This is a genomic window from Enterobacter sp. SENG-6 (genome assembly GCF_001605945.1).
Classification (GTDB): Bacteria; Pseudomonadota; Gammaproteobacteria; order Enterobacterales; family Enterobacteriaceae; genus Enterobacter; species Enterobacter cloacae.
Genome location: NZ_LOMM01000066.1, coordinates 80,931 through 136,222, shown reverse-complemented (window position 1 = coordinate 136,222; position 55,292 = coordinate 80,931). Strand labels below are relative to the sequence as shown.

Genomic DNA, 55,292 nt, shown 5'->3' with positions numbered 1-55,292 from the left:
CTGGGCCAGGTCCGGCTCTTTCTGACGCTTAACGTTATTCGGCTCAGCGGCAGTTTTCACCCTGGCGCTTTCCTGATTAAGCTGGAATTGCGCGACCAGTTTTTCCAGGGCATCAGACTGGGCTTCCAGTTCGCTCGCCGCCAGCGCCGCCTCTTCCACCATCGCCGCATTCTGCTGGGTCACCAGATCCATTTCGTTAACAGCCTGCGAAATCTGATTAATACCCGCACTCTGCTCGTCCGATGCAGAGGTAATTTCCCCCATGATCTGCGTCACCTGCGAAACCGAGGTCACAATCTCCTGCATCACCGTGCTGGCCTGCCCCACCTGACGTGAACCGATATCGATATTGTTCACGCTGGTATTGATCAGCTGGTTGATCTCTTTGGCCGCATCGGCGCTGCGTTTTGCCAGGTTACGCACTTCTTCGGCAACAACCGCAAAGCCACGTCCCTGCTCTCCGGCACGCGCCGCTTCTACAGCCGCGTTCAGGGCCAGGATGTTGGTCTGATTGGCAATGCTGTCGATCACACCGTTGATATCGGCAATCTGGCGCGAGCTGGTGGTGATCTGAGCCATGATCTGTTCCAGGCTCTGCATCACTTCCCCGCCGTTATGGGCATTGGTGCTGGCGCTTTCCGCCAGTTCACGCGCCGCATGGGCGTTGTCAGCATTCTGACGTACGGTGGTTTTGATCTGCTCCATGCTGGCCGCCGTCTCCTGCAACGCGGCCGCCTGCTCTTCCGTACGGGAGGAGAGATCGTTATTGCCGTGGGCAATCTCCTGGGCGTTGGTGTGGATGCGTAACACGCTCTCACGAATCCCGGACACGGTTTCCGCCAGGGAAGTACGCATCTTCTCCATCTCGTTAAGCATGTTGCCGATTTCATTCTCACTGCCGGCCTCAATCGCTTTACTCAGGTCACCGCCGGAAATACGCTTCAGTACGCCCACCGTCATTGCCATGCGCTGAACCAGAGTCTGGCGCAGCCAGAAGCGGATCACGAACAGCAGTCCAATGGCCAGCAACACGACCACAAGACCCACGCCCACCATAATCTTGTAGCCGCGTTCGGAAGCAAGAATATACCCTTCGCTGACGCGGGCGCTGGCATCGGTATATTGCTCAACCTTATTACGCAGGGTGGTACGCAGCTCCATATCCTGTTCCAGAGAACCGGTATAGCCCGTCGGATTATGCAGATAACCCAGCTTCACTTCCGCGACGTTATAGACCGCGTTAAACGCCGCATTAACCTCGGCGGCCAGACGCTCCTCTTCCGGGGTATTAAACGGCGAGGACATAAAGTCATCCATATTGCGGCGGGCCATTTTCACCACGTTCAGGGTGTGCTTCGCCACGTTCTCCGATACCGGATTACCCAGCGCCGCCTGCAGCATCAGGCCGTTCGTATTCGCCATGACTGCGCTGATGTTATAGGCGGCATCGCGCATCTGATCGTTATTTTCAGCGGCGACGACAATACTTTTAAAATTGCTGTTGTTCGCCACGGCGTTATAAACGGAATAGGCCGTAACGCCGAACAGCATGACGGCAAACAGTCCGATAATAAGCGTGACTGTGCTGTAGATTTTAAGTTTCTTTAACATAGATTCTCACCTGCCGCGCACGGTTTACCCGTACGCGGCGGCGCCTGAAGGAAAGTAAATGGCGAAGTTATTCACTTCACATATTAAACAGACTCATCTTCTGCATATTTTTGTAGACGTACATTGAGGCATTAAAGGCAAGCTCAGACATCTGCGATTCAGCTACCATGGAGACCAGCATGCCGGTATCAGACCCAATCGCATCCTGGACTTTAATGATGGTGTCGTTAATCAGCACGGCACCGGTTGAGTCCAGGGCGGCAATTTGCTGCATGTTGGTCCCCAGCTCGGCCTGCACCTTGCCCAGACGGTCAATGCCTTCATCCACCGCCTGACTGGCAGCTTTAAGCGCGGCGTCCAGTGCGTTTTTATCGATAGGGTCCGCGATTAGTGCCGCCACTGCATCATTTAACACCATGAAAATATCACCGAAGACTTCATCACCGAGATGGCTGGTTTGCATTTCCGCGCCATCCGCAACGGTCTGCTTACGCACCTCATTCCCACCCCGGTAGTTGCCAACCTCATCAAAGGCTGGGGTATCTGTTTTATAGCCGGAGAAAATATAGCGGCCACTGCTGTCACGGCTGTTCGCTAAATCCAGCAGATTTTCACGGATACCTTTGATCTCTTCGCCAAGCGCCCGGCGGTCTTCGTCCGAGTAGGCATCACTATTTGCAGCAACAAGTTTCTCTTTCAGAGTGGTGGTTAACAGGTCGCCTGCACCACTCAAAATATGATCCTGATATTCCAGTGAATTACGTACGCGAGTACGCACACCGCTATAAAGCTCCAGTTGTGCCAGCGCATCCTGTTGTTTGACCGCTTCGGTCGCCGCAGCCGGATCGTCAGAGGCCTTTAATAAGGTTTTCCCGGCAGACATCCGCATGTAAGCATCATTACTCTGGCTCATGCGCTTTGCCATCGACTCAGCGCTTTGCTTGTACATATAAAGCGTACTTAATCGCATTTCTTTGTTCCTTATCTGATCGACAACAGCGCGTCAAACATGGCGTTCGCGGTTTGTAAGAGCTGCGCATTGGCATTGTAATACTGCTTAAACATATCGAGGTTGATGTACTCCTCGTCCATCGTCACGCCCGAGATCTCTTGCTTTATTTCATATTTGCTTCTTAAATCGGTTTCCGCGCTGGCCGCGTCAGATTTCGCCACTCGTGCGCGATCGCCGATGGTACCGACCAGGCTGGCATAAGCTTCACTCAGGGTGTTTTTGCCGATCAGCTTTTCGTTCTGAATCTCCAGCATCTTTTGAAGGTTGTCGTTATCGCCAGGCTCTGCCAATTTATCACCAGCAGCGGCAAATTCTTCCGCACTGGTAATCTTACGTGCCAGGCCTTCTGCGGCACCTGCCATGGGGTTCAAGGTGAATGTGTCCCCAGCAACGGCAGTAGAGGGATTCGGCAGCGTAATTTCAATGCCGTCAAAATTGAGTGTGGGACCAGGCCCAGTCACCACACTTCGCCCGTCTGCCCCGGTCACTTCCCAATCGGGAGCCTTAAAGGTGATGGTGTAATCTTCCGATTTCACCTTTTTATAGTCAGTTACCGTTATCTGCTCTAAGCGATCCTGGCCCTGGTTTTTCGCATTCGCAATGGCTTTGATATCCGGCAGTGAGAAGAGATCTTCACCCGGCGTTCCATCCGGCTTAAAGCCCGCGCGGTTCTGCTCATTCATACGATGCGCCATCATAAAGGCGATCTGATCCAGCTCCTGGCGCGCTACCGTCAGGTCTTCATTACGGAATTTGAACAGCCCGCCCAAACGCCCTTTCGTTATGCTGCTTTCATCAAGCGGCGTGGCGTTACCGCTGGCATCCACGTAGGAGACGATAATTTTATTGGGATCGGCATCCGATGGAGAGGTTTGCAGTTTAGAGGCGGTGGTACCCGAAACCAGCGGACGTCCATCCGACAGCGTCACATCAACGCGTCCGGAATTGGGGTCCTCGTTAACGGTGATCCCCATTTGCGCGCTCAGCTCTTCCAGCAGCATGTCGCGCTGATCGAGAAGGTCGGCAGGCGGCGCGCCGTTACCCTGGGCGCGTTCCAGCTGCCTGTTGATCTCGGCTAGCTGCTGAGTCGCGGTGTTGATATCTTTCGCACTGCGCTCAATCTGCGTGTTGGTGCTCTTTTCCAGCCCGGTCAGACGCTTGGCGCTGGCGTTATAACGGTTGCTCAGCGTGCCGAGCGAGTTATACACCGCCGCACGAGCGGGGCCGTCAGACGGGTCCCCACTTAGTGTCGCCATGGCTTTGAACATATCGTTCATGGATACCGACACGTTATCGGATTCATCGGCAAGCATGTTGTCGATATCCGACAGCTGCTCCATGCGCCCGTTTAACGCAGACCAGCTCGACAGCGAGCCGCGCAGCTGGTTATTGGCGAAGGCATCGTACGCACGTTCAACGCCGACAGCTTTTGCCCCATAGCCGAAAAAGCCCTGCCCCGTCGACATGCCGCCACTTTCACCAATGATCAAATTACGGCGGCTGTAGCCCGCGGACATGCCGTTGGTCAGGTTGTCACCTGTCACCCGTAATGCGGCCTGCGCGACGCTCAGGCCGTTTCTCGCTAAGTTATAAAGATTATTCATAAGATAGACATTCCTGATTGCAGGCCCGGTCTCTCTTTCCGGGCCAGAAAGTTCATGGCTCTGGTTATTTCATCGGTGATTTAAAAAATCTCTAAAACTTCTTTGTCAGAAAAGTGTGTCGATATCGTTTTTATAGGCGTTCACACCCTGCTGAATATAGCCTTTCACCTTCTGAATAATGGAGATGAGCTTTTTGGCGTAGGCCGGATCCGTCGCATAGCCGCCCGCCTGCAGCGCCTTCGCCCCCTGCTCTGGTGAACCGGACTGCACAACCCCACGATAGCGCGGATTTTTAGTCAGCAGCTTCGCGTAATCCGCCAGCGCGTGTTCGTACGAGTCGTAAACGCGGAACGCGGCTTTCACCTTCTGCTTCACACCGTTGAGGTATTCGGTGGTGGTGATCTCGGTAGTTTTGCCGCGCCAGTCGCCGGTGGCCTTGATGCCGAACAGGTTGTGGCTCGGGCGGCCATCCGCCGCCGGGATTTCGCGCTTGCCCCAGCCGGACTCCAGCGCTGCCTGAGCGAGGATCAGGTGCGGATGCAGCCCACTCTGCTGCGCGGCCGCCTGGGCCGGGCGCAGCAGACGGGCAATAAACGGATGCGCCCCTTCAGCCGGTTTAGCGAACGACACCGGCGCAGGCAGGCGAAGTGGCCCGGTGGCCGGCGCCGAAGCAAGATCCGGTCGTATAAAGTCGCGTCCCGGCGTGCTCACCGTTGCGGCAGGTGCCTCACGCTCGCCGCCCAGCTGGCGGACGATAAGATCGGCAAAGCCGAGCTGACCACTCCCGGCAATATTCTGTGCAACCTGCTGATCGTGCATCGCGGTGTACATCTCGGAAGACTGGCTGCTCAGCAGATCGTCCTTAAAGGTGGCATCGCGCATGCTCTTCATCATCATCTGCACGAAAATGCCCTCCATCTGCTTTGCCGCCGCTTTCAGTGCGCCGGGCGTTTGCCGCCCGGCCTCACGTTTTAAGGTATCCAGCGAACGGACATCAAAGGCGGGCTGATCGAGCTTGTCGAAGGCGTTCATCAGTTGACCTCCAGCTTCGCCCGCAGACAACCGGCGTTTTTCATCGCCTGCAGAACCGACATCAGCTCGTTTGGCGTAGCGCCCAGGCTGTTGAGGGCACGGATCACCGCGTTCAGATCGGTACTGCTGCGCACGTGCTGCAGCGAACCGCCGCTGTCGCGCACCGAGATATCGGTCTGCGGTACCACCACCGTCTCCCCGCCGCCAAACGGTGTATCCGGCTGGCTGATAATGTTGTTCTGCATGACCTCTACCGTCAGCGAGCCGTGTGCCACGGCGCAGGAATCGAGCGAGACATGGCGGTTCATCACCACCGAGCCGGTACGCGAGTTCACAATCACCTTCGCGTCCTGCACGTTTACCTTCACCGGGATATCCTGAATGTTGGCCAGGAAGCGTACGCGGGACGGACCGTCCGGCGGTGCGAACAGGCGCACGGTGCGGGCATCTTCCGGCAACGCCGCCCCGCCGCTGTAGCGCTGGTTAATGGCGTCGCTGATCTGCTGCGCCAGCGAGAAATCGGTCTCGTTCAATTGCAGGCGCACAATGCTCTGGGTGGCGAAATCGTTCGGCACTTCCCGCTCGACGGTAGCACCATTGCTGATGCGCCCACCGTTAAGCTGGTTTACCTGCACGCGGCTGCCGCCCGCCTGCGCCCCTGCGCCGGAGATCAAAATGTTGCCCTGGGCGATGGCGTAGATCTGGTTATCCGCCCCTTTCAGCGGGGTCATCAGCAGCGTGCCGCCGCGCAGGCTTTTAGCGTTGCCCACCGAAGAGACCACGATGTCCAGCTTGTCGCCCGGACGGGCAAACGGCGGCAACTCGGCGGTGACCATCACCGCCGCGATATTTTTCAGCTGCATATTGGTGCCCGGCGGGACGGTGATCCCCAGCTGCGAGAGCATGTTGTTCAGGCTCTGGCCGGTGAACGGGGCCTGCATGGTCTGGTCGCCGGTACCGTCAAGGCCGACAATCAGGCCGTAGCCCATCAGGGAGTTGGAACGCACACCCTGTACCGTCGCCAGATCGCGGATACGTTCCGCGTGGACCACTTTGGGTACCGCCAGCGTCATGCCATAGAGCAGGATGCTGAGAAAAAACAGGATAGATTCTTTTTTCATGGTCATATCAGAAAGGAGAAAGGTTCAGGAACAGGCGTTGCAGCCAGCCCATGTTCTGCGCTTCGTTGATGTAGCCGTTGCCGACGTACTCAATGCGCGCATCCGCCACCTGGGTGGACGGCACGGTGTTGCTGCCGCTGATGGTGCGCGGGTTCACCACCCCGGAGAAGCGGATGAATTCGGTGCCCTGGTTGATGGCGATCTGCTTCTCACCCACCACGCCGAGGTTGCCGTTGGGCAGCAGCTCTTTCACGGTCACAGTGATGGTGCCGGTAAAGGTGTTACGCGCCGCCGCGCCGCCCTTGCCTGCGAAATCGTTTTTACCTTCGGCTTCAAAATCCGCTTTGCCATCACCCAGCCAGCTGTTGAGTTTCGAGGGTACCGCGATCAGCCCCATACCGGCCGATCCATTACGGTTGGCACTGGCGGAGGAACTTTTGCTGGCGCTCACGTTCTCCTGCAGCAGGATCGTCAGCGTATCGCCCACGTTACGCGGGCGGCGGTCTTCGAACATCGGCTGATAGCCGTAGTTCATCCCCTGCCCTGCCTGAAACAGTGAACCGCCGGTCGCTGCCGGTGCCATCGGTAATGGTGTTGCCGTGGTAGGACCCTCGACGAGGGGCTTTTGCATAATGTGCGCGCAGCCACTGAGCAGCAGTGTGCTTGCCAGCAGCGCGGCCGCCGGAATGTGCATAGACAATATTTTCATTTCAGTGTCGATAAAATGTCTGGCCGCGTAAGCGGCCAGAGAGAGGATTACAGCTGGGAAAGACGCTGCAGCATCTGGTCAGATGCCGAAACCGCCTTGCTGTTGATTTCATAGGCGCGCTGAACCTGAATCATGGTCACCAGCTCTTCCGCCACGTTGACGTTGGAGCCTTCCACATACTTCTGTTTCAGCGTACCCGCACTTTCCATACCCGGATTCAGCTCATTCGGTGCACCAGAGGACTGTGTTTCTTTGTAGAGGTTGCCGCCGATGCTCTCCAGCCCGGAGTTGTTCACAAAGGTGGTGACCGTAAGCTGACCAATTTGCTGCTCTTCCGCCTGGCCTGGCACCTTGACGCTGACAATGCCATCGCTGCCAATGGTCAGGCTCGTGGCGTCAGCAGGGATAACAATCCCCGGCTGAATGGGGTAACCTTCCGCGGTGACCAGCTGTCCATCAGCATTTTTGCCTAACTTACCGTCACGGGTATACGCCGTGCTGCCGTCCGGCATCTGCACCTGGAAAAAGCCTTCCCCTTCTATGGCTACGTCGTATTCATCACCGGTCATGTTCGGCACACCCTGAGTATGAATGCGCTGGGTAGAGACCGGACGGACGCCGGTACCCAGCTGCAGGCCGCTCGGCAGGGTGTTCTGCTCGGTCGCCTGCGCGCCAGGCTGGCGCATGTTCTGATAGAGCAGATCCTGAAACACGGCGCGCTGACGCTTAAAGCCGTTGGTGTTGACGTTCGCCAGGTTATTGGAGATGACGTCCATATTGAGCTGCTGTGCTTCCAGCCCGGTTTTTGCGATCCATAAAGAACGAATCATAGTGACTCCTTGCGCGGCCTTAGCTCACGCTTAATAGCTGGTTGGCCTTCTGGGCATTTTCGTCGGCGGTGCGGATCACCTTCATATTCATGTCGAAGCCGCGGGAGTTGGCGATCATCTGCGTCATGGCCTGCACCGGGCTGACGTTGCTGCCCTCGATGGCCTCCGGCGTCAGACGCAGGGTTTCGTCCTGCGCCAGCCTCTCGCCGTCCACGGTGCGGAACAGTCCGTCATCGCCGTGAACCATGCTGTTCATCTCCGCGTTGACCAGCTTGAGGCGACCAACCGGCACCAGCATCGTCGGGTCATCGCCCATACCGAGCGCCGACACGGTGCCATCGCTGCCGATGGTGACGTGAGACTGCGGCGGTACTTCGAGCGGCCCGCCGTCGCCCATCAGCGGACGGCCGTTGACGCTGAGCGCCCCGTCCTGATCCACGTCAATTGCGCCGTTACGGGTGTAGCCTTCGCTGCCGTCGTCCATCGCTACCGCCAGCCAGCCGTTCTGCGGCAAAGCCACGTCCAGGCTGCGCCCGGTGTGGGTGATCGGCCCCATGGTGGTGTCGTGAAACGGCGTAGACTCCGCCACCAGCGCGCGGGTGCGCAGGGTTTCCCCTTCAATGGGTACCGAACGGAAGGCCGCCAGCTGGGCGCGAAAGCCCGCAGTGGAGCTGTTCGCCAGATTGTTTGAGGTGACCGCCTGGCGGTTGAGCGCCGCGTTCGCGGCACTCATGGCGGTATAGATAGCGCGATCCATCGTTCAGCCTTAACGCAGGTTAACCAGCGTCTGCAGAACTTCAGACTGGGTTTTGATGGTTTGTGAGTTGGACTGGTAGTTGCGCTGGTAGACGATCATGTTGACCATCTCGTCCCCGAGGTTGACGTTGGAGGATTCCAGCATACCGCCCTTCATGCTACCGAAGCTGCCAGAACCCGAGGTGCCGAAAAACGGCTGGCCGGACTGCACGGTCTCCGCCCACAGGTTGTTACCCTGCTGCGCCAGACCACCCACGTTGGCAAAGTCTGCCAGTACTACCTGCGCCACGGTCTGACGTTTGCCGTTGCTGTAGATGGCGATGACTTCACCGGTGTCGCTGACCTGGTAGCTGTTGAATTTGCCCGGTGCCTGGCCGTCAATTTCACCCAGCATCACCTGAGTATCGCCGGCGTTTTGGGTGAGGGCGCTAAGATCGATATCCACTTCAAGCGCGTTAGAACCGTTGTACTCCTTACCTTTAACGGTCAATGTTGTCGGCGTTTTCATCGAGCCATCGGGGTTGAACTCAATTGGCACAGGAGTCATTGCTCCGTCTGGCGCAGTGGAGTCTTCCGCATACACGTCCCACTTACCTTCACCGGTATGCACGTAGTACATCTTAATCGTGTGCTTATTACCCAGGCTGTCGGTAGCCGTCACTTCACTGATATGGTTATAGGTCTCTTTATCGGTAGGGTCAAAACCAGGCGTCCCAGGAATGATCTTGTCATCCGACTTCAGGTTGCCATTCACCGACCCTGTAGTCGAGGCCACTGGCGGCATATCGTCCTTCGGAATGCGGATCGGCCCCACCTGGGAACCCGGGTTAATGACCCCGTTAATGGCCTGATAGCCGGTTAAAAACATGCCGTTCACTTTATTAATAATGGCGCCGTTTTCGTTCTCGGTGAACTCGCCATTACGCCCGTAGAAAACGCTGCCCGCTTCATCCGTCATGCGGAAAAAGCCCCGGCCATTGATCATCATATCCAGAGCAGAACCGCCCATCCCAGGACCACCCTGAGTAAAGTTCTGGCTCACGCCCCCCACCTGCACCCCCATCCCCACCGAACCGGCAAAAATATCGGAGAAGGAGACGGAACCCGCTTTAAAACCGACTGTCTGCGAGTTGGCGATGTTGTTACCCACCACATCAAGTGCTTTTGCCGCGGCGCTGAGGCCGCTAAGACCTTGTGAAAAACCCATAATTAATTTCCAGAAGTAAGTAATGACTATTTTTGAACAACAAACACCTGACTCAGGTCAATCGGATCGTGATTGAGCAGATGCAGGATCGGCCCGGTTTCGCTCATGGTGACCCCTTGCACCTGCTCCTGAACCAGCCCGAAGATTTGCGGCTTCTCACCTTCCGGGTTGCTGGCGTCAAAAGAGAGGGTGTATTCGCGATCGCGCGGCGGGCCCGGCTCCGGCTTGAAGTTTTCCAGATCGTCGAGATTGAATTTGTTCATCCCCGACTTCACGTTCTTAATCTCTGCGGTGTACGCATTGCCCTCAGAATCTTCCAGCGTCACGGTGACGGTCGCGGCATCGCCTACCAGCGCGAACTGGAAGTCGTCCGAGGCCTCAGGCTCTACACCGACCTGATGGATACCGATTTCAGAATTACCGAAGGAGACTTTCGGATCTCCCTCAATCAGCACGCTGCGCCCTATCCAGGAGGAGGCGCTCATGCTGCTGAGATTGATCATCATCGCCTGCACGCCCGCTACCGATTTGTTGAGGTTCTCGACCCCTGCCGCCATGTTGAACTGCGCCAGCTGCGTGGTGAGCTGGTTGTTGTCCATCGGGTTGGTGGGATCCTGGTTTTTCATCTGCGCCACCAGCATCGTCATAAACTGATTCGACAAGTCCGCCGCGCTGTTGCCCGTACCGGTACCGCCCGTACCGCTGTTGTTGTTAATCGAAGAGACCGCCATATGCGTCCTTACTGCCCAAGGGTTAATGTTTTCAGCATCAGGCTTTTGGCGGAGTTCATCACTTCCACGTTGGCCTGGTAGCTGCGGGAGGCCGAAATGGTGTTCACCATCTCGTTCATCACGTTGACGTTGGGCATGCGCACGTAGCCCTGTTCATCCGCCATAGGATTACCAGGCTCATAGACCAGACGATCCGGCGCGCTGCTCTCCACCACCTCGCTGACCTGTACGCCGCCAATCTCCTGACCGACCTGGTTGTCGACCTGAAACACCACCTGACGGGCGCGGTACGGCTGACCGTCTGGCCCCGCCACGCTGTCGGCGTTGGCCATATTGCTGGCACTGACGTTAAGCCGGCGGGACTGGGCGGCCATCGCCGAGCCTGAAATATCAAATACGCTAAAGAGCGACATCGTTTATTACCCCTGACTGAGCACAGTCATCATTTTCTTAATATCCGCGCCCAGGAACGTCAGTCCAGACTGATATTTCACGGCGTTATCCGCAAAATTGACGCGCTCACGATCCATATCCACGGTATTGCCATCCGCACTCGGTTGATCCGGTATGCGATAAAGCAGCTGACTGTCGTCAAATGGCATCGCTTTACCTTCAATATGCTTATTTGACGTTAAGGCCAAGGATACGGGCGATTTGGCCATGGTGTTATTTTCCATGGCGGTTTTTAACTGCTGAGTAAAATCTATATCTCGCGCCTGGTAGCCAGGCGTGTCGGCATTCGCAATATTCGATGCCAGAATATCCTGACGGCGCGAAAGCAAACCTAGCGCTTGCTGTTGAAAGCGAAAGGCGTCATCGAGTTTATTCATGACAACAGGACTCCTGTCTCGCGTTATTTAAACTGCGATAGTGTAGTCAGCGCTGGTGAAATATCACACTGCAAAGACCCGACAGAAATAAGCCCATTTAGGGAAATAGAAATAATGAGGGGAGCGTTAAAACATCGAAGAATTTAAATGCAGACAAAAGTGTCATTATTTAAAGCAATAAAAGCCACGGCAGTGCGTATATAATTTAGCCACGTTTTATAGAGTAAATTCATTATTAAGGCAATAAGATGAAGCTCCGATTATTCAGCGCGGCGGTGGCCGCATTGCTCTGCTCTGCGTCTGCCACGGCCAGCGTGCCCTCTGACCAGACGGCGAAGCAGCGACTGATGCTCAAGCTGGATGCCCTGATCAAACAACCCGAGACCGGTAGCGAGATTGTGCGCACAGCAAAACTTCTTGCCACCCCGGCGCAACTGGCCGCCGTCTGCGAGAACCCGACGCTGAGCCTGGTCGGGCGCGACAGCCGTCTGACCGGCAAGCGCACGGTGCTGGCCCAGTGCGGCGCACGGCGTCATTATCTGCCGGTGCGCATCAGTGCCCAGGGGACCTGGTGGGTCGCCAGCCAGAGCCTGCCCGGTGGGGCCATTGTGCAGCGCAGCGATATCGAACCGGTTACCGGCGCGCTCGACCACCAGCCTTCAGGCTTGATCTTCAACGCCGACGCGATTATTGGCCAGCGCCTGACCCGTGCCATCGACGCCGGGAAACCGCTGTTAGAGAACCAGCTGCGCCAGCAGTGGCGGCTGCGTGCCGGGCAGACGGTCGATCTGGTCACCACCGGCTCCGGCTTTCGTATTCGCAGCCAGGGCAAGGCGCTGAACAACGCGGCGGTGGACGACGTGCTGAAGGTGAAAACTGCTGGCGGGCGCACCGTGAGCGGCAAAGTGGGGGCTGACGGACAGGTGATGATTATTTCCCAACAATAAATTTTAGGTTTTCTGTGAATCACCGATGAAAGAAGTATTGAGTACATAAATTGATTTGCGAGGACACCCATGAGCATCAATAGCAGCCAGAATACCGCGCCGATTGCGAAAATCGCCCCGACTCAGGATCTGCGCGCCCGCACGCAGCCTCAGGAGCAGGACGCGGCGTCAAAACGTTCAGATAAAAGCGATAAAACCAACGTCACCCTGAGCGAGCTGACGAAAAAGATCCAGACCGATGACAGCCGCGACGTGGACTACGCGCGGGTCAACGAACTACGCGCCGCGCTGTCGGCAGGAACCCTGCGCATCGAGCCTGAGAAAATTGCTCAGGCCATGGTGCAGGACATGTTTGCGTTTTAACCATTAGCAGGACCCCTATGGACAAGCTTTACCCGATACTGGCCCAGATGAAAACGTCGCTGGATGAGCTGGAGGCGATCATGATTGAAGAGGTCAACCAGCTTAATCGCGCGCAGATCAACCCTGTGTCGCTGCAGGTGCTGGCGGATAACAAAAACCAGCTGCTGACGACGCTACAGTATTACGACGATATGCGCCGCCAGCAGGAGCAGACCTACGGCACCGAAGCCCCCTACCCGGGGCTCGGTAAGCTGTTTGCCAGCTGGCAGCAGGTACATGAAAAAGTGCGCAGCACTAAAGAATTGAATCAAAAAGTGGAATCACTGCTGCAAAGCCATATCAAGAAAAATCAGCATATTCAGAAAGCGATTGACCACGTTAGCCACGCTAACACGCTTTACGGTCCGGCGGGGGAATCCAGCCAGGTACCCGCTGGCCGCAAATACAACATCAGCATCTGATCGTTCCTGTCTGCGTTGTCCTCTTTTGCCCGCCTCTGGTGGGCTTTTTTTTGGAATAAAGACACCCCTCACCCCGGCCCTCTCCCTCAAGGGAGAGGGAGTCCTCCGTGCAGGCATTATTTTATGGGGAACCCTCAGCCCTTGAGGGAGAGGGTTAGGGTGAGGGGGAAAGGAATTAAACCGCCGTGTAGGCTTTTTGCATCGTATTGGATTTGCGCATGGCGGAGAGTTCGGTGCGGATGGTGGCCATACGCCCCTGGATGACGCGTGTCAGGATAGCATCGTTCTCCAGCAGCGCAGCCAGCTGGGTTCTCACCTGCGGTTTGTTGTGCTGTGCCAACTGGGTCAAATCGATGTCGCACAACGTGCGCATTCCCATACTGTAGGCCACAGATTCATCAAGAAACACATCCCACTCGCCAGCATCGGCCTGCTTTTGCAGTTTGGTGTTGCTAAGCAGCAGTTCTTCAATCAGCGCAATCACGTTGTTATCCATGTTTCACCTGCCTGTTCTGTGGGGCAATTGCCTGCCAGGTTTCTGACATCTCGGTCATCAACGCGATCAGATGCGGCAGCTTTTCGCCGGATTTGTTGAGATTCGCCTCCAGCAGCGTGCGCGAAATGTACTCGTACAGGCTCTCCAGCTCTTCGGCGATTTTACCGCCCTTCTCGTGGTTAAGCCCGGCGCGCAATCCGTTGTCGATAATATTAATGGCGCGGGAGAGCATCTCTCCCCTGCGGGCAATATTCCCGGACTGAAAATAAATTTCCGCCCGCTTCATGGCGTTAATCGCCCCGTCATACAGCAACACAATCAGCTGATGCGGCGTTGCGCCGTTTATCTGGCTGTCGAGAGAGACAGCGGTGTAGGCACTGTTGCCTGTTTTGGTATACATCGTCAAATCCTGCCGGGCAGCCCTGCCGCCCGGGAAATTAGTGTCTAAGGGTTTACATACTCGCGGCAAGCTGACTCAGCGACGTCGTCAGCCGGTTCTCAATCTGTTTCATGTCGCTCAGGTACTTATCGATGCGCTGATACTCTTTTTCCCGGCGTAGCATGGTCTCTTCGATACGTTTTTCGACCGCCGTAATTTGTTTCTTAATCCGCTTTTCCTGCTCACGCAGAGATTCAAGGGAGGTTTCAATCACCCCTTCCGTTTTCTTTATGCTGTCTTTATCGCCGAGATAGGTATCGAAAATCCCCTCCATGCGATCTTTTATTCCCTCGGCCTCCCCTTTACCGAGAAACAGGGCTTCAACCTCTTTGAGATTATCCTTCAGTGCGGCATCGAGTTTTTTGTTATCGATAGTGAGCGTTCCCAGCGTGCCGGTGCGCTCATCCCCCGTTTTGCCATCAAACGTTACGGTGATACCGATTTTGCCCAACGTCTGAATGACGTCTCCTACCTCCGGGTAGCTGCCGGTGACGGTGGCCTTAAGCTGGGTGGTCAGACGGCGCAGTGAGCCATCAGAAAACAGCGCGCCGTTCGTGGGATCGGGCTGAGCCAGTTGATCAGAATTGCTGTCGCGATCCGGTGGGGTATATTTGGTTGCGCTGGCCACGGTGCTGAGGTAGCTGTTGTAGTTCTTAACGAACTCCTCAATCAACGTTTTTACCTTTGAGGTATCTTCGGTGATGGTGAGGGATTCTTCTTTATAGATGGGTTTCCCAGAGGGATCAGGTTCGCTCTCCGACACTTCCTTCAATTCAAGCGTCACATTGGGGATTAAATCCGTGATGGTATTCGAACTGCGCTTAACGTCGTCCTTCCCGTTCAGTGAAATGATGGCCTGTTGCGGCTCCGTTTCTGGATTAGCTGCAGCGGTAGTAAACCTCTTTTCCAGTTCGCTATTCTTCGACACGTTAACGGTCATTTCCCCGTCATCGCCTGTTTTTTTGGAGGTGAGCACCAGCTTATGCTTCCCGTCCTCAATGGTCATGACTTCCGCAACCACATCACCTTTCGCCTCGTTGATCTTTTTGGCAATCTGATCGAGCGAGGTTTCACCATTTGCTAACCGCAGCTCCAGCGGCTTTTCACCCTCTTTCAGCGTAATGGTTATTTCCGCACCACCACTGCCAATGGGTTTATCACGGGAGTCATTCTCAATGGCAAGCTGATGCGCTTTCGCCAGCTGTTTGACTGCAATGGAGTAGCTGTTAGGAAACGCCCCTTTCCCCGCCGTCGCCTTGAACGTTTTGTTGTCGCTCACGCTTACGCCATTAAATCCCTCGTCTTCCAGCTTACTGAGATTATCTTTCAGCGTGCTCAGCGAGCTCGAGATAGACCCCCAGGCGGAGATTTGTCCGTTGTAGCTGCTCTGCTTTTGCAGATAAGGGTTGAGCTGCATGGACAGCCCCTTACGCTCGTCCGCCAGCCACTGATCGAACGGCATCCCGGAGCCGATACCTAAGAAATTGGTTGAAGCCATAATATTGTTCCTCCTGAAATGAGATAGCTAACACTATTTTCATCGGGTAATAGAGAAGGAAGTTTAATTTTTCATAACCCTCACAACAACGCGAGTGAAAGACAAAACCAATTTTCAGCGCTTATTACGGCATTAACTTATGCGATTAATTTAATTGGCGACAACATTGCGCTCAATTCCCACCATCAATAAAAAACTCAAAAAAATAATTCAGTCTTTTTTATTCCCCCCGATGAAAGAAGTATGCGCAACAACGAACGCATATCTCATACTACCGTTATCATATAGAAGGATAAAATAATGGCACAGGTCATTAATACCAACGCACTGAGCCTGATGGCTCAGAATAACCTGAACAAATCCCAGACCGATCTCGGCACCGCCATTCAGCGTCTCTCTTCCGGTAAGCGTATTAACAGCGCAAAAGACGATGCAGCAGGTCTGGCGATCTCTAACCGCTTCACCTCTTCTATTCGCGGTATGACCCAAGCGGCGCGTAACGCCAACGACGGTATCTCCCTGGCGCAGACCACCGAAGGTGCGCTGGAAGAAGTGACCGAAAACATGCAGCGTATCCGCGAACTGACCGTACAGGCAAAAAACGGCACCAACTCCCAGAGCGATCTGGACTCCATCAAGAAAGAAATCGGCACCCGTCTGGAAGAGATCGGTCGTGTGGCAGAAGTGACTAATTTCAACGGCGTGAACGTGTTTGACGGCTCCCGTGAAGAGATCACCATCCAGATCGGTGATAAAGATTCAGACACCATCAACATCAAACTGAACAAGCTGGACCTGGAAACTTTGGGCCTGGATACCTTCATGGATGACTTTGCCTCTATCGGCGTTAAAGTGGGCAGCACCAGTCAGTATGATCAGGCTGCAGTTGTGAAAGGTGACGGCGATAGCACAGGCATTGAAGCGACTGTTGGTGCCGACACGCTGACGTGGGAAATTAACCAGGCAGGGGATTCAGCAGTCGTTAAGACGGCAATCGGCGCGGCCAATGCTGCCGATGTTGAATTCCGTCTGAATGAAAAAACGGGTGAAGTCTTTGCTTATGATACGGTTAAGGACAAACTCTTCAAGATTGACACCGATAAGGTAACCTTCAAAAAAGCCGGTACGGCGCCAGATGTCCACGCAGAAATCAGTAAGATCACGGCGGCTGCAGTTACTGAGGTTAACGAGGCCGATAAAGATATGCTGCTGAACGGTAAAACTGATGTGGCAAACATGAAGCGCCTCGACGTGGGCGATACCGTAACGGGTGCCACTACGGATATCCCTCTCACCAAAGAAATTATGGAAGACATCTCCACCTCGCTGTTCGGTGGAGACATGGCAACTTCGAAAATGAAAATTTTCGCCGCTGACAGTTCTGCGCCTGCCGGTACCTACTATGCGATGGATAAAGATGGTGCGGTTAAAACCTTCACGCTGGCTGCCGATGGTTCAGTAGCCACCCAAGCAGAGGCTCGTTTCGGCGACGCTGAAGCTATCCAGCAGGGAGCGGGACAGCTGGCTGCGGAGAAGCTGCTGGACAATACCGATAAAGCAATGACTGTCGTTTCTGACTTCCGTGCCGACCTGGGTGCCGTTCAGAACCGCTTCAGCTCCATCATTGCGAACCTGAACACCAACATCATCAACACCACCGAAGCGCGCTCCCGTATTCAGGACGCCGACTTCTCCGTTGAAGTGTCCGCCATGAGCCGCGCGAACATCCTGCAGCAGGCAGGTGTGTCCGTACTGGCCCAGGCCAACCAGGTTCCGCAGAACGTGCTGTCTCTGCTGCGTTAATCCGGACAAAACCACCTTACATTGTGATTACGCGCGTGCCTCACGCGCGGTTGCCCTCCTCCCCGGAGGGCTTTTTTATATCCAGCGATAAAGCAAACGTAGGCGGGTCAGGCAAAGCCGCCACCCGGCTTTGTTTTTAAGCGTGCAGGTAAGGTTCCTTCACGAACTCAGCCAGCAGGAACACCAGGTCGTGCAGTAATCCCGTCAACATGTTGTTCACCTCCTGCGGCAGGGTATTTCCCAGAATTGCCTGTGCCAGTGCCTGTGCATAGTGAACCGGCGTAAGCGTGTCCTGCCAGCCGTCCGGCATGCACGACGGCGTGGCGTCACGGACAATGAGTTGCTCAATCAGCTGCGGCGGCAAATCGTCATCGCACAGTCGCTCCAGCTCACCAAGGGCATGCAGCAAACGCCCGCAAAGTGCGTTACGCTCGCTCATTTCATCGGTTTCCACCAACGCGCTGGCAAACGCAGCGCAGAGATCCACCACGTCAAAAAGATCGGCAGAGGCCGGGAGGGGTAAGGCGATAAGCTGTTCGGTAAAGCTCGCGTGGGATGCGTCAGAGAGAGTGGACAGAATAGTCATATGAAAGTCTCCTTGTATATTCATACAACCACCACCAGAGTTCTCACGCTCATAGGTGGTGGCACTGACGGAGGTGAGAATCGACATACAAGGGAGCCGACCAACCAATGGTTGCTCCGCCAGCGCCGCCATGATTGTAACGACGTGTGGGCAGGTACGATACAAAAATGTATCGCCTTGTATTTTCAGGTTCTCACGCCCGGCTGCGGATATTGCCGCAACGTGGGCACTTTACGTTGGGATAGAAACGAATAACAGGATAAATCACGTATTACAGAGAGTTACTTATGGGATTGCGAGGCGGCTTCCAGATTTGTGCCGGGTGTCGGCTACGCCTTACCCGGCCTACAAAATCTCCGAAAGTAGGCTGGGTAAGCGCAGCGTCACCCGGCTAGCTGCCTGTGCGCTGAAGCAGGGTATTCGCCACCGTATAAACCTCTTCTATCAACACGCTGTTATTCTGCGTCACCGACGGTGCCCCGCTTTGCGCCTGCATCATCGCGTCGTCAACCAGCGCCCGGAGTTCTTTCGACGAACGCGCACAGCGGCTGGCCAGGTTGCGTGACTCGACGGCAAAAACACCCTCTTCGTTATGCAGCGAATAGCTGTAAGCACGGCTAGCCAGTTGCACCAGCGCGCCGCTACTGTCGGCAATTTGCAGCGCGGCGTCATGCAGGGCATTCATCCCCTGAACCACGCCGGAGGTGCTTTCGCTCAGCATGGCCAGGAGATTACCGTTCGCTTCAGGTACCCGCAGCAGACGCTCGTTTTCCTCAGCAATCGTGCTGGCTGCCTGCGCAATCACCCTCACCTGTTCGCCAATCTCCTGCATCAGCGGCGGCAAGTGCGCACCCTGCTCGGTTTTCAGCTGTGACGGAAGTTCTTCGTTAAGGCGGGAAAGGTGCAGGTTAACGCTGCGCAGAAGAGTCAACGTGGAGACCAGCAGCAAAGCCGCCAGCGGCCACGGTTTATGCAGGAGTATGCCCGGGCGTTCGCCCAGCCTACGGGTGGGAACATCAATGGCCAGCAGCCACGGTGTCTCAGCGATGGGCGTTACCACCAGCGTATGTTCACCGCTGGCGCTGCGAAAACGGGTATGCCGTAACCCTTCGCCCGGCTGGGCCAGCAGCCCACGCAGCGGAACCGCCATCGGCAGGCTGGCATCGTTGAGAGATTGCACCGTCGGCGCACCGGCGGCATCACCGATGATGCGCCCGGTGTCATCCACCATCCAGGCGCGACCGCCAAGACGCTCGCCGATCTCTTTGACCAGTGAATTGAAGAATTGACGGCTGGTACCCGTTTCTTCGGCGATATCGGTATCGCCTGGGGCTCCTTTGTCCAGCGCAAAGCTTTTCAGGGTGACCACACTTTCGGTCATTGAACGCTGCTGCGCTTCAACCCTGTCGAGTTGCTCACGTAACTGGGTGGCCAGGGCATCAACCTGCGTGCGCAGACGCTGTCCCTCGGTACGAATAAACCAGGGCATAACCCCAGCCTGCACCAGAATCACCAGAGTAATAAAAATAACAACTAAAATAACGATAAAAACCATGACAACAGCCCTGTTCTTTTAACGGCAGCACAACGCTACCTCTACAGGGCTATTTTATTATGCAGGCGTCAGTAAATATGCTCTTCAAACCGTTGATAACCGCACACTTGTGTTACCCCTCCACAAAAACAATTTTGCGCACGTTATCCCAGCGTTTGACCAGCCAGCCGTCAAGACTGCAAAGCGTGCCGCCCCAGGTCAACGGGAACAGGCAGAGCACGATATACAGCGTTTCAGGCAGATAAAAAAGCCAGCTCAGCCATGCAATCAGATTAAGCCCGCGTGGAATGGTATAGATGCCAATGGTGGCCAGCGCTACGGTACTAATAATTATCAGTACCAGCGCGCTAAAACGGCTGAATAGCCCCAGCGTCAACAGCAGCCCCATGCTGCACTCCAGGAAAGCGACAACGATCGCCATCACGGCCGGAAACGGGATCCCCGCATCGTGCATCGTATCGACCATCAGCAGCTGGTTTTCCGTCACAAATAATTTATTAAACCCGGCGGTAAAGAAAAATACCCCCACCACCAGACGGCAAATAAATACGGGAAACATCGCTGGCAGCGCGGACGTTTGCATAAAACTTTTCAGAGAGAACATCATCCATCCTTGTAAAGAAAATTCATACTGTGTAATAAATTCAATAATCTGTCTTTGCGCAGTATAAATTCGCAGACCTCATTAGCAACCGCTCCCGTTCCCTTCCCGACACAATTAATAATTATATACAGATTAAAAATTGTTAATTCGAAATAATAACAGCGTCTCATTATCACTGCGACAGATGACCCATCCGCGACATCAATTCCGCAAGTATCTGGTTTTAATATAATTAAAGTAAAACCACCCAAGGCATTACTTTTAATGCGGTTAATATCCCCCTATTTAATAACCTTAAAAACATTAAGGCTGTTATTACGTAGTGGTTGCAAAAATATGACGTAAGACATAAAAAGCATGTCGCTCTGGCCTTCGGCTAGCAATAAGGGGCATTCATTACTATTAATTACAGTAACCAGAAGCGATACCCAATACACCAGAAGAATCAAATAACTATGCTAAACCATATCGCGATTGGAACGTCCGTCACGCTGGATTTGCAGACCCGCATGCTTACCCGTACGGATACGCAACAGACCGTTACCCTTCCTCAAAGCGCGTGCCTGTGTCTCGCCGCACTGGCCGAGGCGCAGGGCGAGGTACTTTCCCAGGAACAGCTGATGGAGATCGGCTGGCGTAGCGCCGGGGTAGAAGTCACGGACAACAGCGTGCGGGTGATGATCACCAAACTGCGCCGCGCGTTTACTCAACTGAACCTGCAGGAAGCGATCACGCTCATCGCCGTGACGCGCAGCGGCTACCGCCTGCTGGTGCGGGAGGCAAACAGCGAACTGCCACAAGCGGAACCCCTGCCCCTGCAGGATGAACCGGTACAGGCAGACACAGCAGAAGCACAGCCGGTGGTCACCCACGCGCCTGCCCGTGGGGGCAACACGCTTAAGCAAAAGCTCTGCGTCACGCTTAGCGGCGTGCTCGTCGGGCTGGTGATTGCGCTCCTCCTGCGCGGCATTGTCGACTTTAGCCCGCAGCCGGTTCACTTTGTGCGCTGGAATGGCCCTGGCGTGCCGCCGGGCTCAATGGTGATGGTTCAGGAGGATAAACAGTCGCAGCAAGCGCTGATTGAATCCACGCTGCAAACCTATTCCCGTCACGTGCTGGACCGCCGCCCCAACGAAAAACCGGCCGCCGTGCTTTACGTCACCACCGGCTCTGAAAAAATGAGCCAGTTCCAGGGGCTTATTGCCTGCCAACAACCCTTTAAGGATTCAGGGAATGACTGCGAATCGTTCTATTTTCGCCTTTATTAAATCCCCGCTCGCGCTGCTGTTTCTGGGCGGGATGGTCGTCGGGCTGGGCGGTATGGCGCTGTACGGATTTCAGACCTCGCCGTACGCATCGCAGTGTATCGCCCCCACCTCCTACTACGTGATTGAGGACGACAACAACGCGACGCTGGCACGCGGTATCTACCGCTCCTACCGCGACGGTCTGTTTAGCGGGCATACCACCTATATCGGCACTATCAGCCACTTCAAAGACGGCAAGCGCGACGGACTGCCCAAAGCGGTGAACCGTGAAGTGCGTTACGATGTTGAACTGTCGGGCAAACGGATCCATCTGACTGTCACCAGCCAACACCGCAAACTTGGCGGCCAGGCCCCGGATCAAGACGTGACGGATTATATTTTCCCACAGATTAAACCGGGTGAAGTCGCCACCAGCACCGCCTACCTGCTGGATGACAAAGTGCTCGCCTCCGGTACAGAAACCGTCGCCCGCATCGCCTGCATGAACTAAGGGTTATACCAGCGCCTGAATCAGCCCGGCAAGGATATCAAACCCGGTAGCCATCAGGCGCTCAAAGAATGGGGCCAGCGTTTCGGCAATCAGAAACAGCGCCAGCATGCCGAAGGTGAGCGTCAGCGGGAAGCCAATCACAAAGATAGAGAGCTGCGGCGTCAGGCGGTTTAACAACCCGAGGATAAAGTTGATGCACAGCAGCAGCGCAATGACGGGCAGCCCCAGCATCAGCCCCTGGCTGAAGATCATCCCCGCATGGGTGACCAGGTACATAAACCCGCCCGCGTGCAGCGGCGTGGCGTCTATCGGCAGCGTCTGGAAGGTGTCCGCCAGCAGCGCCAGCAACCAGAGATGACCGTTAAAAGCGAGAAACAGCAGCGTCACCAGCAGGTTGAGAAAGCGTGAGATCACCGGGCTGTTCCCGGCACCCGGGTCAAAGAAGGTGGCGAACGACAGCCCCATCTGCATACCGATGATCTCCCCGGCCATGCGCACGGCGGCAAACAGCAATTGCAGCGTCAGCCCCATCGCCGCACCGATAATCACCTGTTTTGCCAGCACCCAGACCCCTTCCCAGGCGTAAAGGCCCACCTGCGCATCGGGCAGCGTGCCGCCAATCAAAATGGCGATCAACAGCGCCAGACCGGCACGCAGCCTGGCACTGACCGCCTTCTCACCAAACACCGGGGCAACGTGCAGCAGCGCGGCAATGCGCACCATAATGAAAAAATAGTGGCTGACCAGCCCGTAGAGCTGGTCGAGAGGAAGTCCGAAGGCCATCAGCCGATCACGAACGGAATGCTGGCGAACACCGCGCGGGTGTATTCAATAAAGATTTTCATCATCCACGGGCCAAGCGCCACCGCGACGCCGACAATCATCAGGATTTTCGGGATGAAGGTCATGGTCATTTCGTTGACCTGGGTGGCGGCCTGCAAAATGCTGATGATAAGACCGGTGACCAGCGCGGCCACCAGCAGCGGGGCTGATACCATCAGTCCCACCTTGATCGCCTGCATGCCAATCACCATTACGCTTTCCGGGGTCATGGGGCTCTCCTAACTGTAAAAGCTCTGCGCCAGCGAACCCACCAGCAGCTGCCAGCCGTCGACCAGCACAAACAGCATCAGCTTGAACGGCAGGGCAATGGTGGTCGGCGGGACCATCATCATCCCCAGCGCCATCAGGATACTGGCGACCACCAGGTCGATAATCAGAAACGGAATAAAGATGGTGAAGCCAATCTGGAAGGCGGTTTTCAGCTCGCTGGTGATAAATGCCGGCACCAGAATGCTGAGCGGTACCTCTTCCGGCGTGGCGATATCCGGGGTTTTGGCGATACGGGCAAACATCGCCAGATCGCTTTCACGGGTCTGGTCGAGCATAAACGCGCGCAGCGGTTTCACTCCTTCCGTCAGGGCCACCTCCATGGTGATTTTGTTTTCCTGCAGCGGTTGCCAGGCTTTTTCGTAGATCTGGCTGAACACCGGCGACATAACGAAAAAGGTCAAAAACAGCGACAGCCCCACCAGCACCTGGTTTGGCGGCGCGGTAGGCGTGCCCAGCGCGTTACGCATTAACCCCAGCACAATGATGATGCGGGTAAACCCGGTCATCATCAGCAGTACGGCGGGGATGAAGGTAAAGCCGCTCAGCAGCAGCAGGGTTTGTACCGGCAGCGTCCAGCCCCCTTCCCCGGAAGGCTGGCCGAGGGTGATGTCACCGTTGGCCGCCAGCGCACCGGCGGCGGGTAACATCAGGCCGAGCGCCAGCAGCAGACGAGGTTTCACTGCTCACCTCCCGGACGGTATTTCTGACGCAGCTTTTCCAGCATCAGCGGGAACGTCGCGGGCGCGGAGGCCTGTGGGGCGTTTTCCGGGCGCGCCTGCGTGGCGAGGCAGGTAATCTGCGAGGCGGTGACGCCCAGCACCAGACGCTGTTCACCCACGTCAACCAGCACCAGGCGCTCACGCGGCCCCAGCGACTGGTTCGCCACCAGGGTCATGTTGCCCTGGGCGTTGTTGAGCCGACGCGCCAGTCCGCTGCGGCGGGCGGCCCAGGCCATCACCACTATCAGCAGGATAATCAACGCCAGCGCGCCGCTGACCGTCATCAGCACCGAGCCAGTGGCCGGAAGGGAGTCAGTGGCGTTCATTAGCGGCTCAGACGGTGCATGCGCTCGGACGGGGTGATGATATCCGTGATGCGGATACCGAACTTATCGGAGACCACCACCACTTCACCCTGCGCAATCAGGTAACCGTTGATCAGAATATCCAGCGGTTCCCCCGCCAGACCATCCAGCGAGACCACCGAGCCCTGGCTTAAGCGCAGCAGCTCTTTAATGGTCATTTTGGTGCGTCCCAGCTCCACGGTCATTTTTACCGGGATATCCAGGATCAGGTTCATCTCGTCAGAAAATTGCGGTGCAGCCATGGTGTCGGTAATTCCCGCCGCGTGCTGTTCGGTCATGGCCTCACCCCAAAGATTATCGATGGACTGATCGTCAGTACCCGATGAGGTGTTCATATCGCTCATGGGGAAATTACTCCTTGTTTAATGAAAGTAATGAAGGCTGAATCATCTGCTCGACCTTCAGGGCATATTGATTGTTAACAGCGCCGTAGCGGGCCGTGAAGACCGGCACACCGCCGACGCTGGCTTCGATAAACTCCTGCTTATCCAGCGCGATAATGTCGCCTTTTTTCATCTGCATCACGCGGGAGAGCCGGGTGCCGATGTCCGCGAAACGCGCCGTAAGCTCCAGCTCCGTTTCCCGCATCTGGCTGGCCAGCAGGCCGCGCCAGTGGGAGTCCTCGTGCCGGGAGTTGTCCATTGGCGGGTTACTCAGCAGCTCGCGCAGCGGCTCGATGGTGCTGAAGGGAATACAGATATTGAACTCCCCGCGATGCGAGCCGATCTCCACCGAAAACGGCGTAGTGACCACCACGTCATTCGGCGATGAGGTGATATTGGTGAACTTCACCTGGATTTCGGAACGGATATACTCCGTTTTGATTTTATAGATTGAGCTCCAGGCAAATTCGTAGGCCTCGCGCGCCATCGACAGCATGCGGTGGATCACGCGCTGCTCGGTTGGCGTAAACTCGCGCCCGTCGGCCTTGGTCGGGAAACGACCGTCGCCGCCAAACAGGTTATCCACGGCCATAAACACCAGCCCCGGCGAGAACGCCATCAGCGAGGTGCCGCGCAGCGGGTTAAGGTGCAGCAGGTTCAGGTTTGTCGGCACCGGCAGGTTGCGGGCAAACTCGTGATACGGCTGGATCTTAATGTTCCCCGCGGTAATGTCCGGGCTACGGCGCAGCAGGTTAAACAACCCCATACGGAACTGACGGGCAAAGCGCTCGTTAATAATTTCCAGCGAATGCAGACGCTCGCGAATAACCCGGCGCTGGGTGTGCGGATCGTAAGGTTTAATCCCCGCGTCGGCGCCGTTTTTATGATGTTCACTGTTGCTTTCCGCATCGGCGTTTAGCAAACGGTCGATCTCATCCTGAGATAAAAAGCTGTCAGCCATAATAATTACCGCAGAATAAATTCGTTAATAAGCACGTCGGTGACGCGAATGGACTGGTTAAATGCCAGCGGTTTATCCAGCTCACTCTTAATATTGGTCATCAGACGGCGTTTACCTTCATCGGTGGCTAAATCTTCATAAGTCTGATGGGTTAACAACATAAATAAGCGGCTGCGATATTCCGGCAAATATTTTTCCAGCACCGCCAGCGATTTTTGTTCTGCCACGCGAATGGACAAGCCCAGGTACAATACCCGATCCGATTCGTTCGCCGTGGGCTTCAGGCTCACGGTAAAGGTATTCATTGAGGCGTACAGCGGCTCTACCTGCGCGGGTGCCGGTGCTGTTTCCACTTCCCCTTGGGCAACCTCTGCTGCCGGTTTCGCAAATTTCATTTCCCAGAACAGGTAGCCGGAAACGCCGCACGCCGCAACGGCAGTCAAAAACATGAACGTCATCAGAAGCGAGCGAGAGCCTCCGCCGCTGGCGACCTTTTTATTTTTATTACTCATTGAACGTACACCTGAAAATAAGAGAGGGCAGCGTATTACCCTCGGGTCAATATGGCGGACATTGTAGTCCATATCATCACCCTGATAATCAGGTGATAAAATTTCATTCCTGAAGCTAATTCAACACTTCAGGCAAAGGTATTTATTCCGTATATATTTCCGGGGGTGGTGGTTAATAGAGTCGGCACGATCTCCTCTTCAAGCGACTGCTCTTCCCCTTCCTGTGCACCGTGCTCGTCACCCGATGCGTTTTGGCCCTGCTCACCGGCGGCAAACTGCTGTCCTTCCGCGCTCACGTTGGCCTGGCCAAGCTGAATACCCGACTCCGCCATCGCGGCACGCAGCTGCGGCATGGCCTGCTCCATGGCGTGACGAATGTGGGCATGCTCGCTGACGATATGGATCTGCGCCTGATCCTGCTGCACGCGCAGGGAAATCTGCAGCGACCCCAGATCTTCCGGGTGCAGGCGGATCTCCGCGCTGTGAAGCCCGTTACGGCTAAAGATGGCGATATGCTGGCTGACCGACTGCTTCCACTCCGGCGTTTCCGGCGGATGGTTGACGGTGACTACCTGCTGTGGGGCGTGCGCGACGCTGGTGCGTACGGCGGCAGGCAGCGCCACGGCATTCGCCGATGTGGCCGCAGGCATCTCTGGCGTGACCATCGTCTCACTGGTGAGCGGTGCAGACTGCGCCGTCAGCGGCGTGGCATTGGCCGCAGGGGTTTTATCGGCAGCGGTCATGAGCACAGAAACAGTTTTGCCCTCAGGCTCAGGAGCCTTCCCGTTTGCTACGCCCTTCGCGGGGTTGACCGTTTCTGTCCCCGTGACGCTGCGGGTCACCAGCTGTTGCAGCTGCCACTGCGGGCTCTCTTCACCCTCACCGTTGGTGAGCGAAACCCCGTTCAGGACCTCTGCCAGCCCCGGTGGCGCGGCGAGCAGCAGACCGTCGGCATCCGTTACCGGCGCGTCGTCGGCAAGCTGTTGCGGCAGTAAATCTGCGGACAACCCCGCCAGCGCGGCTTCCGGCATGGCTGCCAGCGCCTGCGGGTCGAGCCCCGGGAAAAGCTGCACCAGTTCTGCCAGCTTGTCATCCAGTTGCAGGCTAAAGCCGTCGTCAGCCAGTAAACCGCCCTTCGGTTTGCCCTGCGCTCCCCCACCCAGTAACAGGGCGGCAATATCAATGTTCATAGCCTTTCTCTCTTTTGTCCGGCACGCTGAGCAAATTCATCCATCAGCTTTTGTTCATGTCGGCTCTGAACTAACGCCTGCGCCGTCGCCCGGCGTTCAATCAGCGTTTCAAACGCGTTCAGGCGCTGCTTGTTTTGCACCCAGTTCTTTTTCACCTCGTCTACCGCTTTTTCGCAGGCGTTCACGTGGCCTGCCTGCTGCTTTACAACCTGCTTCAGCGACAAAATAAACGACTGGTGATTCACCAGATCCGCCACCGACATACCGCCGCCCATCATCCCCTGACGCAGGGACTGCTGGTACTCCTGCTCATAGTGCTGAAGCTGTTCGTGCTGAGTCATCGCCTGCTGGAGCTGCTGCTGCGCACCGCCCAGCGCGCGTGTGGTCTGCGTTAGCGTCTCCTGCGCCTTGTCGCGCAGCAGAACCATGGGGTTATGTGCTTTCATCACACCTCCGGCTTAGTCTTTAATATCCGGGAAAAGCCCGGACAGGGCGCGAATGGCGTCGTCATAGCCGCTGCGCTCGTGGATCGCCTGATGGAGGAACGCCTCCAGGGACGGATATTTGTCGATAGCCTGATCCAGCATCGCATCGCTCCCTTTGACGTACGCCCCCACGCTCACCAGGTCGCGGTTGCGCTGATACGCGGATAGCAACTGTTTAAAGCGTTGCACCTTGCGGTACTGGGCATGGGGGATAAGCTCGGTCATGGCACGGCTGATCGAGGCTTCAATATCAATCGCCGGATAGTGCCCCGCCTCGGCAAGACGACGCGACAGCACGATGTGGCCGTCGAGGATTGCGCGCGCGGAGTCGGCAATCGGATCCTGCTGGTCATCCCCCTCCGTCAGCACCGTATAAAACGCGGTGATTGAGCCGCCCCCTTTCACGCCGTTACCGGTCCGTTCGACCAGCGCGGGCAGACGGGCAAAGACCGACGGCGGATAGCCTTTGGTCGCGGGCGGTTCACCAATCGCCAGAGCCACTTCACGCTGCGCCATGGCGTAGCGGGTCAGGGAGTCCATGATCAGCAGCACATTAAGACCGCGTTCACGGAAATCTTCCGCGATGCGCGTGGCGTAAACGGCACCCTGCATACGCAAAATCGGCGAAACATCAGCCGGGGCGGCAACCACCACCGCACGCGCCAGCCCCTGCTCGCCGAGGATATTCTCGATAAAATCTTTCACCTCGCGGCCACGCTCGCCGATCAGCCCCACCACGATGACGTCCGCGGTGGTAAAGCGGGCCATCATGCCGAGCAGCACGCTTTTACCGACGCCGGAACCGGCGAACAGGCCCATACGCTGACCACGGCCCACCGTCAGCAGGCCATTGATGGCGCGTACGCCAACGTCGAGCACGTTTTTGATCGGATCGCGGTGCAGGGGATTGAGCGTTGGGGTAAAGAGCCCCGCCGCCGGTTTCCCCGGCGCGGGGCGGCCATCCAGCGGTCGACCCTGCGCATCCAGCACGCGGCCCAACAGATGCGGCCCCACGGGCAGTTGTTTACCGGCGTGGCTGTCGCTTTGCAGGGCATAAATGCGCGCCCCGGGCAGGATGCCGTCGACATGCTCCAGCGGCATCAGGAACAGCGTCTGGCCGTTAAAGCCCACCACTTCGCTCTCAACCGGGATAATGCCCTGCTCCGTCTGACGCTCAACGATGCACAGCGCACCAATGGGCAGCTTCAACCCCACGGCCTCCATTACCAGCCCGGTGGCGCGCGTCAGTTTGCCGTACTGGCGAAAATCGGGCACCTGGGTGAGTTTTTCCTCCACCCGGTCAAGGGCGGAGAGCCACTTTTTTAGCTGCTGGCTCATTGCGAGAGCTCCTCGCGCGCCAGCTGACACAGCGCCTGCCAGCGGGTTTCCATGCTGGCGTCCACTTCCACATCCGGGGAGACCACCCGGCATCCCCCGGCGGCCAGGCTGGCATCACGGTGCAGCTCCCAGCCCATTGCGGCAAGCGTTTCACCCAGCGCCGCCTGCACTGCCGCAAACGCCTCCGGGCTGACATACAGCTGAATGGTGCCGTGCAGCAGCGCGTCCTGCTGCATCAGGCTGCGGATCTGCGTGACCAGAGCATGGTTATCTGCCACACGAGACGTACCGTAGAGTTGCTGCACCGCCGTCAGGGACAGCTGCACCAGACGCGCCGGGATCAGCCCTTCGAGGTTTTCCAGCGCCAGCTTAAAGTTGCTGACCCAGGTTTCTGCCTCGCGCAGCAGCGCCTGCTGCTCCACGCGTGCCTGCTCCACGCCCTGGGCATACCCGGCGTCGCGGCCCTCTTTCAGCCCGGCCTCATAGCCCTGTTTGCGGCCCTCTTCCTGGCCCTGCTGCTGCCCCTGGGCAAACCCCTGCTGCTCCGCCTGCTTGCGCAGACGCGCCAGTTCGGCTTTCAGCTGCGCCTCAGACTGGGTGTTATCCATCGTCGGCAGCGGGGTATCCTGCGGCTCTCCCAGCAGGTTTTCAGGCTGCCAGGCGCGCCACCCGGTGGCGTTATGTTCATCAAACGTAGGCATCGTCGCTGCCTCCAATCAGGATCTCGCCAGCCTCGGCCAGACGACGCACCACGTTGAGGATGGTCTTCTGTTCGGCTTCCACCTGGGACAGACGCACCGGGCCACGGGAGGCCAGATCGTCGGTCATCAGCTCGGCCTGACGGCGCGACATATTGCGGAAGAACTTCATGCGCAGCGGCTCGTCGGCCCCTTTCAGGGCGATGATCAGCGTTTCGCTCTCGATCTCCTGCAGCAGGCGCTGGATGCTGCGGTCTTCCACCTCCACCAGGTTTTCGAACAGGAACATCTCGTCGATAATTTTTTGCGCCAGCTCGCCGTCGAACTCACGTACCGCCTCAATGGCCGCCTCTTCCTGGTGCGATTTCATCAGGTTAAGGATCTCCGCCGCCGGACGGACACCGCCCATCTTGCTGCGCTTGAGGTTCTGACCGTGCAGCAGGTTGTTGAGGACTTCCGTCAACTCCTGCAGCGCGGCCGGCTGTACGCCGCCGAAGGTGGCGATACGCAGCATGATGTCGTTACGTTCGCGCTCGTCGAATTTGCCCAGCACGTCCGCCGCCTGGTTACGTTTGAGGTGAACCAGAATGGTGGCGATGATCTGCGGGTGCTCTTCGCGGATAAGGTCGAACACCGCCTGCGGATCCATAAAGTTGAGCGTTTCGATGCCGTTGGTGCCCTGGTGGGTATCCAGCAGATCTTCCAGCAGCGAGGAGGCACGCTCTTCGCCCAGCGCCTTGACCAGCACGCTGCGCAGATAATCGTTGGTGTTGAGGCTGAGCGCCGCATATTCGCTGGAGTCTTTCTTAAACTCCTCCAGCACCATGGCCATCTGATCGTGGGTAAAGCCCGCCATGTTGACCATTGAGGCACTGATCTGCTTCACCTCGTGGGCGTTGAGGTGCTTGAACACCTCCGCAGCCAGGACATCTCCCAGCGTCAGCATGACGATGGCGCTTTTTTCTGAGGCATTCATTGTTTCGGCTCCTTACTCATCCACTGGCGGATCACCAGGGCAATAACGCGCGGCTCCTGCTCTGCCAGCTCACGCAGCTGTTGACCATTGAGTTCCGTATCCACGCGCTGCTGGGCACGGTCGCGGTTGATTTTCTCCGCTGCACGTTTTTTCGCGGCAATCTCTTCCTCCCGCGCCTCTTTTTCCATCTCCAGACGGCGCAGGGTGGTCTCCTGGTGACGGATCCAGGCAGGCTGTACCAGCTTGCGCCACATGACCCAGGCGATAATGGCGATGACCAGATAGCGGGCGATAGCCATCAACAGCGCGTAGAAACGATCCTGTTCCCAGAACGGCGGCACCGGCTCTTCCACCACGCCGTTAAAGGCGGAGTTGAGAATATTGACGCTGTCACCGCGCGCCGCGTTATAGCCAATCGCCTCTTTCACCAGCGCGTTAATGCGGGTCAGTTCAGCCTCGCTAATCGGCCCCGGCTTGCCCTCTTCCCCCTGCGGCAGATGGTTGATGACCACCGCGACCGACAGGCGCTGGATACGCCCGGCACTGGATTTGGTGTGGATTAAAGTGCGATCGACCTCAAAGTTGGTGGTTTCGTCGCTGCGGTTGTTGTACGGCTGTGCTGGCTCACGGTTCGCGCTGTTACCGGTGGTTTTCTCTTTTTTGTCATCCGCCGGGGTATTGAGGGGCTGGGTCAGCGGTGCGGTGGCCGGTGCCGGTGGCGTATTGCTCAACGCCCCCGGCACGCCACTCGCGCCACGGCTATTCCCCTGCTCGGAGAGGCTGGCCTGACGGCTGCGGATCGCCATTTTTTCAGGGTCGCTGTTCGGCTGATACTGCTCCTGAGTTTGTTCCTGCTCGGTGAAATCGATCTGCGCGGTGACCTGAGCGCGGATGTTTTCATCCCCCACCAGCGGGGCCAGAATACGCTGAATGCGCTGCTGATAGTCGGTTTCAATTTCACTGGTGTATTTCAGGTGCGCCGTCTGCAAACCACGCAGGCCGCTCTGGGTCAGCAGGTTGCCGCGCTGATCGACAATGGTCACGCTCCCGGCTGCAAGGCCAGTCACTGCGCTGGAAATAAGATGGGTGATCGCCACCACCTGGCTGTCGTCAAGGGTACGACCCTGCAACAGGTTAACGGTGACGGATGCGGTCGGTTTTTTCTGTTCGCGGACAAACATCGACGGTTTTGGCGTGGCCAGATGTACGCGCGCGCTCTGGATCGGCCCGAGATTTTCAATCGTACGCGCCAGCTCGCCTTCCAGGGCGCGCTGATAGTTCACCTGCTCGGTGAACTGGCTGACGCCAAACTTCTCCTGATCGAGCAGTTCAAAGCCCACGCCGCCACCCTTCGGCAGCCCCTGCTGGGCCAGCTTCATGCGCACCTCATGCACCTGTGAGGCCGGCACCATGATCACGCCCCCTGGCGTGTCGATGCGGTAAGGGATATTGAGCTGCGACAGCTGCGCCACGATGGCGCCGCCTTCTTCATCACTGATATTACTGAACAGCACCCGGTAATCCGGCTCCTTTGCCCAGAACATTAACGCGATGATGACGGAAAGCGCCGCAGCGCCGCAAATCACCAGCAAAAGCTTCGGGCTGCCGCGAAGTGAGGACAGCATCGATTTGATTCGCTCTGCCGGATTGTTGGTTAACTCATTTAGTGTGGCACTCATGCCGTATTCCTGTATGAAATAGCACGCATCAACGATGCGCGTCAGCTCACGAAATTCGCGAGAGTGATGTCGACGATTTCAAAAATATAAGAATTTTTCAGGCGGGCATTATCGTCTGAAAGGCGTTTTTTTTAAGGATAAATAAGCTCAAAGTTCTGTCGGCTTATTGGATTTTCTGAGGTTTTTAAACGCGTGTTAAGCTGTCAACGTTTAAAAGATATGCAACAAACCGCCGTTTTTATCTTAATTACCAGGAATAAAAAGAATGTCAGCGACATTAATGCGTGGCGTACTCGATCAAATTCAGAGCCAGGCGCAGCAGGTCAGCGGCCCGTCTCACCGGCTGCAGACCTCTCGCGGCGACGCCCCCTCCTTTTCTGACGTTTTATTTAACAGCATTAATGAAATAAATAAAACCCAGGTTGAAGCGAAGAGCAAAACACAGCAGTGGATGTCCGGCAGTGGCGATATTGCCCTGAATGACGTGATGCTGGCGATGCAGAAATCGTCTATTTCATTCAGCTTTGGCATGCAGGCACGAAATAAGATGATTAGTGCGTATCAGGAAATAATGAATACACCGGTTTAAGGTCTGCCCCAATTCTATGAGTGAAATTATCAGCACTTCTGCACGCTTATCCCTGAATACGCTTTCTCTGACTGACAGCGAATTACAGCGTGTCGGGAAATTAATCTATAAGCGCGCCGGAATTGTCGTTAACGCGCAGAAGCGAGAGATGATTTTTAATCGTCTTTCCCGTCGCGTGCGCACGCTGGGGCTTGCCACGTTCAGCGACTATATCGCCCTGCTTGAGTCACACTCAGAGCATCCGGAATGGCAGAACTTTATCAACGCGCTGACCACCAACCTGACCTCTTTTTTCCGCGAGGCGTATCACTTTCCGATCCTCGCGGAACATGCGCGTCAGCGTGCTAACGGCTACCGCGTCTGGTGTACCGCGGCGTCCACGGGGGAAGAGCCCTGCTCTATCGCCATGACGCTGAATGAACAGCTGGGCGCGTCGGTGGCCGGACCGCGGATCTGGGCGTCGGATATCGACACCGAGGTGCTGGCAAAAGCGGAAGCGGGCATCTACCGCCTGAGCGATCTGGACGCGCTGACGCTGGCGCAAAAGCGTCACTATTTTCTGCGCGGGGCGGGTGATAACAGCGAATGGGTGAAAGCCCGACAGGAGTTGCTGTCCGCCATTCACTACCAGCAGCTGAATTTACTCGATGAAAAGTGGTCCGTTCCCGGGCCGTTCGACGCCATTTTCTGCCGCAACGTGATGATTTATTTCGATGCGCCGACGCAACAGCGCCTGTTGCAGCGCTTTGCGCGTCTGCTCAAGCCGGGCGGCCTGCTGTTTGTCGGCCATTCGGAACATTTTAACCATGCACATATTCCGCTGCGCCTGCGAGGGCAGTCGGTGTATGAACTGACGGAGGCCACACGGTGAAGTCGATTCGTGTGCTGGCGGTCGATGATTCCGCCCTGATGCGTAACATGCTCAGCGCGGTCGTCAATCAGCAGCCTGATATGGAAATGGTCGGCACGGCGCCGGACGCGTTTATTGCGCGCGAGCTGATTAAACAGCTCAACCCGGACGTGCTGACGCTGGATATCGACATGCCGCGGATGGACGGGCTGGAGTTTCTCTCCCGCCTGATGCGCCTGCGCCCGATGCCCGTCGTGATGATCTCCTCCCTGACCACCCGCGGCTCGAAAGCCACCATGACTGCGCTGGAGCGCGGTGCGGTCGATTTTCTGCCCAAGCCGGAGCATCGCGGCGCAGAGAATATCGACAGCTGGAGCCAGCTGGTGGCGGAGAAGATCCGCGTCGCCGCTCGCGCGAAGCTGGCGCAACATGCCCCCGACGCCAGACCGGTGCTCGCCGGGATCCCTGTGCGCCAGCAGAGCCTCATCGCTATCGGCTCCTCTACCGGCGGCACGGAGGCATTGCGTCGGGTACTGATGCCGCTGCCGGTCAGTACTCCAGGGATTGTAATAGCCCAGCACATGCCCGCCGGTTTCACCCACTCTTTCGCCCAGCGACTCGACTCACTGTGTCAGATTGCGGTGCGTGAAGCGCAGGATGGCGAACCCGTGCGGCCAGGAACCGCCCTGATTGCGCCGGGCGATCGTCATATGGAGGTTATCTGTCAGGACTACGGCTACCGGGTCCGGCTCAGCGATGCCCCACCGGTGAATCGTCATCGTCCGTCAGTGGATGTGCTGTTTGACTCCGTGGCGCGTCAGGCCAGCAAGCATGCCAGCGCCGCCCTGCTGACCGGCATGGGCGCGGACGGCGCGCGCGGCCTGCTGCATCTGCGCCAGACCGGAGCGTTTACCCTCGCGCAGAGCGAAGCCACCTGCGTGGTGTTCGGCATGCCGCGCGAGGCGATTGCGTTAGGTGCGGCGAAGAAGGTCGTCGACCTCGACGATATCAGCCAGTGCCTACTGGACAGTTTCCATAAACATAATTCATCCAAAACCGACTCACGTTCAGGAGATACCCCCCATGTCGGATAAAAATTTGCGTTTTCTGGTGGTGGACGACTTCGCCACCATGCGACGCATCGTACGCAACCTGCTGCAGGATCTGGGCTACAAGCACATTGACGAGGCCGAAGACGGTCAGGACGCGCTAAACAAGCTGCGTGCCGGAGGTTTTGATTTCGTCGTCAGCGACTGGAACATGCCAAACATCGACGGTCTGGAGCTGCTGAAAACCATTCGCAGCGATGCCACCATGGCAAAGCTGCCGGTGCTAATGGTGACCGCTGAGGCAAAGAAAGAGAATATCATCGCTGCCGCGCAGGCGGGGGCCAATGGTTACATCGTTAAGCCATTTACCGCCGCCACGCTGGAAGAAAAGCTTGGCAAAATCTTTGAAAAACTCGGGTAACGCTTATGAACTCCCCGTTAAATATGCAGGCGGATAACGCCACTGAGATTTTCGTTCGCATCGGACAGTTGACCCGTCTGCTGCGCGACAGCATGGCCAACCTCGGTCTTGAACAGGCGATTATGGAAGTCGCCGACGCTTTTCCGAACACCCGCGACCGCCTGAACTATGTGGTCGGCAAGACCTCACAGGCCGCCGATCGCGCGCTGACCAGCGTGGAAGTGGCGCGCCCTCTGCAGGAAGGGCTGAGCGATAACGCCACTGCGCTGAGCGCGCGCTGGGACGCCTGGTTTGAACATCCGCAGCCGCTGGAGGATGCCCGCGAGCTGGTCAAAGCCACCCGCGCCTTCCTGCACGACGTGCCGGAGAAAACCCAGCAGACCAACCGCCAGCTGACCGAAATCATGATGGCGCAGGACTTCCAGGATCTCACCGGACAGGTGCTGCAAAGCCTGATGCATGTGATTGAGACCGTTGAGAAAGAGCTTATCAGCGTGCTGGTGGAAAACATGAACGAGCGCGACGCCAGCGCCGCCACCGGTGACACGCATCTGAAGAACGGTCCGCAGATCGATACCCGCGCCGAAGGCATTGTGGCCTCTCAGGAGCAGGTGGACGACCTGCTGGAGTCACTCGGCTTCTAATCCCGCCGGGCAAACGTCATGTCAGAACAAAACGACAGCGAAAAAACAGAAGACCCCACACCCCACCGAAAGCAAAAAGCGCGCGAAGAGGGACAGGTTCCCCGATCGCGCGAGCTGACGAGCCTCCTGATGCTGCTGGCAGGCTGGGGGTTGCTGCTGGTGGCGGGCGCCTGGCTGGCAAAACAGCTGCAGCATCTGCTGCATAACGGCTTAACGTTTGACAGGCTGTTAGTCAGCGATCCGCAGCAGATGCTGCATCACGCCGGATCGCTGCTGGGAATGGCGTTTATGGCGCTGCTGCCGTTCGTCGGTGGCCTGTTTCTGACCGCCGTCGCCACACCGTCGCTGATTGGCGGCCTGAATATGAGCGCCAAAGCCCTCAAATTTAACGTCAAAAAGCTCAATCCGATCAGCGGCATCAAACGCCTGTTTTCCGGGCAGATGGTGTCGGAGATGGTGAAAAGCATTCTGAAGGTAACGCTTGCGGGCATCGGCGGCGGGCTTTTTTTGTGGTTCAACAAAGGGAAGTTTATCAGCCTGATGTATGAACCGCTGCGCATGGCGCTGGGTGATATCAGCGCCCTGCTGATGGGCTGCATGCTGGTCATTATTTTATCGCTGATCCCGATGGTGGCGTTCGACGTGGTGTACCAGCTCTGGAGCAACTTCAAAAAGCTGCGCATGAGCCTGAAGGAAATCAAAGACGAATTCAAAAATCAGGAAGGCGACCCGCTGATTAAAAGCAAGGTTCGCCAACTGCAGCGTCAGATGGCGCAGCAGCGAATGATGAGCGACGTCCCCACCGCTGACGTGGTGGTGAATAACCCGACCCACTATTCGGTCGCCCTGAAGTACCAGGAAGGCGCCATGGGCGCGCCGATGGTGGTTGCCAGCGGCAGCGGGCTTATCGCCCTGCGCATCCGCGAACTGGCCGAAGAGAACCGGGTCCCCATGCTTGAGGCGCCGCCGCTGGCGCGCGCCCTGTATCGCCACTGTGACCCCGGCACACCGGTTCCCGCCGAGCTGTACAGCGCGGTGGCGGAAGTGCTGGCCTGGGTTTATGGCCTTAAGCGCTGGCGTAAAGGCTATGGCTTACGTCCGCTGACACCTAAAGATCTTCCCGTTCCGGCGGGGATGGATTTTGCACAAGAGAGTAGAGAGTGATGGCCAATATCGCCACCAAATTACGATTACCCAACATGAAGGAAACCCAGTGGCAGGTACTGGCCGGGCCGGTACTGATCATGACCATCCTCGCGATGATGATCCTGCCGCTGCCGACCTTTGTGCTGGATCTGCTGTTTACCTTCAACATCGTGCTGTCGATCATGATCCTGCTGGTCGCGATGTTTACCCAGAACACGCTGGAGTTCTCGGCGTTCCCGACGGTGCTGCTGTTCTCCACCCTGCTGCGTCTGGCGCTTAACGTCGCCTCAACGCGCGTGATCCTGATGAACGGCCATACCGGTTCGGAAGCCGCGGGTCAGGTGGTGGAGGCCTTCGGCCACTTCCTGGTGGGCGGTAATTTCGCCATTGGTATCATCGTGTTCATCATTCTGATCATCATTAACTTTATGGTGATCACCAAGGGTGCCGGACGTATTGCAGAAGTGGGCGCGCGCTTTTCTCTCGACGGGATGCCGGGTAAGCAGATGGCGATTGACGCCGATCTTAATGCCGGACTGATCGGTGAAGAAGAGGCAAAACGCCGCCGTAAAGAGGTGACGCAGGAGGCCGACTTCTACGGTTCGATGGACGGTGCAAGTAAGTTTGTGCGTGGCGATGCCATCGCCGGGCTGCTGATTATGGCGATCAATATTATTGGTGGCCTGGTGATCGGTGTGATGCAGCACGACATGTCCGTGGGCGTAGCCGGTGAGACTTATACCCTGCTGACCATCGGTGATGGTCTGGTGGCACAGATCCCGGGTCTGGTGATCTCCACCGCGGCTGGCGTGGTGGTGACCCGCGTTGCCAACGACCAGGATGTGGGCGAGCAGATGGTGGGCCAGCTGTTTACCTCTCCGCGCGTGATTGTGCTGGCGGCAGGCGTGATTGGTCTGCTGGGCCTGATCCCCGGCATGCCTAACTTCGTCTTCCTGCTGTTTACCGCCACGCTGCTGGGTGTCGCCTGGTGGCTGCGCGGCCGCGAAGGTGAAGCGAAAAAAACCGGCGGCACACAGGCGGATGCCGATGCGGCAGACGCGGAGGTGGCGCAGGTGAACGAAGCCTCCTGGTCTGATGTTCAGATGGAAGATACTCTGGGTCTTGAAGTGGGCTATCGCCTGATCCCGATGGTGGATCACGAACAGCAGGGCCAGTTGCTGACCCGCGTGCGCGGCATTCGCAAGAAGTTTGCCCAGCAGATGGGCTTCCTGCCGCCTGCCGTGCATATCCGTGACAACCTGGATCTGGCACCAACGCACTATCGCATCCTGCTTAAAGGGGTCACCATTGGTTCCGGGGAAGTGCAGCCGGATCGCTGGATGGCGATCAACCCCGGCTGCGCCGAGGGGGAAGTGCCCGGCACGCCGTGCACCGAGCCCACCTTTGGTCTGCCTGCGCTGTGGATTGACGAAGTCCACCGCGAACTGGCGCAGACGCTGGGCTACACGGTGGTGGATCCGAGTTCAGTGGTGGCAACGCACCTTAACCATCTGATCACCACCCATACCGAGGAGCTGTTTGGTCGTCAGGAGGCGCAGCAGCTGCTCGACCAGATCACCAAACATTCACCGAAACTGGTGGAAGATTTGATCCCGGCGGTCATCAGCCTGACCACGCTGCATAAGGTGCTGCAGAATCTGCTGGCCGAGCGCGTGCCGATCCGCGATATGCGTACCATCATCGATACGCTGGCAGAGTTTGCCACCGCCCAGAGCGATGCTGATGAGCTGACCACCCGCGTGCGGGCGCGCCTTTCCCGGGCGATAACCCAGCAGTGGTTCCCGGGTGAGGAGGACATTCAGCTGATTGGCCTGGATCTCTCCCTGGAGCAGCTGTTGATCCAGGCGACCCAGAGCGGCAGCGCAATTGAGCCGGGCATAGCTGAAAACCTGATGAAGCAGACCGAAAAGGCGCTGCAGCACCAGGAAGGTTTGGGCGCACCGCCGGTGCTGCTGGTGAACCCGGCCCTGCGTCTGATGCTGTCGCGCTACCTGCGCCGCATCTTCCCGCAGCTGGCGGTGCTCTCCAGCCAGGAGATCAATACCCAGCGCAACGTGCGGATGACGTATCTGATTGGGGGCAAAGGATGAGGAGAGCAGCGCTTGCACTGTTTCTGGTGTCGCCGCTGGCTGTCGCGGCGGACGGTTCCTGGAGCGGAGAGAGCTTTGGCGGTGTGATGACCCGCGGCCAGCTGGTATTGAAAAGCAAACCGGTGCAAAGCCCCTCTCCCCTGCCCGCTGGCGCAGTGGCCTCACGCGTGTACTGGAAGATTCAGACAGACGGCCTGACCCCACCGGGGTTTCGCATTCGCCTGTGCAGCACCACGCGCTGCCTGACGCTGCCCGGCTTTGCCGGGGAGCTGCCCCTGCCTGCCGGGATGCCGGCTGGCGGCCCGTTTCGTTTTGAATATTATTCCAGCGCGGGGGGGCGTTTCGACGCACCGCTGCATGTGCTGAGTAATCAGGTGACGGTGAGTTATCGCAACCGGGGTTAAGCGTATCCCATACGTTGCCGTCGGTGATTTGTCTGACTCATTTTTATAAATTTTCTTCATTTTCGTCCGAACATAGGGTGGTTATTTTTCATGTTATTTCTGAAATGGGGAATAAGATGTCGCTCGGTAGCATATTCCAGGCATAGCAATTGGAAATGCGAAATTTGGCAATAAGATTAAAGACATTTGCGCTATCGATGACTTTATTCATCAGGATTTTTTATTTTCTATCCGTCCCCTGAAATGCTTACAAATATGGCCGTTTATTAACGTTATAAACGATTGCCTGTAATAAACAGGCTGCGATAATAGATGCTCAATTCATCTTTGCGGGAGAATAACCGTGCGCTATTTCGCAGTTGTGGTTTCGTCAATTTTAATGTGTGGTTCATCGCTGGCTGCTTCCGTGAATTCGGCAACCCTTCCTGAGCTGGCTGAGGCATTAAATACACGATTCGAGGTGATGAAGGATGTGGCGGGTTATAAGGCGGCGAACCATCTTCCCGTTGAGGATCTCCCTCGAGAAAAAAATGTTCTGCTGAAAGCACAGGATGCTGCGCGTGACGTCATGCTGGATCCGCAGAGTATTGATGCGTTTATCCAGACACAGATGGCCGTCAGTAAAAACATCCAGTACCGCTATCTCGATCGCTGGCGTTTGCAGCCTGAAAAAGCGTGGCAGCCCCGCCCGCTGGCAGAAGTAAGAGCACAAATTCTTCAACTGGATAACACCATCCTGAACCTGATTAGCCGGCAAATCATGACCGGTGGCGGATTTGGTGAAGAGCAGGACCGCCAGCTCTCCGGGTTGCTGAACGATAAGCAGATCTCAGCGCTGGAGAAGGCGCAACTGATCGACGCGCTCGGGGAAATCAAACGTCGATAAACGCCCTTTGTCACCCGTTGTGCCATGTTTTCCGCTGGGGATCGTCTCAATGGGATTTTTGTCACTGAAAGGAAACGGGATAAGTGTTTGAATAATGGCAGAGGGCTGGCCTCTCCTGCCATTCCCACATCTCTACGTTTTATAGTTGCCTTCATGCCGGGTTCTTTGGCATGTTAACGGAACCTGACCTTTCAATTTTGTACACGTGACGAGTTTGCGAGCACAGCGATGATTAAGTGGCCCTGGAAATCAAATGACGCTGGTCAACATGTGGCGCTGCCGTGGGATGACGCGCTGGCGATCCCCGTGCTGGCCAACCTCCAGCCGGATGAACAGTCAAAGCTCATTCAACTGGCGGATCGCTTTTTGCAGCAAAAGCGGCTGGTTCCGCTGCAGGGGTTTGAGCTGGATGCACTTAAAAGCGCGCGTATCGCCCTGCTTTTCTGCCTGCCGGTGCTCGAACTGGGTATCGAGTGGCTGGATGGCTTCCACGAAGTGCTGATCTACCCCGCGCCGTTTATTGTTGATGACGAGTGGGAAGATGACATTGGTCTGGTGCATAACCAGCGCGTGGTGCAGTCCGGGCAAAGCTGGCAGCAAGGCCCCATCATCCTCAACTGGCTGGATATTCAGGACTCGTTCGACGCGTCCGGGTTTAACCTGATTGTTCACGAAGTGGCGCATAAGCTTGATACCCGCAACGGCGATCGCGCCAGCGGTGTTCCGCTGATCCCGCTGCGTGAAGTCGCCGGTTGGGAGCACGACCTGCATGCAGCGATGGAAAATATCCAGGATGAGATTGACCTTGTCGGGGAAAGCGCGGCCAGCATTGATGCCTATGCGGCAACCGATCCGGCCGAGTGTTTTGCGGTGCTGTCAGAGTATTTCTTTAGCGCCCCGGAGCTGTTCGCCCCGCGTTTCCCGGCCCTGTGGCAACGTTTTTGTCATTTTTATCAGCAGGATCCCCTGCAGCGTCTGCGCCAGAGTGAGGGTTCCGGCAGCACCGCCTCCCGTCACGTCCACTAGGCCCCTGTTTCTGGGGTACGCTCAACCGACCGTACCCCTAAGCTCAAGGCTAAAAACAGCAGCGCCATTGCCCAGGCGGCCACGATTAAAAACGTTTCACCGAATGCGCGCGTCACCAGCGGCACCAGCAACGCGCTGACGCCGTAGCCCAGCGTATGGCTGGTGGCGATCACCCCCGCCCCTTTGCCTGTCGTTAACCTGTCGTTCAGCAGCAGCTGATAGCCGGGCGTTGCCATCGCCGCCCCCAGCGAGGTAATGACGATCCCCACATAGAACAGCGCCACATCCGCGAGACACATCACCCCAAGCCCGACCACCATCAGCACCGCTGCCAGGCAAAGTAACGTCATCGGGCGAAAGTGCTGCGGACGCACCACCAGAAACTGGGCAGCGAGCGTTGCCAGCGCGGCCAGGCTCAGCAGCAGCGCAACGTGATGGCTGATTTGCGCCGCATTGCCGTCCAGCAACGGACGGAGATGGGGTGACAGGCCAAGCTGCATCAGGCTCACCAGCGCGGCAAGCAACAGCGCCAGCATAAGATAAGGCAGCATTGATGCCTGCAGCCGCGTCGCCTGTTGCGCCACTGGCGGTAAAGGCGGATCGGCCACTTCACGCAGCACCATCAGCAGGGCGATAAACGGAGCCATAGCCATCAGCCACAGCGGTGCCACTGGGTTAACACTGAGCATCAGCGCTGCCAGCGGCGGCCCCAGCAGACGCCCGCAGCTGAGGCCCGAGCTTATCGTCGCCAGCGCGGCCATTCTTTTCTCCAGACCCGCACGTTGAATGGCCCATGTCTGAGCCGCCGGCACCAGACCAGAGACCGTCAGGCCGTACAGGGTGCGCGAGAGGATAAGCCCTGCCAGCCCCCAGGCGGCATTAAGCATCCCGTTAGCCATTGCCCAGACCACCAGCGCCATGACGAAGAAACTTGCCAGATAGCCGCTCAGCGAGGCCAGCATCACGTTTTTACAGCCGTGCCGCTCGCTCTGGCGTCCCCACCAGGGCGAAGCCGGTAAAAAGAGCATCGAACCGAACATCAACAGACCCGCCCAAACGGAGAGCGATAGCCCGGTCATCGTGACCAGCTGCGGCAGCATAACCAGCAAACCGTTTTGCCCGATCCCCAGTAAACCGGCACACAATGCCAGGGGCCAGTTCGCTTTCGGGGCGAGATTGTCGGTCAGAGTGTCGGAAAGTGAGCGCATAGAATTGTGAACATAGTGTCAATAAATGTGTGGAAATCATGAAGTTTATGAAAACAAATATTGCAAAAATAGTTGCGACTGTAAACAGAATGAATATCATAACGAGAATTATTATCAGTCATGGAATGAGGTACATCTATGCGTACTCTGCCCCGCTCTGCCGGTACAGACGTTGCGGCCCAGTGTTTTTTAAACGCCCTGTTGCGCGAAACGAAGGACTGGCGCTATCTCCCCGCTACCGCTGCGGATGAGCTATCGCAGATCCATATCCCGCTCTCGCAAACCCAGGCCATCCGGGTTTCAGTACACTATTTCTCCACAACCCAGCATCATCAGTATCGCTTCCCGGCAACGCTCATCCAGACCGACAGCGACCGTAGTGACGCCGTCACCTTTCTTCAACTGGTTGATTTAATTCTTGAAAAACCTGCTGTAAAAGGCTCACTGGATGCCGATACGCTGGCGCGTTTTAAGCAGCGCGCCCTTGAAAGCCATGCCCATACCTGGCAGGCGATCGACTTGCGTCACCGCTGGGCAAACCTGCGCGACACGCCGCTGACATTCGCCGAGGCGGAACAGGCGCTGCTGGTCGGCCACGCATTCCATCCGGCCCCGAAGTCACACGAGCCGTTTAACGAAGCCGAAGCCCGCCGCTATTTGCCCGATTTCGCCTCCCGCTTTCCGCTGCGCTGGTTTGCGGTTGAGAGTGAACTGATCGCTGGCGAGAGTCTGAACGTCTCCCTGCGTGAACGCCTGCTGCGCTTCGCGGCCCAGAGCGCCCCTGAACTGCTCGGTCATTTCACCGACACCCGCTGGCTGCTGCCGATGCACCCGTGGCAGGCGGAGTACCTGCTCGGTCAGGACTGGTGCCAGCGACTGGTGGCGAAGGGAGCCCTGCAGGATCTGGGCGAAGCGGGCGCGCAGTGGCTGCCCACCAGCTCCTCCCGCTCGCTGTACAGCGAAACCAACAGTGACATGATTAAGTTTTCCCTGAGCGTGCGCCTGACAAACTCCGTGCGCACGCTGTCGGTGAAAGAGGTTAAGCGCGGGATGCGTCTGGCGCGTCTGGCGAAGACGGCGCGCTGGCAGGAGCTCCAGGCGCGCTACCCCACCATGCGCGTGATGCAGGAAGACGGCTGGGCGGGTCTGCGTGACGAAAGCGGCGCCATTCAGGAAGAGAGCCTGATGGCGCTGCGCGTGAACCTGCTGTTTGATACGCCGGATACGCAAACCAACGTGCTGGTGAGCCTGACGCAGGCCGCGCCGGACGGCGGTGACAGCCTGCTGGCGGCTGCGGTCCGCCGTCTCAGCCAGCGTCTGGATCTCCCCCTTGCCCAGGCCGCGCGTTGCTGGCTGGACGCCTATTGCGACCGCGTTCTCCTTCCGCTGTTCAGCGCCGAAGCCGATTACGGTCTGGTCCTGCTGGCACATCAGCAAAACATTCTTGTGGAGATGCAGCAGGACTTCCCGGTCGGGCTTATCTACCGTGATTGCCAGGGCAGCGCCTGGACCGAAGGGGCCGACGCGTGGCTGAAAGAGGCAGGTGAAAGCGAGGTGGAAAACCGCTTCGGCGAGAGCCAGCTGCTGCGCTACTTCCCCTATTACCTGCTGCTGAACTCCACACTCGCCGTCACCGCCGCCCTCGCTGCCGCAGGTTTCGACAGCGAAGAGAGCCTGATGTCACGGGTGCGTGACGCGCTGGCCAACCTGCGCCAGACCGCGAAGCAGACCCGCTGCCTCGACTACGTGCTGGACAGCCCGACCTGGAACTGTAAAGGCAACTTTTTCTGCTACCTGCACGATCGCAACGAAAACACGATTGCCGATCCGGCAGTGATCTATTTCGACTTTAGCAACCCGTTTTACAAGGAGAAGGCGTGATGGCTAACGCGAATATCGTCCATTCCGGCTACGGCTTTCGTTGCACCGCAACGGACACGTCCCTGCCGCTGACCTTAGGCCTCGACGGCAGCGCGGTGCTGGAGCGCCTGCGCGATATCCCGGACGGCTGGCTGGTCGAGGCAATGGATCAGCTGTTTGTCGCCGCACCGGCACTGACCGGCATCACGCTGCCGTGGGCAGCCTGGCAGGATGAACCGCAGGCGCAGGCGTTATTCGCGCTTGCCAGCGGCGATTATCTGGCCCGTGAGACCTTCTGGCAGCTGCCGCTGTGGCTGCAGGGGGAGCGTCCGCAGGCCAGCGGTGGCATGCAGTTCGATGAGAGCCGTCAGCTTTACTTCCCGCTGCGCCCTCACCGTCCGCAAGGGGAAGTCTATCGCCGTTACGATGCACAAATTAAACGCACCCTGAGCTTCCGCGTGGCCGACGTGGCGCTGGACGGTGAGCGTTTTACCCAGTGGATGAACAACCCGCGCGTCAACGCGTTCTGGGAGATGGCCGGTCCTCAGGAAGAGCAGGAAAACTACCTGCGCCGTCAGCTCGACTCGACGTACTGCTATCCGGTTATCGGCTGCTTTGACGATCAGCCGTTCGGCTATTTTGAACTCTACTGGGCCGCAGAAGACCGTATCGGACGCCACTATCGCTGGCAGCCGTTTGACCGTGGGCTGCATATGCTGGTCGGCGAAGAGAACTGGCGCGGCGCGCAGTATATCCGTAGCTGGCTGCGCGGTCTGAGCCACTATCTGTGGCTGGATGAACCGCGCACGACGCGCATTGTCGCTGAGCCACGTTTCGACAATCAGCGCCTGTTCCGTCATCTGGCTTCTGCCGGTTTCGACACCGTTAAAGAGTTCGACTTCCCGCATAAACGTTCGCGCCTCATCATGAGCGAGCGTCACCGCTTCTTCAGCGAGGTGGGACTGTGAACGCACTCTGGCAAAAAGTGAACCGCGAGATGGTGGCGAAGATCCTCGCCGAGCTGGAATACGAACGTACCCTGAGCGCCGAGCCGCTGGCCGCTGACCGCTGGCAAATCACCATGGACAGCGAAACTTGGCAGTTTCGCGCCACGCGCGGCATCTGGGGCTGGTTACATATCGATCCCGCCAGTCTGACCACCACCAGCGGTGCCGCCGTGGAAGCGGAAAGCGCGTTTCTGCAGCTGGCGACGGTGCTGGAGATGAGCGACGCACAAACGGCAGAGCATCTGGAAGATCTTTACGCCACGCTGCGGGGCGACATGCAGCTGCTGCAGGCGCGAGAGACGCTGGATGCCGACGCGCTTATTCATCTCGACCCGGACGAACTCCAGTGTCTGATGAGCGGCCATCCCAAGTTCATTTTTAACAAAGGACGCCGCGGCTGGGGGCTGGAGGCGCTGCGCCAGTACGCGCCGGAATACCGTGGCCGTTTTCGCCTGCACTGGGTTGCCGTGCAGCGCGAGCATCTGGTCTGGAGCAGCGATGTCGATTGCGATATCAACACCCTGCTGGCCAGCACCATGGACAGTGCCGAGCGCGCGCGCTTTGACGCCCATTGGCAGGCGCTGAAGCTTGACGACAGCTGGCTACCGGTGCCGTTGCACCCGTGGCAGTGGCAGCAAAAAATTGCCGTCCATTTCCTGGCCCAGCTCGCGCGCGGTGAGATGGTAGAGCTGGGGGAATTTGGCGATGAGTATCTGGCCCAACAGTCCCTGCGCACGCTGACCAACGCCAGCCGCCGCGCGCCGTATGACATCAAGCTGCCGCTGACCATCTACAACACCTCCTGCTATCGCGGTATTCCGGGCAAGTACATTGCCGCCGGTCCGCTGGCTTCGCGCTGGTTACAGCAGCAGTTTGCCAGCGACGCCACCCTCACCCGCTCTGGCGCGCAGGTGCTTGGCGAACCCGCCGCCGGATATCTGGCGCATACCGGTTACGCCGCATTACCGAAAGCGCCCTATCGCTATCAGGAGATGCTGGGCGTGATCTGGCGCGAAAACCCGTCCTGCTATTTGCAGGACGGCGAGCAGGCGGTGCTGATGGCGGCGCTGATGGAGACCGACAACGCCGGACGCCCGCTGATTGACGCGTGGATTGCCCATTCGGGATTAACTGCCGAAGCCTGGCTGGAAAAACTGTTCGATGCCACGGTGATCCCGTTCTATCACCTGCTCTGCCGCTACGGCGTGGCGCTCATCGCCCACGGCCAGAACGTGACGCTGGTGATGAAAGACTACGTGCCGCAGCGCATCCTGCTGAAGGATTTCCAGGGTGATATGCGGCTGGTCGATGAAGATTTCCCGCAGGCGGAAAGCCTGCCGCAACAGGTGAAAGCCGTCACGGCGCGCCTGAGCGCGGAGTACATCATCCATGACCTGCAAACCGGCAACTTCGTGACGGTGCTGCGTTTTATCTCGCGTCTCACGCAGCAAAGCGGCGTCAGCGAAACCCGCTTCTACCAGATCCTGGCGCAGGTTTTACGCCGTTATATGGCCGCACATCCGGATCTTGCCGGGCGCTTCGCGAAGTTCGACCTGTTTAAGCCGCAGATCATTCGCGTGATCCTCAACCCGGTCAAACTCACCTTCTCCGAACACGACGGTGGCAGCCGCATGCTGCCGAACTACGTCTGCGATCTCGATAACCCCCTTTTTCTGGTCTCCCAGGAGTCAGCGCAATGAAAACGTATGATTTCATCGGCATTGGTATTGGCCCGTTTAACCTCAGCATCGCTGCCCTTGCAGAGGGGCTGGACGGATTCAGTTCACTGTTTCTTGAACGTAAGCCGCATTTCTCCTGGCACCCGGGGATGATGGTGCCGGACTGCCACATGCAAACCAGCTTCCTGAAGGATCTGGTCAGCGCCGTGGAGCCGACCAACCGCCACAGCTTTCTGAACTACCTGGTACAGCGTAAAAAGTTCTACCGTTTTCTGACCACCGAGCAGCGCACCGTCTCCCGCGAGGAGTTTGCTGATTACCTGAGCTGGGCGGCGGAAAACCTCACCAACCTCGCCTTCAGCCAGCAGGTACAGCAGGTGAGTTTTGATGAGAAAAAGGGCCTGTTTGAGGTAGTAACCCAGCGCGATCGCTTCCTGGCGCGCCACGTCTGCGTGGGGATTGGTAAACAGATCAACCTCCCCGACTGTGTGACCTCGCAGGATGACAGCTGCTTCCACGCCAGCGAGATGATGCTGCGCACGCCAGATTTGGCGGGCAAACGGGTGACCGTCGTTGGCGGCGGCCAGAGCGGTGCCGATCTGTTTTTGAATATCTTCCGCGGGGAGTGGGGTCAGCCGCTGAGCCTGAACTGGGTGTCGCGCCGCAACAACTACAACGCCCTGGATGAGGCCGCATTTGCCAACGAGTATTTCACGCCGGAGTACGTGGACAGCTTTTCCACACTTGGTGAAGAGGCCCGTCGGCAGATGCTGCACGAGCAGAAGATGACCTCTGACGGTATCACCACCGAGTCCCTACTGGCGATTTACCGCGCCATGTACCACCGCTTTGAAGTGCTGCGTGAAAAACCCTGGGCGCACCTGATGCCGTCCCGCTCGGTAACCGCACTCACGCGGCTGCAAAACGGGCAACGCCTGACGCTACAGCATCACCTCGACAGTGGCCGTGAACAGCTGGAGAGCGACGTGGTGATCTTTGCCACGGGCTACCGCGCCGCGCAGCCTGCGTTTCTGGCGCCACTCTCCCATCGTCTGCACCTGGATGCCGACGAAGCTTTTCACATCAACAACGATTTCACCCTTGAATGGGACGGCCCGCAGAGCAACCGCCTGTTTGCCGTGAATGCCGGGATGCACCGTCTCGGTATTGCCGAACCCCAGCTCAGCCTGATGGCCTGGCGCGCCGCGCGAATTCTCAATCGCGCGCACGACGACGAGCCGTTTGAGCTGGCTACTACCCCCGGCGTGATCCACTGGCGTAGCACCACCAGCACGGATAACAGCCAGGTTTTTAAATCATTAGCACAGACCACCGAGTACTGACACACACAATCAGGATCAACATAACAATGAAACGTTCTCATCTTTGGGTTTTAAATCCGTGCTTGCTTGCCATGCTTTCGACCTCTGCGTGGGCAGAAGAACAAAAGGAAGAAAATATCGTTGTCTCCGCCAGCCGCGCACACCGCAGCGTGGCGGAGATGGCGCAGACCACCTGGGTTATCGAGCGTGCGGAAATTGAGCAGCAGGTTCAGGGCGGGAAAGAGATTAAAGACGTGCTGGCGCAGCTGATCCCGGGCATGGACGTCAGCAGCCAGGGGCGCACCAACTACGGTATGAACCTGCGCGGCCGTTCAATGATGGTGATGGTGGACGGCGTGCGTCTGAACTCCTCCCGCAGCGACAGCCGTCAGCTTGACTCTATCGATCCGTTCAACATCGACCGAATTGAAGTGATTTCCGGCGCTACTTCACTGTACGGCGGCGGCAGTACCGGCGGCCTGGTGAACATCGTCACCAAAAAAGGTCAGCCGGAGACGGAAGTCGAATTCCAGACCGGGGCAAAAAGCGGGTTTAACAGCCACAACGACCACGATGAGAACGTGTCGGCGGCGGTCAGCGGCGGCAATGATAATGCGTCTGGTCGTCTGTCCGTGTCTTATCAGCGTTACGGCGGCTGGTATGACGGCAACGGCGACGAGGTGATTATCGATAACACCCAGACCGGCTTACAGTATTCGGACCGTATTGATGTGATGGGCACAGGCACCATCAATATTGACGATCATCAGCAGTTGCAGTTAACCACCCAGTACTACAAGAGCGAATCTGATGGCAAACACGGCCTGTACCTCGGGAAGAACTTCTCGGCAGTAACGGGTGATGCCACCGCGTATAACAAAAACAACCTGGATTCTGACCGTATTCCCGGTACCGAGCGCCATCTGATTAACCTGCAGTACTCTAATACCGATTTCTGGGGTCAGGACCTGGTCGCGCAGATCTACTATCGTGACGAGAGCCTGACCTACTACCCGTTCCCGACCCTGAGCAAAGGGACGGTGACCAGCATCGGTGCCTCCCAGCAGAAAACCGATTTTTACGGCGGCAAGCTAACGCTGAACAGCAAGCCGGTGGATGATTTGACGCTCACCTGGGGTGTGGACGCCGACCATGAAACCTTCGACGCCAACCAGCAGTTCTTCGACCTGAGTAAAGCGGCAGCGAGCGGCGGCATGAAGCTGGACAATGCGTACAACGTGGGGCGTTATCCGGGTTACAGCATTACCAACCTCGCCCCGTTCCTGCAGGCGAGCTACGACATTGACGCCATCACCCTGAGCGGCGGCGTGCGTTACCAGTACACCGAAAACAAGGTGGATGATTTTGTTGGCTACGCCCAGCAGCAGGCCATTGCCACCGGGAAAGCCACCTCAGCAGACGCGGTGCCGGGCGGGAAGACCGATTACAACAACTTCCTGTTTAACGCCGGGATCCTTGGCCGCCTGACCGAACAGCAGCAGCTGTGGTTTAACTTCTCTCAGGGCTTTGAAATTCCGGACCTGGCGAAGTACTACGGCTCCGGCACCTATCAGCTTGTCGACGGGCACTATCGCCTGCTGAACAGCGTGAACGTTAACGACTCGACGCTGGACGGCATTAAGGTTAACGCTTACGAGCTGGGCTGGCGCTACACCGGTGATAACCTGCGCACGCAGGTTGCGGCGTACTACTCGCTCTCGGATAAAACCATCACCATCAACAAAACCGATATGACCATCAACCTGGAAGACGACAAGCGTCGTATCTACGGGGTGGAAGGTCAGGTGGACTATTTCTTCACCGACAGCGACTGGAGCACCGGCGCAAACTTTAACGCCATTAAGTCTGAAACCCGTGAAAACGGTAAATGGGAGAAGCTGACGGTAGACAGCGCCAGCCCGTCGAAAGCCAGCGCCTGGATCAACTGGGCGCCGGGCGACTGGACCCTGCGCGTGCAGAGTACCCAGACCTTTGACGTCTCTGATGCCGACGGTAAGAAGATCGATGGCTATAACACGGTAGATTTCCTGGGCAGCTACGCCCTGCCGGTGGGTAAAGTGAGCTTCAGCGTGGAAAACGTGCTGGACAAAGACTACACCACCGCCTGGGGACAGCGCGCACCGGGGCTGTATAGCCCAACGTATGGCGCTCCGGGTCTGTATACCTATAAAGGCCGTGGCCGCACGTTTGGTCTGAACTACTCCGTACTGTTCTAAACAACTGCGCCGCCTGCCCGCGGGCGGCGCATCCTGCTGTGTAATTTCAGCGCAAATTTGCTATAAAATCAGCGATTTGCTGAAATTGTCGGCAAACGATCAAAAACGGTGTTTTCACCCTTTGACAAGCCGAACCGAGGTCGCTACTATGCGCCTCGTTCACACGATTCCTCTGTAGTTCAGTCGGTAGAACGGCGGACTGTTAATCCGTATGTCACTGGTTCGAGTCCAGTCAGAGGAGCCAAATTTGAAAAGCCTGCTTTTGAAGCAGGCTTTTTGCTTTTGTGCGTCTCTGACGATTAACTCAAAATCGCATCCAGCCTGGCAAGCACCTCATTTACGACGGCGTCAGGTACGCGTTCCAGCCGTTTCCCGTTCCGGGCCACTATATCGATGGTTCTGGGCTGGTCGCAGCGAATAACGCCCATTGTTTTTGTCCCTGCCCCATCCAGTGAAACGGTGAAACCTGCTGTACGAGCAAAGTTACCGCCGCTAGTGACGGGAACCACTACCGGTAGCCGGGTCACCTTGTTAAACGATGCCTTCGATACGATGAGTACCGGACGTTTTCCACTTTGCTCGTGGCCAGCAATCGGATCCAGTGAAACAAGCCAGATTTCCCCTCGGTCCATTTACAGGATCTCCTTTCCTGTTGCAGGCGCATCAATCCATTCCCGATCCTCTTCGCTCATTTCAGCATGCGGATCGCACTGCGCCAGCAGCTCCTCCAGCGAATAATGTGGCCGTTTCTGGGGTTCAATTATCAGGCAGCCATTATCAATCGTCATGCCCACTTCGCTGTCTATCGACAGCTCCAGCGTCTTCAGCACGGCGGGAGGAACCGCCAGCATGATGGAACCGCCAACCTTTTTCAGGCGAGTTGTATACATAGAGCACCTCCGGATATTATATTTTAATATAACATCCACGGCAGAATGTGCACAATTATTAATCAGATTCATGGCGATTTCCTTTGCGTAAAAAATGTGAAGAAAGCAGGCGGGAACGTTGCTCGTGCCAGGAAGGCCGATAATAGAAAATTGTTAATGTGCTTCAAAGGAATATGGTGGATCGGATAAACGAAATGCGAGGCGGTTTCAGAATTGAAGCCGTGTCGGCGAAGTGACAGCGCTCGAGCGATTGAAGGGAACCAAATTTGAAAAGCCTGCTTTTGAAGCAGGCTTTTTGCTTTTGTGCCCTACAGCACAAACTCATAATGCGAACCATCCGGTAACTCAACGTCAAGCGTAAGCTTTCCACCCGCAGCCTCAACGTAGCGCTTGAGTGAAGAGAGTTTCAGATCGCGCCCGGGCTTTTCCATGACCGCGATGGTGGGCTGTCGGATACCCAGCGCCTGCGCCATTTCAACCTGCGTTTTTTGCACCTTTTCACGTAGCTCTGCCAGATGGATATTAAGCAAAATGTCGGCAGCCATTGCCTGAGCGCTGGCAACAACATCCGATTTTTCATCCGCTATAAGCTGCTCAAGGTTTCTGCCCATCGCGTAACGTCCTCTCTTTTAATGTATTCAACCAGTGAGTGAATTCCCGGTCGGCCACCAGAAGCATTTCATCGTAAAAGCGTCTTTCGTTGCCGACCTTATTGCCGGCACAGAGCACAATGCCGGTACGGTTTGGGTCAAACGCGAAAAATGCCCGCAACGGATCGCCCTTACTCTGAATGCGCAGCTCTTTCATGTTGCTGTGACGAGAGCCTTTAAGCGTATCGGCATAGGGCCTCGACAAAGCAGGCCCCTTTTCTCGCAAAACAAGCAGTGCTGCCAGCACGCTGGCCCGATCAGTATCGTCAAGTGAACGAAACCAGCAATCGAACCTGTCCGTCGTGTTAATTGTCCACACACTCCCTCCATAAAATATAGATCACAAACTATATAGCTGTAAAGCTATAGCAGCGATTATCCTGAGAGAATGAGCGTTATTCTTGTGTTGTTACGCGAAAGCTGAAGACGTGCAGGAGTATTTCGGTGAATCCCCCATCAGGTGCTCACCGCACTGCGAGCAGTATCGTAAAAAAGAGTTCGGGACTACGTTAACGGCCGCCAGGCCGCCACTTCCTCATCCAGCCATTCGACGAAATGGGCCATCTCTGGCTTGCCTCTGTTAACGTCGATGTCACTAGCCAGTACGGTAGTCTGGACGTTTAGTCAATCGATGATCCCACACGTTGTCAGCGCAGCGCTACCGGGCAAGCCAGCAGCTATATCTGATAATCAATCGCCACTTCTTCCGGCTCCATCACCTGGCGTTTGATTTCGTCAACGGACAGCCCGGCGTTACAGAGTTCGATAAAGCGCCACACGTAGTTGCGCTGTAGCTGTCCGCGCTTGAGGCCGAGCCATACGGTATTGGCGTCAAACAGATGACGTGTATCCAGACGCACCAGGTTCCCGGTATCGCCCTCGCCGCCGGACTGTTCCGCGACCAGGCCAATGCCCAGCCCCAGCTCAACGTAGGTTTTGATCACATCGGAATCCTGTGCGCTCAGCACCACATCCGGCGTTAACCCTTTGCGGTTGAATGCTTCATCGATGCGCGAACGCCCGGTAATACCTTGGCGATACGTAATCAGCGGCCATTTCGCGATCGCTTCCAGCGTTAGCGGTGAAACCTGATTCAACGGATGATCGAGCGGGAGCAACAGGCTGTGGTACCAGCGGAACCAGGGAAAGGCCACCAGCAGCGGGTCGTTGCTCAGGCGTTCACTGGCGATACCAATATCCGCCCCACCGTTTTGCAGCAGCATTTCAATTTCCTGCGGCGTGCCCTGAATAAGCTCCAGGCGAACGTCAGGGAAAATTTCACGAAACGCTTTTATCACCGGCGGCAGGCTGTAACGTGCCTGAGTATGGGTAGTGGCGATGGTGAGCACGCCGGAGGCATCATTGGTAAAGAGATCCGCCAGGCGACGGACATTGCTGGCCTCGTTGAGGATCCGCTCAGCGATGGTCAGCAACGCTTTACCTGGCTCCGTCATGCCAAGCAGGCGCTTGCCGCGACGGATAAAAATCTCAATGCCAAGTTCCTCTTCCAGCTCGCGAATATGGCGGCTGACGCCCGACTGGGAGGTGTAAAGCATATTGGCGACTTCGGTCAGGTTATAGTCCCGCCTGGCCGCCTCACGGATAATTTTAAGTTGCTGGAAATTCACGATTCACTCCGGCGCATCTGACATAGCTCTATTGTTAGAGTCAGCTGAGCTGCAGAACAAATAATAAAAACCAGCATCTTATGCTTTTCTGGAATATTAACTCACGAGCTGCAGTTCTCGATTCTCCAGCGATGGCTTACTGACCAGTGACATTAAAATTTCTTTCACCGCCTGCGCCTGTGGCGACAGCGAGCCGCGGGCGGACATGTTCAGCGACAGCGGTAAACTCATTGATGGCGTGGTGATGCGCGCCATCCAGCCGTTTGCTGCGCTGCACAGCGAGCGGGCGGCGGATTCTGGCAGCACCGTGACGCCCATCCCACTGGCGATCGCCGCAGTCAGCGTGGAGATGGAGTCAATTTCACCGATGATTTTCGCCGTCAGGCGGCGCAGGGAGAACGCTTCGTCCACGCGTACGCGCACGGCGCTGTAATCACGCGGCAGGAAAAGATTCATCTCTGCAACCGCAGTGAGGTCAACGCTCTGCCCCGGACAATCGCGGGTGCCCACGAGATACAGATCTTCTTTCAGCAGCGGCTGGCTGGTGATCCCCGCAACCGGAGAGCGATCGTAAAGCACCGCCATATCCAGCTGGCCATTAAGCAGCTTGTCATTCAGGACAGAGCCGCTGTTCTCGTGCAGATAGACCAGCACTTCCGGCAGTTCAGCGCGCACCGCCTGCAGCAGTGGCATGGTGATTGAAGACGCTGCGGTCCCCGGTGCCAGCCCGATGGAAACGTGTCCGCTCAGCGTCTGACCAACATTATTTACCGCCAGCTGCGCCTGTTCGCACTGACGAAGAATGGTGCGCGCGTGGGTATACAGGATCTTGCCTGCTTCCGTTGGGGTCACGCCGCGTTTGGTGCGGATCAACAGCTGCTGATCCATTTCGCCTTCCAGAGTAGCCACCTGCTGGCTCAGCGCAGGCTGCGCGATATGCAGCACTTCCGCCGCTTGAGTCAGGCTGCCGATATCGACGATTTTTACGAAGTATTTCAGTCGTCTTAAGTTCATTTTGCCCCCTGTTCGAAATGCTGTGCCGGTACTGGCTGTTGTTGTTGAACAGGTTTTGCAATATGAATGCCAGTTTTACCAGCAGGTCTGATTTGTTCGCTAAGCGCCTGAAAATAAGGAAATCTAATCATAGACGCCGGATTTATTACTGAAACAGCGGTTTATGATCTGCCCCATAAGAGGTATATCCGCACCACAACGGTGCATTACGTTGGCAAAATCGCCACTTTGCTGAAATTGTCAGCAAACAGACGCAAAGCGTGGTTTCACCCTTTGACAAGGCGTACGCAGGTCGTTAC

At 56.9% G+C, this 55,292-nt stretch carries 59 protein-coding genes and 1 tRNA gene (1 of these 60 only partly in view); 22 read left to right on the top strand and 38 right to left on the bottom strand.

What is annotated here, in order from left to right:
• From AX755_RS21135 to flgB, 12 genes are all read right to left on the bottom strand, one after another.
• Nucleotides 1-1,611, bottom strand: partial view of a methyl-accepting chemotaxis protein gene (locus tag AX755_RS21135; protein ID WP_062857398.1) — the 5' portion only. It extends 15 nt beyond the left edge of the window; the window shows 1,611 of its 1,626 coding nt (coding positions 1-1,611); the start codon lies at nt 1,609-1,611; its stop codon lies off the left edge, out of view.
• Between the two features lie 76 nt (nt 1,612-1,687).
• The gene (gene flgL, locus AX755_RS21130; RefSeq protein ID WP_050860209.1) at nt 1,688-2,581 is read right to left on the bottom strand and encodes a flagellar hook-associated protein FlgL; all 894 of its coding nucleotides are present in this window, start codon (nt 2,579-2,581) and stop codon (nt 1,688-1,690) included.
• A gap of 11 nt (nt 2,582-2,592) precedes the next feature.
• Nucleotides 2,593-4,227: a flagellar hook-associated protein FlgK gene (gene flgK, locus AX755_RS21125; RefSeq protein ID WP_062857397.1), complete on the bottom strand. Its 1,635-nt coding sequence runs from the start codon at nt 4,225-4,227 to the stop codon at nt 2,593-2,595.
• Nucleotides 4,228-4,332: 105 nt separating this feature from the next.
• Nucleotides 4,333-5,259 carry a flagellar assembly peptidoglycan hydrolase FlgJ gene (gene flgJ, locus AX755_RS21120; RefSeq protein ID WP_062857396.1) on the bottom strand — a complete coding sequence of 309 codons (927 nt, stop codon included), beginning with the start codon at nt 5,257-5,259 and terminating at the stop codon, nt 4,333-4,335.
• Entirely contained in the window at nt 5,259-6,386 is a 1,128-nt protein-coding gene (locus AX755_RS21115) for a flagellar basal body P-ring protein FlgI (protein WP_062857395.1), read from the bottom strand. The genes flgJ and AX755_RS21115 overlap by 1 nt, the downstream gene beginning before the upstream one ends.
• A gap of 1 nt (nt 6,387) precedes the next feature.
• The gene (locus tag AX755_RS21110; RefSeq protein WP_072094995.1) at nt 6,388-7,074 is read right to left on the bottom strand and encodes a flagellar basal body L-ring protein FlgH; all 687 of its coding nucleotides are present in this window, start codon (nt 7,072-7,074) and stop codon (nt 6,388-6,390) included.
• 62 nt (nt 7,075-7,136) lie between these two features.
• A complete protein-coding gene (gene flgG, locus AX755_RS21105) occupies nt 7,137-7,919 on the bottom strand; it encodes a flagellar basal-body rod protein FlgG (protein ID WP_046888426.1) in 783 nt (260 codons plus the stop codon).
• Nucleotides 7,920-7,938: 19 nt separating this feature from the next.
• Complete coding sequence (locus AX755_RS21100; protein WP_046888425.1) at nt 7,939-8,676, bottom strand: flagellar basal body rod protein FlgF; 738 nt, start codon at nt 8,674-8,676, stop codon at nt 7,939-7,941.
• 9 nt (nt 8,677-8,685) lie between these two features.
• The gene (gene flgE / locus AX755_RS21095; protein ID WP_050860211.1) at nt 8,686-9,882 is read right to left on the bottom strand and encodes a flagellar hook protein FlgE; all 1,197 of its coding nucleotides are present in this window, start codon (nt 9,880-9,882) and stop codon (nt 8,686-8,688) included.
• Between the two features lie 26 nt (nt 9,883-9,908).
• Nucleotides 9,909-10,613 carry a flagellar hook assembly protein FlgD gene (locus tag AX755_RS21090; protein ID WP_046888423.1) on the bottom strand — a complete coding sequence of 235 codons (705 nt, stop codon included), beginning with the start codon at nt 10,611-10,613 and terminating at the stop codon, nt 9,909-9,911.
• A gap of 8 nt (nt 10,614-10,621) precedes the next feature.
• A complete protein-coding gene (flgC, locus tag AX755_RS21085; protein ID WP_046888422.1) occupies nt 10,622-11,026 on the bottom strand; it encodes a flagellar basal body rod protein FlgC in 405 nt (134 codons plus the stop codon).
• 6 nt (nt 11,027-11,032) lie between these two features.
• Nucleotides 11,033-11,443, bottom strand: a complete 411-nt coding sequence (gene flgB / locus AX755_RS21080; protein WP_062857394.1) for a flagellar basal body rod protein FlgB — start codon at nt 11,441-11,443, stop codon at nt 11,033-11,035.
• A gap of 248 nt (nt 11,444-11,691) precedes the next feature.
• Here flgB and flgA point away from each other — a divergent pair, with 248 nt between their 5' ends.
• From flgA to AX755_RS21065, 3 genes are all read left to right on the top strand, one after another.
• Entirely contained in the window at nt 11,692-12,390 is a 699-nt protein-coding gene (flgA, locus tag AX755_RS21075) for a flagellar basal body P-ring formation chaperone FlgA (RefSeq protein WP_062857393.1), read from the top strand.
• Between the two features lie 69 nt (nt 12,391-12,459).
• On the top strand, nt 12,460-12,753 hold the full coding sequence (flgM, locus tag AX755_RS21070; RefSeq protein ID WP_062857392.1) for a flagellar biosynthesis anti-sigma factor FlgM: 294 nt from the start codon (nt 12,460-12,462) through the stop codon (nt 12,751-12,753).
• Between the two features lie 17 nt (nt 12,754-12,770).
• Entirely contained in the window at nt 12,771-13,214 is a 444-nt protein-coding gene (locus tag AX755_RS21065; protein ID WP_062857391.1) for a flagella synthesis protein FlgN, read from the top strand.
• A 175-nt stretch (nt 13,215-13,389) separates the two neighbouring features.
• Here AX755_RS21065 and AX755_RS21060 read toward each other — a convergent pair whose 3' ends face one another.
• The 3 genes from AX755_RS21060 to fliD are packed head-to-tail and all read right to left on the bottom strand — an operon-like array spanning nt 13,390 to nt 15,647.
• Entirely contained in the window at nt 13,390-13,710 is a 321-nt protein-coding gene (locus AX755_RS21060; RefSeq protein WP_050860212.1) for a flagellar protein FliT, read from the bottom strand.
• Entirely contained in the window at nt 13,703-14,110 is a 408-nt protein-coding gene (gene fliS / locus AX755_RS21055; protein WP_062857390.1) for a flagellar export chaperone FliS, read from the bottom strand. The genes AX755_RS21060 and fliS overlap by 8 nt, the downstream gene beginning before the upstream one ends.
• A gap of 52 nt (nt 14,111-14,162) precedes the next feature.
• Nucleotides 14,163-15,647 (bottom strand): flagellar filament capping protein FliD, encoded by a 1,485-nt coding sequence (gene fliD / locus AX755_RS21050; RefSeq protein WP_046888416.1) that lies wholly within the window; start codon nt 15,645-15,647, stop codon nt 14,163-14,165.
• Nucleotides 15,648-15,947: 300 nt separating this feature from the next.
• Between fliD and AX755_RS21045 the strand changes: the two genes are divergently transcribed.
• Nucleotides 15,948-17,450: a flagellin N-terminal helical domain-containing protein gene (locus tag AX755_RS21045; RefSeq protein WP_062857389.1), complete on the top strand. Its 1,503-nt coding sequence runs from the start codon at nt 15,948-15,950 to the stop codon at nt 17,448-17,450.
• Between the two features lie 136 nt (nt 17,451-17,586).
• Here AX755_RS21045 and AX755_RS21040 read toward each other — a convergent pair whose 3' ends face one another.
• From AX755_RS21040 to AX755_RS21030, 3 genes are all read right to left on the bottom strand, one after another.
• Nucleotides 17,587-18,036 carry a hypothetical protein gene (locus tag AX755_RS21040; RefSeq protein ID WP_062857388.1) on the bottom strand — a complete coding sequence of 150 codons (450 nt, stop codon included), beginning with the start codon at nt 18,034-18,036 and terminating at the stop codon, nt 17,587-17,589.
• Nucleotides 18,037-18,427: 391 nt separating this feature from the next.
• Nucleotides 18,428-19,591 (bottom strand): methyl-accepting chemotaxis protein, encoded by a 1,164-nt coding sequence (locus tag AX755_RS21035; RefSeq protein ID WP_062857387.1) that lies wholly within the window; start codon nt 19,589-19,591, stop codon nt 18,428-18,430.
• Nucleotides 19,592-19,703: 112 nt separating this feature from the next.
• Nucleotides 19,704-20,174, bottom strand: coding sequence for a DoxX family protein (locus tag AX755_RS21030; protein ID WP_224084962.1), 471 nt, complete (start codon nt 20,172-20,174; stop codon nt 19,704-19,706).
• 476 nt (nt 20,175-20,650) lie between these two features.
• Between AX755_RS21030 and AX755_RS21025 the strand changes: the two genes are divergently transcribed.
• Both AX755_RS21025 and AX755_RS21020 read left to right on the top strand, forming a co-directional pair.
• Nucleotides 20,651-21,463 carry a winged helix-turn-helix domain-containing protein gene (locus tag AX755_RS21025; protein WP_062857385.1) on the top strand — a complete coding sequence of 271 codons (813 nt, stop codon included), beginning with the start codon at nt 20,651-20,653 and terminating at the stop codon, nt 21,461-21,463.
• Nucleotides 21,429-21,953 (top strand): hypothetical protein, encoded by a 525-nt coding sequence (locus AX755_RS21020; RefSeq protein WP_062857384.1) that lies wholly within the window; start codon nt 21,429-21,431, stop codon nt 21,951-21,953. Before AX755_RS21025 ends, AX755_RS21020 begins: the two co-directional genes overlap by 35 nt.
• Nucleotides 21,954-21,956: 3 nt before the next feature.
• On the opposite strand, the gene fliR is transcribed toward AX755_RS21020, so the two are convergent.
• The 13 genes from fliR to fliF all read right to left on the bottom strand — a co-directional run bounded on the left by fliR (nt 21,957) and on the right by fliF (nt 32,372).
• Nucleotides 21,957-22,736, bottom strand: a complete 780-nt coding sequence (gene fliR / locus AX755_RS21015) for a flagellar biosynthetic protein FliR (RefSeq protein ID WP_038420038.1) — start codon at nt 22,734-22,736, stop codon at nt 21,957-21,959.
• Nucleotides 22,736-23,005 (bottom strand): flagellar biosynthesis protein FliQ, encoded by a 270-nt coding sequence (fliQ, locus tag AX755_RS21010; protein WP_013097797.1) that lies wholly within the window; start codon nt 23,003-23,005, stop codon nt 22,736-22,738. The genes fliR and fliQ overlap by 1 nt, the downstream gene beginning before the upstream one ends.
• A 9-nt stretch (nt 23,006-23,014) precedes the next feature.
• Nucleotides 23,015-23,713, bottom strand: coding sequence for a flagellar type III secretion system pore protein FliP (gene fliP / locus AX755_RS21005; RefSeq protein WP_104668963.1), 699 nt, complete (start codon nt 23,711-23,713; stop codon nt 23,015-23,017).
• A 29-nt stretch (nt 23,714-23,742) separates the two neighbouring features.
• Nucleotides 23,743-24,111, bottom strand: coding sequence for a flagellar biosynthetic protein FliO (gene fliO, locus AX755_RS21000; RefSeq protein WP_062857382.1), 369 nt, complete (start codon nt 24,109-24,111; stop codon nt 23,743-23,745).
• Nucleotides 24,111-24,494, bottom strand: coding sequence for a flagellar motor switch protein FliN (fliN, locus tag AX755_RS20995; protein WP_013097800.1), 384 nt, complete (start codon nt 24,492-24,494; stop codon nt 24,111-24,113). Before fliN ends, fliO begins: the two co-directional genes overlap by 1 nt.
• Nucleotides 24,495-24,501: 7 nt before the next feature.
• On the bottom strand, nt 24,502-25,494 hold the full coding sequence (gene fliM, locus AX755_RS20990) for a flagellar motor switch protein FliM (RefSeq protein ID WP_048971610.1): 993 nt from the start codon (nt 25,492-25,494) through the stop codon (nt 24,502-24,504).
• A 5-nt stretch (nt 25,495-25,499) separates the two neighbouring features.
• Nucleotides 25,500-26,006, bottom strand: coding sequence for a flagellar basal body-associated FliL family protein (locus tag AX755_RS20985; RefSeq protein ID WP_062857381.1), 507 nt, complete (start codon nt 26,004-26,006; stop codon nt 25,500-25,502).
• 128 nt (nt 26,007-26,134) lie between these two features.
• Nucleotides 26,135-27,196, bottom strand: a complete 1,062-nt coding sequence (locus AX755_RS20980; RefSeq protein WP_062857380.1) for a flagellar hook-length control protein FliK — start codon at nt 27,194-27,196, stop codon at nt 26,135-26,137.
• Nucleotides 27,193-27,642 (bottom strand): flagellar export protein FliJ, encoded by a 450-nt coding sequence (fliJ, locus tag AX755_RS20975; protein WP_013097804.1) that lies wholly within the window; start codon nt 27,640-27,642, stop codon nt 27,193-27,195. Before fliJ ends, AX755_RS20980 begins: the two co-directional genes overlap by 4 nt.
• Nucleotides 27,643-27,654: 12 nt before the next feature.
• On the bottom strand, nt 27,655-29,019 hold the full coding sequence (fliI, locus tag AX755_RS20970; protein ID WP_062857379.1) for a flagellar protein export ATPase FliI: 1,365 nt from the start codon (nt 29,017-29,019) through the stop codon (nt 27,655-27,657).
• Complete coding sequence (locus AX755_RS20965; RefSeq protein ID WP_062857378.1) at nt 29,016-29,720, bottom strand: flagellar assembly protein FliH; 705 nt, start codon at nt 29,718-29,720, stop codon at nt 29,016-29,018. Before AX755_RS20965 ends, fliI begins: the two co-directional genes overlap by 4 nt.
• Nucleotides 29,707-30,693, bottom strand: coding sequence for a flagellar motor switch protein FliG (gene fliG / locus AX755_RS20960; RefSeq protein WP_013097807.1), 987 nt, complete (start codon nt 30,691-30,693; stop codon nt 29,707-29,709). Before fliG ends, AX755_RS20965 begins: the two co-directional genes overlap by 14 nt.
• Nucleotides 30,690-32,372, bottom strand: coding sequence for a flagellar basal-body MS-ring/collar protein FliF (gene fliF, locus AX755_RS20955; protein ID WP_062857377.1), 1,683 nt, complete (start codon nt 32,370-32,372; stop codon nt 30,690-30,692). Before fliF ends, fliG begins: the two co-directional genes overlap by 4 nt.
• Nucleotides 32,373-32,637: 265 nt before the next feature.
• Here fliF and fliE point away from each other — a divergent pair, with 265 nt between their 5' ends.
• The 10 genes from fliE to mtfA all read left to right on the top strand — a co-directional run bounded on the left by fliE (nt 32,638) and on the right by mtfA (nt 41,498).
• Entirely contained in the window at nt 32,638-32,961 is a 324-nt protein-coding gene (gene fliE, locus AX755_RS20950; protein ID WP_013097810.1) for a flagellar hook-basal body complex protein FliE, read from the top strand.
• A 16-nt stretch (nt 32,962-32,977) separates the two neighbouring features.
• Nucleotides 32,978-33,832, top strand: coding sequence for a CheR family methyltransferase (locus AX755_RS20945; RefSeq protein WP_029882508.1), 855 nt, complete (start codon nt 32,978-32,980; stop codon nt 33,830-33,832).
• The gene (locus tag AX755_RS20940) at nt 33,829-34,905 is read left to right on the top strand and encodes a protein-glutamate methylesterase/protein-glutamine glutaminase (protein WP_073971490.1); all 1,077 of its coding nucleotides are present in this window, start codon (nt 33,829-33,831) and stop codon (nt 34,903-34,905) included. Before AX755_RS20945 ends, AX755_RS20940 begins: the two co-directional genes overlap by 4 nt.
• Nucleotides 34,895-35,281 (top strand): chemotaxis response regulator CheY, encoded by a 387-nt coding sequence (cheY, locus tag AX755_RS20935; RefSeq protein ID WP_013097813.1) that lies wholly within the window; start codon nt 34,895-34,897, stop codon nt 35,279-35,281. The genes AX755_RS20940 and cheY overlap by 11 nt, the downstream gene beginning before the upstream one ends.
• A gap of 5 nt (nt 35,282-35,286) precedes the next feature.
• Nucleotides 35,287-35,925 carry a protein phosphatase CheZ gene (cheZ, locus tag AX755_RS20930; protein ID WP_062857376.1) on the top strand — a complete coding sequence of 213 codons (639 nt, stop codon included), beginning with the start codon at nt 35,287-35,289 and terminating at the stop codon, nt 35,923-35,925.
• An 18-nt stretch (nt 35,926-35,943) separates the two neighbouring features.
• The gene (flhB, locus tag AX755_RS20925; protein WP_062857375.1) at nt 35,944-37,089 is read left to right on the top strand and encodes a flagellar biosynthesis protein FlhB; all 1,146 of its coding nucleotides are present in this window, start codon (nt 35,944-35,946) and stop codon (nt 37,087-37,089) included.
• Nucleotides 37,089-39,182: a flagellar biosynthesis protein FlhA gene (gene flhA / locus AX755_RS20920; protein WP_045292616.1), complete on the top strand. Its 2,094-nt coding sequence runs from the start codon at nt 37,089-37,091 to the stop codon at nt 39,180-39,182. The genes flhB and flhA overlap by 1 nt, the downstream gene beginning before the upstream one ends.
• Nucleotides 39,179-39,586 (top strand): flagellar protein FlhE, encoded by a 408-nt coding sequence (locus AX755_RS20915; protein WP_062857374.1) that lies wholly within the window; start codon nt 39,179-39,181, stop codon nt 39,584-39,586. The genes flhA and AX755_RS20915 overlap by 4 nt, the downstream gene beginning before the upstream one ends.
• Nucleotides 39,587-39,929: 343 nt before the next feature.
• Nucleotides 39,930-40,472 carry a chorismate mutase gene (locus AX755_RS20910; RefSeq protein ID WP_062857373.1) on the top strand — a complete coding sequence of 181 codons (543 nt, stop codon included), beginning with the start codon at nt 39,930-39,932 and terminating at the stop codon, nt 40,470-40,472.
• Between the two features lie 228 nt (nt 40,473-40,700).
• Entirely contained in the window at nt 40,701-41,498 is a 798-nt protein-coding gene (mtfA, locus tag AX755_RS20905; RefSeq protein WP_029881844.1) for a DgsA anti-repressor MtfA, read from the top strand.
• Here the strand turns inward: mtfA and AX755_RS20900 are convergent.
• On the bottom strand, nt 41,495-42,706 hold the full coding sequence (locus AX755_RS20900) for an MFS transporter (protein WP_062857372.1): 1,212 nt from the start codon (nt 42,704-42,706) through the stop codon (nt 41,495-41,497). The genes mtfA and AX755_RS20900 overlap by 4 nt on opposite strands.
• A 138-nt stretch (nt 42,707-42,844) precedes the next feature.
• Between AX755_RS20900 and AX755_RS20895 the strand changes: the two genes are divergently transcribed.
• The 6 genes from AX755_RS20895 (at nt 42,845) to AX755_RS20870 (ending at nt 51,055) form a co-directional block, all read left to right on the top strand.
• On the top strand, nt 42,845-44,587 hold the full coding sequence (locus AX755_RS20895; RefSeq protein WP_062857371.1) for an IucA/IucC family protein: 1,743 nt from the start codon (nt 42,845-42,847) through the stop codon (nt 44,585-44,587).
• A complete protein-coding gene (locus tag AX755_RS20890) occupies nt 44,587-45,534 on the top strand; it encodes a GNAT family N-acetyltransferase (protein ID WP_062857370.1) in 948 nt (315 codons plus the stop codon). Before AX755_RS20895 ends, AX755_RS20890 begins: the two co-directional genes overlap by 1 nt.
• Nucleotides 45,531-47,273, top strand: coding sequence for an IucA/IucC family protein (gene iucC, locus AX755_RS20885; RefSeq protein ID WP_073971489.1), 1,743 nt, complete (start codon nt 45,531-45,533; stop codon nt 47,271-47,273). Before AX755_RS20890 ends, iucC begins: the two co-directional genes overlap by 4 nt.
• Nucleotides 47,270-48,595 (top strand): lysine N(6)-hydroxylase/L-ornithine N(5)-oxygenase family protein, encoded by a 1,326-nt coding sequence (locus AX755_RS20880; protein ID WP_062857369.1) that lies wholly within the window; start codon nt 47,270-47,272, stop codon nt 48,593-48,595. Before iucC ends, AX755_RS20880 begins: the two co-directional genes overlap by 4 nt.
• Nucleotides 48,596-48,621: 26 nt before the next feature.
• Complete coding sequence (locus tag AX755_RS20875; protein WP_062857368.1) at nt 48,622-50,811, top strand: TonB-dependent siderophore receptor; 2,190 nt, start codon at nt 48,622-48,624, stop codon at nt 50,809-50,811.
• A gap of 168 nt (nt 50,812-50,979) precedes the next feature.
• Nucleotides 50,980-51,055, top strand: a tRNA-Asn gene (locus tag AX755_RS20870).
• Nucleotides 51,056-51,110: 55 nt separating this feature from the next.
• On the opposite strand, the gene AX755_RS20865 is transcribed toward AX755_RS20870, so the two are convergent.
• From AX755_RS20865 to nac, 6 genes are all read right to left on the bottom strand, one after another.
• A complete protein-coding gene (locus tag AX755_RS20865; protein ID WP_020687576.1) occupies nt 51,111-51,443 on the bottom strand; it encodes a type II toxin-antitoxin system PemK/MazF family toxin in 333 nt (110 codons plus the stop codon).
• Nucleotides 51,444-51,701, bottom strand: coding sequence for an AbrB/MazE/SpoVT family DNA-binding domain-containing protein (locus tag AX755_RS20860; protein ID WP_020687575.1), 258 nt, complete (start codon nt 51,699-51,701; stop codon nt 51,444-51,446).
• A gap of 308 nt (nt 51,702-52,009) precedes the next feature.
• Nucleotides 52,010-52,312, bottom strand: a complete 303-nt coding sequence (locus tag AX755_RS20855; RefSeq protein WP_062857367.1) for a helix-turn-helix domain-containing protein — start codon at nt 52,310-52,312, stop codon at nt 52,010-52,012.
• Nucleotides 52,296-52,670: a type II toxin-antitoxin system RelE/ParE family toxin gene (locus AX755_RS20850; protein ID WP_020687566.1), complete on the bottom strand. Its 375-nt coding sequence runs from the start codon at nt 52,668-52,670 to the stop codon at nt 52,296-52,298. The genes AX755_RS20855 and AX755_RS20850 overlap by 17 nt, the downstream gene beginning before the upstream one ends.
• A gap of 358 nt (nt 52,671-53,028) precedes the next feature.
• Nucleotides 53,029-53,979, bottom strand: a complete 951-nt coding sequence (gene cbl / locus AX755_RS20845) for an HTH-type transcriptional regulator Cbl (RefSeq protein WP_013097829.1) — start codon at nt 53,977-53,979, stop codon at nt 53,029-53,031.
• Nucleotides 53,980-54,075: 96 nt separating this feature from the next.
• Nucleotides 54,076-54,993: a nitrogen assimilation transcriptional regulator NAC gene (gene nac, locus AX755_RS20840; protein WP_010432103.1), complete on the bottom strand. Its 918-nt coding sequence runs from the start codon at nt 54,991-54,993 to the stop codon at nt 54,076-54,078.
• Between the last annotated feature and the right edge of the window lie 299 nt (nt 54,994-55,292).

Excerpts from the sequence above, each read along its gene's own strand:
- flgL (WP_050860209.1), bottom strand. The coding sequence starts at position 2,581 with ATGCGATTAAGTACGCTTTATATGTACAAGCAAAGCGCTGAGTCGATG.
- flgK (WP_062857397.1), bottom strand. The coding sequence starts at position 4,227 with ATGAATAATCTTTATAACTTAGCGAGAAACGGCCTGAGCGTCGCGCAG.
- flgJ (WP_062857396.1), bottom strand. The coding sequence starts at position 5,259 with ATGAACGCCTTCGACAAGCTCGATCAGCCCGCCTTTGATGTCCGTTCG.
- AX755_RS21115 (WP_062857395.1), bottom strand. The coding sequence starts at position 6,386 with ATGACCATGAAAAAAGAATCTATCCTGTTTTTTCTCAGCATCCTGCTC.
- AX755_RS21110 (WP_072094995.1), bottom strand. The coding sequence starts at position 7,074 with ATGCACATTCCGGCGGCCGCGCTGCTGGCAAGCACACTGCTGCTCAGT.
- flgG (WP_046888426.1), bottom strand. The coding sequence starts at position 7,919 with ATGATTCGTTCTTTATGGATCGCAAAAACCGGGCTGGAAGCACAGCAG.
- AX755_RS21100 (WP_046888425.1), bottom strand. The coding sequence starts at position 8,676 with ATGGATCGCGCTATCTATACCGCCATGAGTGCCGCGAACGCGGCGCTC.
- flgE (WP_050860211.1), bottom strand. The coding sequence starts at position 9,882 with ATGGGTTTTTCACAAGGTCTTAGCGGCCTCAGCGCCGCGGCAAAAGCA.
- AX755_RS21090 (WP_046888423.1), bottom strand. The coding sequence starts at position 10,613 with ATGGCGGTCTCTTCGATTAACAACAACAGCGGTACGGGCGGTACCGGT.
- flgC (WP_046888422.1), bottom strand. The coding sequence starts at position 11,026 with ATGTCGCTCTTTAGCGTATTTGATATTTCAGGCTCGGCGATGGCCGCC.
- flgB (WP_062857394.1), bottom strand. The coding sequence starts at position 11,443 with ATGAATAAACTCGATGACGCCTTTCGCTTTCAACAGCAAGCGCTAGGT.
- flgA (WP_062857393.1), top strand. The coding sequence starts at position 11,692 with ATGAAGCTCCGATTATTCAGCGCGGCGGTGGCCGCATTGCTCTGCTCT.
- flgM (WP_062857392.1), top strand. The coding sequence starts at position 12,460 with ATGAGCATCAATAGCAGCCAGAATACCGCGCCGATTGCGAAAATCGCC.
- AX755_RS21065 (WP_062857391.1), top strand. The coding sequence starts at position 12,771 with ATGGACAAGCTTTACCCGATACTGGCCCAGATGAAAACGTCGCTGGAT.
- AX755_RS21060 (WP_050860212.1), bottom strand. The coding sequence starts at position 13,710 with ATGGATAACAACGTGATTGCGCTGATTGAAGAACTGCTGCTTAGCAAC.
- fliS (WP_062857390.1), bottom strand. The coding sequence starts at position 14,110 with ATGTATACCAAAACAGGCAACAGTGCCTACACCGCTGTCTCTCTCGAC.
- fliD (WP_046888416.1), bottom strand. The coding sequence starts at position 15,647 with ATGGCTTCAACCAATTTCTTAGGTATCGGCTCCGGGATGCCGTTCGAT.
- AX755_RS21045 (WP_062857389.1), top strand. The coding sequence starts at position 15,948 with ATGGCACAGGTCATTAATACCAACGCACTGAGCCTGATGGCTCAGAAT.
- AX755_RS21040 (WP_062857388.1), bottom strand. The coding sequence starts at position 18,036 with ATGACTATTCTGTCCACTCTCTCTGACGCATCCCACGCGAGCTTTACC.
- AX755_RS21035 (WP_062857387.1), bottom strand. The coding sequence starts at position 19,591 with ATGGTTTTTATCGTTATTTTAGTTGTTATTTTTATTACTCTGGTGATT.
- AX755_RS21030 (WP_224084962.1), bottom strand. The coding sequence starts at position 20,174 with ATGCAAACGTCCGCGCTGCCAGCGATGTTTCCCGTATTTATTTGCCGT.
- AX755_RS21025 (WP_062857385.1), top strand. The coding sequence starts at position 20,651 with ATGCTAAACCATATCGCGATTGGAACGTCCGTCACGCTGGATTTGCAG.
- AX755_RS21020 (WP_062857384.1), top strand. The coding sequence starts at position 21,429 with ATGACTGCGAATCGTTCTATTTTCGCCTTTATTAAATCCCCGCTCGCG.
- fliR (WP_038420038.1), bottom strand. The coding sequence starts at position 22,736 with ATGGCCTTCGGACTTCCTCTCGACCAGCTCTACGGGCTGGTCAGCCAC.
- fliQ (WP_013097797.1), bottom strand. The coding sequence starts at position 23,005 with ATGACCCCGGAAAGCGTAATGGTGATTGGCATGCAGGCGATCAAGGTG.
- fliP (WP_104668963.1), bottom strand. The coding sequence starts at position 23,713 with ATGTTACCCGCCGCCGGTGCGCTGGCGGCCAACGGTGACATCACCCTC.
- fliO (WP_062857382.1), bottom strand. The coding sequence starts at position 24,111 with ATGAACGCCACTGACTCCCTTCCGGCCACTGGCTCGGTGCTGATGACG.
- fliN (WP_013097800.1), bottom strand. The coding sequence starts at position 24,494 with ATGAGCGATATGAACACCTCATCGGGTACTGACGATCAGTCCATCGAT.
- fliM (WP_048971610.1), bottom strand. The coding sequence starts at position 25,494 with ATGGCTGACAGCTTTTTATCTCAGGATGAGATCGACCGTTTGCTAAAC.
- AX755_RS20985 (WP_062857381.1), bottom strand. The coding sequence starts at position 26,006 with ATGAGTAATAAAAATAAAAAGGTCGCCAGCGGCGGAGGCTCTCGCTCG.
- AX755_RS20980 (WP_062857380.1), bottom strand. The coding sequence starts at position 27,196 with ATGAACATTGATATTGCCGCCCTGTTACTGGGTGGGGGAGCGCAGGGC.
- fliJ (WP_013097804.1), bottom strand. The coding sequence starts at position 27,642 with ATGAAAGCACATAACCCCATGGTTCTGCTGCGCGACAAGGCGCAGGAG.
- fliI (WP_062857379.1), bottom strand. The coding sequence starts at position 29,019 with ATGAGCCAGCAGCTAAAAAAGTGGCTCTCCGCCCTTGACCGGGTGGAG.
- AX755_RS20965 (WP_062857378.1), bottom strand. The coding sequence starts at position 29,720 with ATGCCTACGTTTGATGAACATAACGCCACCGGGTGGCGCGCCTGGCAG.
- fliG (WP_013097807.1), bottom strand. The coding sequence starts at position 30,693 with ATGAATGCCTCAGAAAAAAGCGCCATCGTCATGCTGACGCTGGGAGAT.
- fliF (WP_062857377.1), bottom strand. The coding sequence starts at position 32,372 with ATGAGTGCCACACTAAATGAGTTAACCAACAATCCGGCAGAGCGAATC.
- fliE (WP_013097810.1), top strand. The coding sequence starts at position 32,638 with ATGTCAGCGACATTAATGCGTGGCGTACTCGATCAAATTCAGAGCCAG.
- AX755_RS20945 (WP_029882508.1), top strand. The coding sequence starts at position 32,978 with ATGAGTGAAATTATCAGCACTTCTGCACGCTTATCCCTGAATACGCTT.
- cheY (WP_013097813.1), top strand. The coding sequence starts at position 34,895 with ATGTCGGATAAAAATTTGCGTTTTCTGGTGGTGGACGACTTCGCCACC.
- cheZ (WP_062857376.1), top strand. The coding sequence starts at position 35,287 with ATGAACTCCCCGTTAAATATGCAGGCGGATAACGCCACTGAGATTTTC.
- flhB (WP_062857375.1), top strand. The coding sequence starts at position 35,944 with ATGTCAGAACAAAACGACAGCGAAAAAACAGAAGACCCCACACCCCAC.
- flhA (WP_045292616.1), top strand. The coding sequence starts at position 37,089 with ATGGCCAATATCGCCACCAAATTACGATTACCCAACATGAAGGAAACC.
- AX755_RS20915 (WP_062857374.1), top strand. The coding sequence starts at position 39,179 with ATGAGGAGAGCAGCGCTTGCACTGTTTCTGGTGTCGCCGCTGGCTGTC.
- mtfA (WP_029881844.1), top strand. The coding sequence starts at position 40,701 with ATGATTAAGTGGCCCTGGAAATCAAATGACGCTGGTCAACATGTGGCG.
- AX755_RS20900 (WP_062857372.1), bottom strand. The coding sequence starts at position 42,706 with ATGCGCTCACTTTCCGACACTCTGACCGACAATCTCGCCCCGAAAGCG.
- AX755_RS20895 (WP_062857371.1), top strand. The coding sequence starts at position 42,845 with ATGCGTACTCTGCCCCGCTCTGCCGGTACAGACGTTGCGGCCCAGTGT.
- AX755_RS20890 (WP_062857370.1), top strand. The coding sequence starts at position 44,587 with ATGGCTAACGCGAATATCGTCCATTCCGGCTACGGCTTTCGTTGCACC.
- AX755_RS20880 (WP_062857369.1), top strand. The coding sequence starts at position 47,270 with ATGAAAACGTATGATTTCATCGGCATTGGTATTGGCCCGTTTAACCTC.
- AX755_RS20875 (WP_062857368.1), top strand. The coding sequence starts at position 48,622 with ATGAAACGTTCTCATCTTTGGGTTTTAAATCCGTGCTTGCTTGCCATG.
- AX755_RS20865 (WP_020687576.1), bottom strand. The coding sequence starts at position 51,443 with ATGGACCGAGGGGAAATCTGGCTTGTTTCACTGGATCCGATTGCTGGC.
- AX755_RS20860 (WP_020687575.1), bottom strand. The coding sequence starts at position 51,701 with ATGTATACAACTCGCCTGAAAAAGGTTGGCGGTTCCATCATGCTGGCG.
- AX755_RS20855 (WP_062857367.1), bottom strand. The coding sequence starts at position 52,312 with ATGGGCAGAAACCTTGAGCAGCTTATAGCGGATGAAAAATCGGATGTT.
- nac (WP_010432103.1), bottom strand. The coding sequence starts at position 54,993 with ATGAACTTAAGACGACTGAAATACTTCGTAAAAATCGTCGATATCGGC.